The sequence below is a fragment of the Vibrio sp. genome (assembly GCF_047973365.1).
GTDB lineage: Bacteria > Pseudomonadota > Gammaproteobacteria > Enterobacterales > Vibrionaceae > Vibrio.
This window is the reverse complement of record NZ_JBKEBW010000131.1, coordinates 1-57671: the sequence shown is the minus strand read 5'-3', so window position 1 is coordinate 57671 and position 57671 is coordinate 1. Positions and strand designations below refer to the sequence as shown.

The following is a 57671-nucleotide window of genomic DNA, read 5'->3' as shown; positions in this document are numbered from 1 at the left end:
AGTATCAATCACGATGACCGATGGTTCGGTATCAATGGTTATTGACGACGTTGCACTGCCTGAATTTCCTGCACTGTCAATCACAGTGACTTCAACCGTTAATTCACCATCGGGTGCTGTTGATAGCGTCGAAGAAGGAACACCGACAGACCAGTTTCCGGACTCGTCGACAATAGTGGTCACTTGAAGATTATTGATGGTTACAGTAACACGAGTACCTTCAGCGACCCCCGTTGCCGTGCCGCTGATAAACTGTGCCTGTCTAACTTCTGATGCATTAAGAACATTGTCACCGGCAATCGTGTTAATGGTAACTACTGGCGCGGTGGTATCGACTGTGATATCCCGATCCACGGAGGTCTCATTACCGGATTGATCAGCAACCGTTGCACTAACAGTAACAGTGCCATCGGTTAACGAATCAAGGTCAGCCGCAGGAACAGCAAGTGTCCATTTACCCGTATTGTCAACGTTGGCAGTATACTCGTTGCCATTCAATACCACAGTCACGGTTTGCCCAGCATCCGCATTACAACTACCACTGATGATCAGATCTGCGCCCTGCTCTTGGGCATTTAAAACATCATCGCTTGAAATGGTATTGATCACTAATGTCGGTGCTAAGGTATCTACTTCAAATTCATGCGTAGCAGAAGTGCTGTTACCATTAACGTTGCTGACACTCACCTGGACGGAATGATCGCCATCCTTGAGCATTGCTACTTGTTCAGCCGGAATATTCACACTCCAGCGTCCATCACCATCCACCTCAGCTGTATAACGTTGTCCAGCTAAAATAATGGTGACCACTTGGCCCGCTTCTACGTTGCTCGTCATTCCCGACAACGGCAGTTCCTGACCTTTCTCCAAAGCATTGATGACATTATCATCAGTGATGGGATCAATGCTTATCGCTAACGCATCCAAGTCAACAGTGACAGGATAAATAATACTCACAGCAGTATCCGCACCGCTTAGCCCATCGACAGTAATATCTACACAGCCCTCAGGCCATTCACTTACATCTGCAGCGGATATACCGGTTTGCCAACGACCATTGGCAAGTATTGTCGCTGCGTAATCTTTTCCATTTACATGAATAGTGATACTGCTGCCTGCTTCCAGGTGGGTGCTGGTACCGCTAATGACCAGATCATGACCAGTTTCAATACTGTTAAGGACATCATCACCGGCAATCGTATCAACACGTAGTCCAGGTAATTTGGCATCCACGACCATGTCATGATCAACACTGCCAGTATTACCCCGCTCATTGGTGACCGAAGCATTGATGGTTATTTCACCATCACCTAATGCAGTAAAAACATCTGACGATAAATCTAAACTCCAAGTTAGATCGTCTTGTACCGTTGCGGTATAACGTACACCACCAAGTAAAATAACAACGGTATCACCTGTTTTAGCATTACTCACACTACCTGTGATTGTTTGCCCTGTTACAATCTCAGCAGCGTTAACAATATCGTTACTTGCAATGGTATCAATCACGACCGTCGGTAAACTTGTGTCAACTGTTAGGCTTGCTTGCTCTTCAGTGATATTGCCGGCCTCATTGGTAGCACTAACGGAGACCAGATAACTGCTATTACCAAGTAGCGCTAAATCTGCAGGAGAGACGTCCACGCTCCAGGAGCCATCACTTGCAATTGTCGCTTCATAATCTCTATGATTAAGCGTCACTGTGACGATAGTGCCTGCTGCAAATCCACCGCTACTGCCGCTGATTGACAAGGTTTCACCTTTTTCAATTGCATTTAGAATATTGTCCTCAGCAATAGTATTTATCTCTAACAATGACGCATCAGTATCAATGAGCACCTCTTGCACGTCTTTGCCGACGTTGCCTGCAACATCCACAACAGTAACTTCGATATTAAATTTGCCATTGACCGTGGTGATTGAAGCAATAGAAGAGAGAGCAACGCTCCACTGGCCTGAAGCATCGACAAGAGCGGTATATTGAGCATCACCAATTTTGACCAGCACTTTTGTTCCTGCAGGAACACCCGTTGCCGTACCACTAACAATTTGCACCTGATTAAGTTCTAATGCGTTAAGTATGTTATCGCCAGTCACAGGGTCAATCGTCACTTCAGGTTTAAGTGTATCGACGGTCAGATCATAAGAACCAACAATTTCGTTACCGGCTTTATCTTGTCCTGTTACCGTGACGGTATATTCACCATCTGACATAAGCTGAGAATCGTTAGTTGGAACTAATGTGCTCCATGAACCATCGCTACTAACTGTCGCAATATAGGTATTGCCATTACATACAACGGTCAATTCTGTGCCTACTTGCAGACCTTCCGTTTGCCCTGAAAGCGTGATCCCTTCCAATAATTCTGAATAATTAATCGTGCTATCGGCGCTGATAATATCAACACTGATACTTGCCACTTCTGGTGCAATGGTAAAAGAGATTTCTCCAGCATGAGCCACGTCATTACCATTAATCTGCAAAATAGACCATGTATGAGTGTCATACTCTTGTGCTGATAAGGTCACACTCCAGGTGCCATCGCTGCCCACGATCACACTTGCGATAGTGTTGCCATTGGCATCCTTAACCTGAATCGTTGCACCTGGGTGACCAGTACCAGAAAACTGAGGTGTTGTATCATGAGTAACCGCACCATGGGTGATCCCCCAAGTTTGCTCAGCACTATCATCCAGTACGACAAAAGTGGGGTTAGAAACGGTTTCTATCTGTGGTGCAGCTACTTCGACCGATTCTGATTTGCCATCGTTTAGCATGTATCCACCAATACCTGCAAATAACCCGGCGGTGATACCAAAGGCATAGTCTAAGAAACTGCTATCATCAAAAAATGGCGCAATGCTTTCGATATTTGACTGGTGAGCAACAAGTTCGACAGGCGTTAAGTCATGACTGGATATATTAACGCTATCAAATTCAACATGAGTTAACTCGCCTTGTGATTCAAATACCAACTCAGAACTGCTATCCGAATCGGCAAAATAATTACGAAGTTTAACTATGGTTCCATCTTGAAAATAAATGATAAGTTCATTACCTTGTCTGACATATTTAGCAACATCAGCGGTCGTCCCTCTCATCTGGATAACACTCGGCTCGGAGATAAATATCGCCATATTGGTCAATTTATCGCTCGTATGAATAACTGAGTCATTTGTTTTTCTTGATACAACGTTAATAATTTTTTTCACAATATATCCTGAATTTATAATTTTTTAATACCACAGGCTAATCAAGTTAGCCGTGCTTAATAACGTTTAATAATTCACCACGAATGGAAAGATAATTAATCGCGGCCATCAAGCCATCAAAATGGGCGTTAACTTCAGCCTGAATAGCTTGAACCAAATCTTGCTCTGCTGTTAAAAGATCATTCAAACTTCTCTTTCCCAACAGATACTCATCTTGATAAATATCCTTTGCTTTTTTTGCAGTACTGTTCTGTATAGCACTTTCATTTTTAAGTCGTTTTGCGCTCTCAAATTCTCTTAACGCAATTTTTGAAGATTGAATAATATCCAGCTTAGCTTGTTGTAAATTCTGCTTAGCGATGGAAACTCTGGCACTCGCTTGTTTAGCCTGAGCGGTCAATACACCACCTTGATATATGGGATAATTTAAATTTACATATATCTGTTTATCCCAATCTGAAGAGCTAGTGTCATCTTTTTTATTAATATCCAATGTCATATCAATGGTCGGCAATTTGGCACTTTGGGCGGCCTTTAAATCATTTTGTGCCACATTAAGATTTGCTTCAGCAATTAACATTTCAGGCAAAGTGGAGAGTTGAATTGATTGTAAAGATGAAATATCGAATTTTTCATGCTGAAATGCTTGGTATCTATTAGCTGCTACTCCAGATAAGACAGAAATTTTTGTAATCCAAACATCATGATTTGCTTGATAGCCAATAAGAATAGTTTCCATGGAGGATATTCTTGATTTTATCTGCAATACATCTGACTGCGTAGTGACCCCGGCATTAACACGCAACGATGCCATAGAATGAAGTTTCTCTAAGTTTCTTATGTTTTCACCCATGGCTAAAATGAGTTGTTCAAAACGTTTTATTTCCAGATAATAAAGAGCCGTTTGTAAAACAATATTTTTAGATATAATTCGTTTCTGATATTGATTAACGACTAAGTTATGAGAAGCAGCATCAATTTGATACCCCGTCTTGCCAAAATCATACAATAGCTGATTAACTTGCAAGCCATAATCAGTATTGTTGTTACTGCCAAGCAAAGATCTTCCTGTATTGACTGACACTTTTGGCAGCCATCCGCCTTTTGCTTCATCAAGCATCGCCTCAGCCATTTCTGTCTGTAACGAACCCTCAATCACCGATGGGCTTTCAGCAAGAGAAAAATGAACCAATTCTTCAAGTGATATTTCATCAACCATAGGAAAGTACCCATCAGAACTCCACGCTGCCGTCAAATCCGACGCTTGATTAGCCAATGCAGGAGTTGCTGAAAAATATAAAATGCCTATTAAAGAGCAAAAAATTAGTTGGCTCTCTTTTTTGATTCTCTTGATCAGACTTAAATACAAGAATAAAATTTTCATTAACTTCTTTAAAACACTACAATTAATCAATTTATGACAAAATAAAAAACACTCAAACTATATTAATATAATGTCAACGTGTATCCTTGTAGGGCTTTTCTCAAACCATCAACAGAATATATTTCATTTAAAAAACATCTCACATGACTAATCTCTCACTAACAGGGCAATTATATATATCAATCAACTGATGAACAATTAGCACGCAAATACAACAATCCCCTCCCATGCCAACACGCCAACTTGTGATAAAAAATAAAACGATGAATTTTGCCTCTGTACCCAGTAAAATTCCGCGCTGATATCTAGGTTCTGTTGACCTAACAAGAGGTTTTGGCATTATGAAGCACTCCGATCACTGTTTTACCCCTTTTCAGACGGACATCTCTGAATTCACATTACCGGAGCGTTTTACTTATCCGTTTTGCTATCAACCACATCCATTAAGTGAGATCGCAGCTCAAGAACTCCAACAGCATATTGAGACTCAAACTGACTGGTTGCATCCTTTCGGCTTAACGGAGCTTGAGCCTGATTCTCATGGCAAAATGTTTGGCGTGTTAGTGGTGCAGAATTTCCGAGGTGAATTAGGCTATCTGTCTGCGTTTTCTGGCCTGCTCGCTGAAAAACTGCAACAGCCTCGTTTCGTTCCACCGATATTTGATCGTTTTGCGGACGAAACCTTTTTCCGCGTCGAAGCAAATGAGATTGCCGAGATCAATCGTCAAGTTCGCGAACTAAACGCTTCCCTGCGACCAACAGAACTAACTCATGCCATCCAAACCTGCCAAAAACAAGCTGAGCAGCAAATAGAAGCTCATCGTCAGTTGATGATTGCAGGACGTAAGAATCGCAAATTCCTGCGTCAAACACCTCCCGCCAACTTATCTGCAAATGAAGTAGCTGCGTTGTTTGAACAACTTGCTCAACAGAGCGTGACCGAGAAAAATCAACGAAAGTATCTCAAACAAAAGTGGCACAACGAGTTAGCGCTGCTTCAAGCAGAACTTGAACAACATCAAAATCAGTTGGATAAACTCAAAGAAAAGCGTAAGCAACTTTCCGCGGCTTTACAGAAAAAGCTGTTCTCGCAATACCAGTTTTTAAATCCGCAGGGTGAGGAGAAATCGCTGGTCGATGTCTTTGAAAACACAGCAAATCCTATTCCACCAGCCGGTTCTGGCGAATGTGCGGCCCCTAAATTGTTGCAATACGCTTTTGCACACCAACTAAAGCCGATTGCATTGGCGGAATTTTGGTGGGGACGTTCACCAAAATCTGAAATCCGTCAGCACAAAAAGTATTACCCAGCATGTAATAATAAATGCCAACCAATATTGGGTCACATGCTTGAGGGTATAGAACTGGATGACAATCCGTTGCTTGAAAATCCCGCTGACGGTAAAGAAATAGAGGTCCTCTATCAAGATGAAGCGATTGTCGTCGTCAACAAACCCGCTGAGTTTTTGTCTGTACCCGGTGTGAACATCAAAGATTCGGTTCTGACACGCTTAGAGGCAATGTTTATCGACGTGGAAGGCCCTTTTGTTCTGCATCGGTTGGATATGTCAACATCCGGAATACTGGTGTTTGCACTCACTCGCCGCGCGAACAAGAGTTTGCAAAAACAGTTTATTACTCGTGGCGTTGAGAAGCGCTACGTAGCACTATTGAGCGGCGAACTGATGGCTGATTCAGGTGAAATCACGCTTCCTCTGCGTGGTGATTTAGATGACCGACCTCGCCAAATGGTTTGCCACCAACACGGTAAACACGCAGAAACTTTCTGGCAGAAAATCAGCACTGAAAATGGACAAAGCCGAGTCTACCTCTATCCAAAAACAGGGCGAACCCATCAACTTCGTGTCCATTGTGCCCACACAGATGGATTAAACATGGCGATTGTTGGAGATGACTTATACGGAAGCAAAAATACCCGTCTTCATCTGCATGCTGAGAGTCTAAGCTTTGATCATCCCTACACAAAACAGCGTATGCACTTCCAAGTCGATGCTGATTTTTAATCCATTCAATACAATAGCTGCTACCGATATAAAGCAAATGAATATACCCAAACTACTTGAAGTTGCAGGTAGGCGGCAAGTGAGTGAATCCCCATGAACATAGATAACTATGCGATTGGGGTGAACGAACGCAGCCCCATATCAAAACATAAAGCGCTGCAGCTTCAAATAGGAAGGGTATAGTTAAGCCACTTCCGGCATAACATTGGTGGTATTCTCGTTTGGATCGTCTTCTTTCTGCACCGGTGGTACCTGACCTTCCTGAACCGCCTCTTGATAACAACCGCTGAGCTTAATCGCTAAATAGAGATCAGCACGAAGCACGACACCACCATCACCAACAGACACTCCGGTTAAATCACACCACTTACGCATACTACGTTTTCGTCCTGCGATGACTAAACGAATGCCTCGTTTTTTCAGAATCGTCTGAACATCGCCCAACATCGCCATCACACTGAGATCCAAATGGGTAAAACTGGAGACCGCATCGACCACCACACACACAACGTCACTGCCACCCGCTTCTGAAAGCTCTAATAAACGGCGCTTAAAGTACGGCGCGTTAAAGTATGTAAGTGGAGAGTTAAAACGATAAATGATCAAACCCGGAATCGCTGTCGCTTTGCCTGAAGGATCAATCGAACGTACCGTACCTTTTTTATCTAAGCCTAAGACTTGGTCCCTTGGGCGCATAACCACACGCAAAAATTGGAATAGACCCAATAGTACCGCTAATGTGATGCCCGGAATAACACCGATAACGAGCACCGACACCAAAGTGATTGAAGCAAGATAAAATGCATCTTTGTTACGTGTTTTTAGCTGCCAAACCCCTTTTAGATCAAGCAGAGAAGTTGAAGCAATAATCAACACCACACCCAATGCCGCGATAGGTATGTACTGCAAAGGTTGATAGGCAAATATCGCTATTGCGCCGATACACAGCGCTGCAATCACTGAAACCAGTTGTGATTTTCCGCCGTTTGCATCATTGACCGCCGTACGAGAATCTGCGCCACTAATAGCAAAACCTTGTGAAAATGCAGAGGCGAGATTAGCTAAGCCTAATGCCTGAAATTCTTTGTCTGCATCGATATCATAGCCGTTTTTCGCGGCAAAACTACGGGCAGTCAACATCATACTCACAAAGCTTACTACCGCTAAGTTAAGCGCAGGAACCACAAGTTCACGGGAAACACCAATATCAAATGTCGGGGTCTGAAAGGCTGGCAACCCACCTTGAATAACGCCCACCACTTGAACACCGACAGTATCTAGCTTCATCAGCCAAACCATCACACCAGTAATGAAAATCGCAAACATGGCTGCTGGCCATTGAGGTCGAAAGCGCTTGGAAGCCAAATACACAACCACAGTTGTGGTACTGATCATCAAAGTTTGCCAATGAAGACTCATCAACAGTGAAGGCGTTTCGTACAATCGTTCCAATAGGTAACGCTGCTCGAATTTTAAACCGAATATCTTCGCAAACTGACCGACAATAATGGTCAATGCCACACCATTTAACAACCCTAGCAAGATCGGTCTTGATAGGAAATCAGCCAGAACACCTAGCTTGAAACGGCTGGCTAAAATACACCAAATGCCAGTCATCGCCGTCATGGTCATGACTAGCTGCCAATGCTTAGTCGCGTCACCTGCGGCTAAAGGCGTAACCACCGCAGCAATAACCGCACAAGTTGCGGCATCAGGACCAATGATCAACTGACGAGAAGTGCCAAATAGAGCATACACCAACATAGGAAGCACACAGGAATATAACCCGACAATCGCTGAGACTCCCGTTAACTGCGCATAAGCAATAGCAACGGGCAGCGCTACTGCAACAACCGACAGAGCTGCGCGCAAGTCATCTTTAAACCAAGTTCGGTCATAGTGTTTAAACTGATTGAGACCAGGCATCCATTGAGCAATTGACGCGATTTTCACCTACGGTGTTCCTTACTTCACATGAGAAAGTGATGTAATAAGCATAACCTAACTTGTTCAAACACTTCATATAAACATTGAAATAAAACTGCAATAAATCATCTCTAATACGTTACTGAGATAAAGATAGGCAGACTCTTGCAAGCTGGTAAAAAAAATCTCACTTAAAAATAAGAATATGGGAAAATAACGCGCTTTCACACACCAGCTCAAAGTTATAATAATGAGATCCAAGGCTGCTATTTAGATGCTCGAATGAGCGTGCAAAAGCGCTTGAGGTTTTTATTGTCTAACTTGGAAAATTGCGTTAATAATGAGTTCAGTAGGATATATCCACCAAGGAGATGTCAGGTTATGTGGAAAAAGCTATTAAGTTTACTTTTAGGTGGCGCAATGGCGTTGCCAGCAGGTTCAGCTTTGGCATCACAGCGAGCAGACGCAGCTTGGGAACTGATTGAAAGTGGCGCACTGGTTGTTGATGTGAGAACCCCGGAAGAATTCGCTCAAGGACACCTTGATAACGCGATTAATGTTCCATTAGATACGGTAGAAACGGGCTTTGCGCACATCGCTAAAGACAGCTCAATTGTCGTTTACTGCCGCAGTGGCAATCGTTCAAGCATGGCAATGCAATCGCTCGTTCAGCAAGGCTTCATCAATATCCACAACGGTGGTGGCTTATCAGAAATGCAGCAAGCACAACTGAACCAAGCACCGCTGAACTGATTGTATTTCTAGCAAGTCGAATCACAGCATTGCTCCATAAGCCTATCAATACCTTATGGAGCAATGGCAGTGCATGAATCTGTGACCATGAATATATTTTATATAACTGAGAGTGTTGTTAAAAATATCAGCAAATTCAATAAATTGATTGATAGGTAATACAGTTTCCCATCTCTGTATTGAGTAACATATTTGCCGTTATCAAAATATAATATCGTTCTAGAAAAATTTCTGATCAGTGAATGGGTGTCGATAAGCAAACCCTCCGAGCCATGGATGTCTCGGCGGAGCCCCATAGAAGGACATTCTTATAAAAAATAAGGGCGTGTTTGCGTTCGATAGCCATTTACTGTTCCACCGATGTCCAATCTGATCATATTTTTATTTAGAACGGTATAACAACGCTGATTTCTCTAACTATTAAGACATTTCAATTTGAGAGGTGTGAGCAAGCACTAACTTAGGTGTCCCCATTTCCGCCTCAATATTAAGACAACCATTTGTTATCGACTTACTTTTCCTACTCTAACTTACTTCTCAGAAGTACTGTTTAATTGAAAAATTGACACATATGGAAAATGAGATATATGATATTTCGTATGTTTTACAGTGCTGAATAGTTCCTATGTTCGATCCAATCCTTCTTTACAAAGCACTTTCTGAAGAAACTCGGCTCAAGTCTCTGCTTTTAATGCAGAAGCAAGGAGAGTTGTGTGTCTGTGATCTCATGGAAGCACTTAATCTCAGTCAACCCAAAGTCTCTCGGCATCTTGCCGAATTACGAAAGCACGGGGTTGTTCTGGATGAACGACGTGGTAAGTGGGTTTACTACCGAATCAATCCCACGCTTGCTCCTTGGGTTAAGCAAGTACTGGAGATCACCCTCAAGCATAATTTGACATTTATCGAGCCAGAGTTGCAGTTCATCAAAGGCAAGTCATGTTCGAATGCAGTGAACAAATAATGTTTATATTCCGTTGGGTTATCAATTTCAAACTAAAGAGGTTTGTATGAGTAATGTCTCAAGCTGTGTCGATACCAGCGCATCTGAAAAAATGAGTTTTCTTGATCGATACTTAACCGTGTGGATTTTTCTTGCAATGGCAGTTGGTGTCGGGATTGGCGTGTTATTTCCTCAAGTCGCTCAGTGGAACGAAAGCCTATCTGTTGGTTCAACCAATATCCCACTAGCCATTGGCTTAATCTTAATGATGTACCCGCCATTGGCGAAAGTGAACTATAGTCTTTTAGGTGAGGTAACCCGAGATAAACGCGCGATAACGCTTTCTTTAGTGATGAACTGGCTCGTGGGACCAATTTTGATGTTCATTTTGGCCATCATTTTCTTACGCGATCAACCTGGCTATATGGTGGGACTTATTCTGATCGGCCTTGCTCGATGCATCGCAATGGTGTTGGTGTGGAATGACATCAGCGACGGAAACAAAGAGTACGGAGCAACCTTAGTTGCCTTAAATAGCGCGTTTCAGATTGTCACGTACAGTTTTATGGCATGGCTGTTTATTACTGTTTTGCCCCCTTACTTTGGTCTTGAAAGTTTCGTTGTTGACATCACTATCTGGGATATTGCGCAAAGCGTCTTAATTTATTTAGGTATCCCTTTCTTAGCGGGTTTCTTAAGCCGTAAACTATTAGTCTCAACAAAAGGTGAACAGTGGTACAACGAAGTCTTTATCCCTCGTATTTCACCAATTACCCTGATTGCACTTTTGGCAACCATCGTTTTGATGTTTAGTCTGAAGGGTGAAATGATCATTGAGTTACCGATGGATGTATTCCGTATTGCAGTGCCACTTATCATCTATTTTATGGTGATGTTTTTTGCGAGCTTCTACATCGGTAAACGTATGGGTATTCCTTACGACCAAAATGCTTCTATCGCCTTTACTTCATCAGGTAACAACTTTGAACTGGCTATCGCCGTATCCATCGCTGTATTTGGGTTAAACTCAGATCAAGCATTTGCTGGTGTGATTGGACCTTTGGTAGAAGTGCCAGTCTTAATCGCGTTGGTTAACGTCGCCTTGAGAATGAAGCGTAAATATTATGCCTAATAAGCGCAGTATTTCGAAACAAACGTCAGCAGTGCCATGTCTCATCGAGACATGGCATCTTTCCGAGTCCGAACTTTACTATTGGCTACTGAAGCAAACGGGTGATCCTGATCTGAGCTTTGACTTACTACAAGATACCTTCTTAAAGGCATTACAGCAGAAGCAAGCGTTTTGCGATATTCAAAACCAAAGGGCTTGGCTATATCGGGTAGCACGGAATATGCTCATTGATAAGCAACGTAAGGCGAATCAAGAACAAGTTCAGGTTGTGAGTGATAATGAGCCGATATTGGAAGAGTATGAACTCCCCGCCGTCGATAGCCTTGCGCAATGCCTGCCTAAAGCGCTATCAAAACTGACTGAGCCTGAAAGCGAAATTATCAAACAGTGTGACCTACAAGGTCTTACTCAACAACAATTTGCCGAGCAAAATGGACTGACTTTAGTGGCAACCAAATCTCGCATTCAACGAGCTCGACACAAACTAAAAGGTGTTCTGCAAACGCAATGCCATATACGTTTTGACGAACAGCAGCGAGTTTGTTGCTTTTATCAAGAATAACACGAGATTAAATCGAATCGGGAACCAGACCATTCCAGTAAAGTAAATATTTTTAAAATTCTTTGCATCCTTTCACCTCAAACTTCGTCTTAGTCATAAAGAGTTAAATCACGAGGTTGAAGGAGCCGATATGTTTGCAGTCTTTACCCATCTTGCTGATTGGATGACCTACCAGCTATTTGCTATGCAGCAAGGTACTAAGCTGGCAGATGCTATCCACTTTTTTATAGAAGACACGAGTAAAATCATGGTGTTGCTGGTCGTCATGATTTACGTCATTGCTTTGTTTCGCGCTTCTTTAAATGTTGAAAAAGTGCGCTACTATCTTGCAGGCAAGCGCCGTCTTTTTGGCTATGTGATGGGGAGTGTTTTCGGGGCGATCACCCCATTCTGCTCATGTTCAAGCATTCCCGTTTTTCTTGGCTTTACCTCCGCAGGTATCCCGCTTGGGATCACCATGGCATTTCTGATTACCTCGCCATTGATCAATGAAATCGCAGTATTGCTTCTGTTTAGTCTACTGGGATGGAAATTCACCATCATGTATGTGCTGATAGGGATGCTTATTGGGATACTAAGTGGCTGGTTGCTCGATTTAATAGGGGCAGAACGTTGGTTACAGCCATTTGCCGCAAAAGCCATGCAAAAAGCTCAAGCCCAACAACATAATCAAAATAATCTGAACGTTAGTAACGAAGAGTCTGCAATCACGCTTTCATATCGACATCAGTTCGCCAAACAAGAAATGGTTGAAATCATCGGTCGAGTTTGGAAGTGGGTGTTTATTGGTGTGGGCATAGGCGCGGGCTTGCATGGTTTTGTACCCGATGGCTGGATAGAAGCCCACTTAGGAGCGGGTCAGTGGTGGTCTGTTCCAGCTTCCGTATTCATTGGTATCCCTTTGTATTCTAATGCGACTGGTGTGATCCCCATCATGGAGAGTTTACTGAGAAATGGTCTTCCCATTGGTACGACATTAGCGTTTTGTATGAGCACTGTCGCTGCAAGTGTCCCTGAATTCGTCATGCTAAAACAAGTGATGCAATGGCGCTTACTGGGACTTCTTTTTGGTCTGCTGCTAACAGCGTTTACTGTTATGGGGTGGATATTTAACTTACCGTTCTGGCAACTTTAGGAGATAAACATGAAAGTATTTAAAGTATTAGGTTCAGGTTGTGCTAACTGCGTTAATACCGCTAAATTGATTGAGAAAATCGCAGCGGATCAAGGCATTGATGTTTCGGTTGAAAAGGTGACCGACCTTGAAACGATTATGAATTATGGTGTGATGTCTACGCCAGGAGTCGTCATGGATGAGGTCGTGGTTCACGCAGGAGGTATTCCAAAGTCTGAAGCAATTTTAGATTGGTTAAAAAAATAGATAGCTATTTTCTTTTAAGCTAGGTAACCAACATCCTAGCTTAAAAGTAGCGTTATGAATTTTTTATGACATCGTATTTTACTTCTAGATAAACTTTCTTTTGCGCCTTAATATATATGCAAATACATATATTGGTATATTCGTATGCTACCTCATCAATTTTTTAAATTACTTTCAGATGAAACGCGTGTTCGTTGCTTGTTAATGATTGCCCGTGAAGAAAAGGTCTGTGTCGGGGAGTTGACAGAAGCCCTTAACGAAAGCCAGCCCAAGATTTCTCGCCACCTTGCATTACTCCGTTCAAGTGGTGTGGTGGTTGATACCCGTCAAGGGCAGTGGATTTTCTACCGTTTATCGGATCAGCTTCCTGGTTGGATGAGAAAACAGATCCAAGGGTTAGTTGACTCTAACTGCCTGAAAGCAAAATACCAGCAAGATATTCAACGCTTATCCGAGATGAAATCTCGCCCAGAATGTTGTGTTTAAAGGAAAAATTAAGATGTCTATCAAAGTAGGAATTAATGGATTTGGTCGTATTGGACGTTTGGCGCTGAGAGCGTCGTTTGATTGGCCTGAAATCGAGTTCGTTCAGATTAATGATGTGGCAGGTGATGCGGCAACCTTAGCGCATCTGCTTGAGTTTGACTCAGTGCAAGGTCGCTGGCAGCACGAAGTGACGAGTGAAGATAACGCAATTGTCATCAATGGAAAAACCATTGCAACCTCACAAGAAAAAGCCATTGATGCGGTAGATTGGTCTGGTTGTGATGTGGTGATCGAGGCAACGGGTAAACACCGTAAATCTGAGTTCCTGAATCAGTATCTGGCACAAGGTGTTAAACGCGTGGTGGTTTCCGCTCCAGTAAAAGAAGATGGAATTGCTAACATTGTTGTTGGTGTTAACGACCACATTTTTGATCCAGAAAAACACCAAATTGTGACCGCAGCCTCTTGTACTACCAACTGCATTGCACCTGTGGTTAAAGTGATTCATGAGAAGCTCGGTATTGAGCAGTCGTCATTTACAACTATCCACGACCTCACTAACACCCAAACTATTCTCGATGCTCCGCATAAAGACCTTCGCCGTGCGCGTGCTTGTGGTATGAGTTTGATCCCAACAACTACAGGCTCTGCGAAAGCGATTATCGAAATTTTCCCTGAGCTTAAAGGCAAAATTGATGGTCACGCCGTGCGCGTGCCGTTAGCTAATGCCTCATTAACCGACATTATTTTTGATGTTAAGCGTGACACCACGGCTGAAGAGGTGAACGATTTACTTAAAGAAGCTTCGCAGAATGAGCTGAAAGGCATACTTGGTTTCGAAGAGCGCCCTCTTGTTTCTATTGATTACAAAGGCGACCAGCGTTCAACGATTGTGGATGCGCAATCAACCATGGTTGTTGGCAAACGTATGGTGAAAATCTATGCGTGGTATGACAACGAAATGGGTTACGCAACTCGTACCGCAGAACTTGTTCGTAAAGTCGGCCTAGCATAAGGAAGCGAACAAATGACACATCCTACGTGGGAACTGCCTGTTGAAGACAATAACGCAGCGTTAATACTGACTCCTTGTCCTGGCACTAAAGAAGCGTCGCTGAGCGCCAGCATTGAACAACTCAAGTCTCAAGGTGTAACCGTCGTGGTTACGGCACTGAGCACTCATGAGATGCAAGAAAAAGGCGTTGGTGACTTGCCAGACCTTGTTGAGCAAGCAGGCTTGCAATGGTTCCATGCACCAATAGAAGATGACTGCGCACCAAATGAAGCGTTCCTGGCTCGCTGGAAGCACTTATCACCATCTTTGCATAAAGCCCTCGCCAATGGCGAAAAGATAGCGATGCATTGTATGGGGGGATCGGGACGTACTGGTTTGCTTGCTGCCCATCTCTTGCTCGAGAAAGGCTGGGAGTTGCAAGAAATCATCACTCATGTCCAGTCATTAAGACCTGGCGCGTTTACCAAAGATGTACAAGTTGAGTACATCCACCAATTTGCTAATCAATAAAAGCCTTCAAGGGCTGCCTTAGGCGGCTCTTTTTAAAGAGAGTAAATATGTTGTCTAAGTTCAACCAAAATGTCCGTCAGTACATGTTGGTCACATTTAACTATTGGAACTTCACCATTACCGATGGCGCACTACGCATGTTGGTGGTGCTCTATTTTTATGACTTGGGGTATTCAACCTTAGAGATCGCCTCCCTGTTTCTTTTTTATGAATTCTTTGGCGTTGTCACGAACCTCATCGGTGGCTGGCTAGGCGCTCGTCTTGGTTTGAACCGAACGATGAATATTGGCTTGGGAATGCAAATTATCGCTCTGTCAATGCTGGCTGTTCCCGCAAGTTGGCTCTCAATTCCATGGGTCATGGCGGCACAAGCCTTGTCAGGTATTGCCAAAGACCTAAACAAAATGAGTGCGAAAAGCTCCATCAAGGCCTTGGTGCCAGAGAATGCGCAAGGAGCATTGTATAAGTGGATTGCCATACTTACAGGCTCTAAAAACGCGCTAAAAGGTGCAGGATTTTTCTTAGGTGGTGCGTTGTTATCGATGATTGGCTTCCAATATGCGGTAGCTGCGATGGCTGGTGTTCTTTTACTGGTCTTTATCGGCAGCGTGATTAGCCTTAAATCCGATCTGGGCAAAGCGAAAAATAAACCTAAGTTCTCTGAGATTTTCTCCAAATCTAGCAGCGTTAACATTCTATCTGCTGCTCGTATGTTTTTGTTCGGTGCGCGTGACGTTTGGTTTGTGATTGCACTGCCTATTTATCTGGGATCTGTGTTTGGATGGGATCATAGCGCCGTCGGTGGATTCCTGGCTATTTGGGTTATCGGTTACGGTATCATTCAAGGGATTGCACCAAAGATAACAGGCAGTAAATCGGGGCATACTCCAGATGGTAAAGCCGCGATAGTGTGGGCGTTGGTATTGTCTGTAGTGACTGGCGTAATTGCTTACAGTGTGCAGCAGCAATGGCACCCAGAATTGGTGATTGTCGTTGGACTGATGATTTTTGGTGCTGTGTTTGCGGTTAACTCGTCTTTGCACTCGTACTTAATCGTCAGCTATGCCAAGGACGATGGCGTTTCTCTGGATGTCGGTTTCTACTACATGGCAAACGCAATGGGACGCTTGATAGGGACGGTTCTATCTGGATGGGTGTTCCAAATGTGGGGGTTCTCAGCCTGTCTGTGGGTATCCTTTGCCTTCTTAGCATTAACGACCATTATTTCCTTTTGGTTGCCGACAGGCGAAAATCAAAAACTGGCTCAGCAATAAATAAAACTAAGCAGATTTATTTACCAATGCCAGCAATCATAGCTGGCATTAATTTTTAACCTTAAGTCATGGAATAAGCGAGAGCTGTATAATACCGTTCTAGAAAAATTTCTGATCAGTGAATGGGTGTCGATAAGCAAACCCTCCGAGCCATGAATGGCTCGGCGGAGCCCCATGGAAGGGTTTATGCGTGTTTGCGTTCGACGCTCATTCGCTGTGCCACCGATGGTCAATCTGATCATATTTTTAGCTAGAATGGTATAAAATCTCAAATGAAGTAGTATCAGTTCGTTACGCATACACACCCTTATCTACATTGATTTTAGATCCAGCACATGCTGTTTTATTTCTTCAGAATCGAGATGTTGAAAATCGATGTTTGCAAGAGCTTCAATTCTTCGTTTTAGAGGTTTGAGACATAATTCACGACCTCCTTGTCGTTCTCAGTACTTATAGTGCTTTTTGAGATTCCAGCGCTTGTTTCAAAGCTTCGGTAACCAATTCGTGATCTTCCAACGAGGCCAGCCCAGATGCCGTTACCGCTCCCACTAAACCAGAACCCTTGATGCGGATTGGGAATGAGCCGCCGTGAGCACAGTATTCATTCGGGTCAATATGTGGCTGAGTTTCAAATTCTCGCTTTTTTCCCTCATTGTAGAGCGACAAATAGTAAGTGCTTTTGCCATAACACAGCACCGAATTGCGCTTACGTCGAATCCAGTCCAGTTGGTCGGCACTTGAGCCCAACATGCAAAATTGAAATAACGTTTGCCCAAAGCCAAACACTTCTATCGATATAGCAGCGCCTTTTTGTTCTGCGAGTGCCTTAATGCAACAGCCTAATTGCCAGGCGACATCTTGATTGAAGTATTTCAGTTGCAACTCGCGTTCTTGTTCTACAAGACTCTCTAAGGTGTAACTCATAAATCCACCTTTAACGTTTGACCTGTTGCGCTACTTTCCATCGCCATTTGAATCAACATGATGTTTTTTAGCGATTCCGAAGCATGAACTGGGTTTTCAGTACCAAGACGAATGGCTGATGCAACGCCTTTGAAATACATCTCGTAACAACCGTGCTCAGTGGTAATAATATGAGACTCACTTTCTAAATAGAGTTTACCGTAAGCCGAAGGGTCTTCTTGCGCCCACCCTGCTGAATTAGGTTCAACACCTTCTTTCAAGCACGCTTCTTGTGGATCTAACCCATACTTTTCATATTTACCCAAAGTACCTAACACCTTATAACGCAAGTTCGGCTCAGGGCTATACAAGTTGCCATGCAAATGAACCAAATGTTGTGGGTAATGGAGGATAAGATTGAAGTAATCATTGGTAGTCGAACCTGGGCGCATAATGCGGCATTGAGCGTTAATTGCTTCAGGCATACCGAACAGCATAAGCGCTTGGTCTAGCAAGTGCGGAGCTAAATCAAACAGAATACCGCCACCATCGGTTGCCATTTCTCTCCAACGTTGACGGACTTCAGGGCGATAGCGATCAAAGTGAGATTCAAACAATTTCACCTCGCCCAGTTGTGCTTCATCAAGCAGTTTTTTCAGCGAGAGAAAGTCACCATCCCAACGACGGTTATGAAATACGCTCAGCACAAGCCCTTTTTCTTCAGCGAGAGCGATCAGCTCTTTGCCGTCTTCAACGCGAGTAACAAACGGTTTCTCAACGATAACATGTTTACCATTTTGTAAAGCGCGCTTAGCAAGTGAATAATGTACATCGTTTGGCGCGGTAATGATAACCAGCTCTGCATCACTGTTATCTAACAGCGCATTCGCATCGCCAAACCACTGCGCCTGTGGCCAATCCGCTTCGACACTTGCCTGCTGACTAGAGCTAATGGCTGACAACTCTAGCTCAGGCAGCGCTTTGATAAATGGAAGATGAAAGGTTTTTGCAGAAAAGCCGTAACCAATAACAGCCGTTTTTACCGGAGTGAAACTCATATCAAAGCAGTCCTTTTTGAGTCGAAATGAAACCGGTATCGTGACACAAAAACAAAACCCTCTCTAGTGAAAAAACCAGAAAGGGCTTATTTAGAATGACAACGGCAAAATTAAGCAGCGACGATATAGCTTCGCTTAGTCTGCTTTTGTTTTTTTAATGACTTAATCAAAGCATCAATGTCCACTTCGATATCGAATCGACGTTTTAAGTTGGCAAGAAACAATGGGTCTTCACACATGGCTTTTTCTGGCTCATCACTGATTTTCGCCACTGGTCGACCGTTACACTCAGTCAGTTTGATCACGATGGAAAGCGGTTTATACACCTTACCCTGACTGTTTTTCCAATCGTCAAGATCGTTGGTTAAAAACGTACCGATACCAAATGAGATTTGAACGCGACCGGCGAAGTATTCACACAAGTCTAGCGCCTCATCGAAGTTGAGCCCGTCGGAGAAAATGAAAATTTTCGTTTTAGGATCAATACCAAGGCTTTGGTAGTGAGCAATCATTCGGTCACCCCATTTATATGGGCATCCGGAATCGTGTCTCACACCACTATACGCTTTGGCAAGATGCATATTGAAATCACTGATGAAAGCATCAATGGTCAAGGTATCCGTCGGTGCAATCGCTAGCTGACCTTCAAATGCGCTTAGCCATTGCTCCAATGCCACGCTCTGAGAGTCACGCACGTTGACCAACGCCTGATGCCCCATAAACCATTCGTGAGCAATAGTGCCAATAGATTTTAAGTCAAACTCACGGGCAAAGTGACAGTTACTGGTACCCAGCAGCCATTGAGGGATCTCTTGTTTCAGATGTTCCATCACATCTCTTTGTACCTGACCAGAAAAGCGACGACGAGTCCCCATTTCTGTCAGTGAAAAATTAGTGATGCCACGTTTCGCAATCTGCGCTTTTAACTGTGCCACTTTTTTGGCGAAAACCTGCATTGGCAAATCGGCCGGTACATCTGACCAGCGGCGACGATTACGCACCTCAGAAACAATCGCCATCACAATGGTTTCATACAAAATGGTGTCACGCCACGAACCTTGAATGCCAATTCTTAACTGGTTTTTGCCCTCTTGCTTAATCACGCCTAACTCAACCTGACGCTCAGGCTGAAAATGGAAGTAGCGCAAGGACTGGATAAAGGAATCTTTCAGATGTGGAAAATGAGCGCTTAAATAAGCGATATCTGCGTCAGAAAATCTTAATGAAGACAAATGTGCTATCTCATCACCGATCTCCTCCAGTAAATCGCTGACATCTTCATCGCTACGAACAATCAGTTCATAACGTACTTGTGCGTCAGGATAATTGGAATGAATTGCCTGCATCATATTGATTTTATAGGTATCTAAATCCAATAAGCTGCGGATAATTTGAGGGGAGAATAGGCGATTACTCATCTTGCCTTCCTTCTGTTTACTGCAAAAGAACTGTATGTTTTACGCAACAACTTTCGGTTTTACCCAACAAACTGTTATGTTAGTAACATTTTGTTCGTAACCATGGCAAAACAATAAGCCAACCACATCAGTTTGTCAAATATTGTTACAAACCACACAAGATCTACTGTTTTCTCGCTTAATCGTTCACCTTTTCTTGAATCAATTTAATTACAACGACTTATTGTTATGCTTCTGATACAGACTCAACTGTCTAAATGAGTTTGTCACTATATGTTATTTACATTGACCCTCAAATTTCACTTCCCTAGAATGGAACCGTCTCATGTCAGGATACGTATTATGATTGTTACCATTGATATGGTTTGCCTTCGTCTCTCTCCATCGGGGATTCAAACCCTCCTTGTTAAACGCAGCAACCCAAACCGCCCCGATTGTGGTAAATGGGCTTTGCCAGGCGGATTTGTTTACGACGAAGATCTCTCCAACCAAGGTGGCGAACCTGCCGATGAAGATTTCAATTCCGCCCATCGCAGAATTTGCCGTCAAAAAATACATACTTACCCTAATTACATCAGTGACCCACTCGTTGATGGTAATCCTAAACGGGACCCTGAAGGCTGGAGTATTAGTATTTCTCACTATGCGTTACTCAACCCTTCCAATGTTCAACAAATCGAAAATGCAGGTACAGATAAGAACCGCGCAAATTGGTTTGACTTACTCCCCTTGCTCGACGAAGAAATGGAGTTGGCTTTTGACCACGTCGCTCAGATACAGCACGCATGGAAAAAGCTAAGAGCGGCGGTAGAATATACTTCGGTGGTGTTGTTTTCTTTGGAAAAAGAGTTCTTAGTCGCGGACATTATCGATGCCTACAGTCAGTTCGGTGTTGAAGTAAACCGTATGACGATTAAACGCCGTTTAATTGATACCGGCATTATTATCAGTGCCAATAAAATCGCTGCATCTAGCAAAGGTAAAGGCGGCAAACCTGCCAACGTGTACAAGTTGGCGACCAATGAAGTGAGTTATTTCCAGACCTGTCTACGCGGCTAACCAGAACGCTCTAAGTTCGCTGACGTTTTTCTATTGCGCCAGTGATATTGTTCAGTATGATGTAAACGATAACAATAAGCGCTATACCCTTGCGGCATGACTATCTCTAAGTCGCTCGCGTATAAAAGCTAATTCAAACAAATATCGCCACCTCCTCTACGATTCATCCACTTATTATTTGGCGTACGGACACTATGAAATCCTCGATTGCTGCTACTGGCGGCTGGCTATTAATGCTTAGCGTGTTGCTCTCTCTCATTGCCCAGATCACAGGTTATTTCAGCGGCTATTGGGCGGGGGTTCCTATCTGGCTCGTCGTGATGCTTTTTGTTCCCTATGTCAAACCAGCACAAAGAAAGCAGATAATTTTGCTGATGTTCGTTGGCTCAATGGGACTGCTATACGGAGTATACAGCGGTCTAGATGAACGCTATCTATTAAAAACATTAGACGCTAATCAAAATGTAGTGGCGATGATTGTCGGTGTTGGCTTTTTACGTATCTTTGCTGTCAATAGCGTGAAAACCGGTGAAACACTGCCGAAAGGGAAAAGCGCTCTCATTCGCACCTTATTTGGCGCTCATCTGTTTGGATCTGTACTCAACATATCTTCAGTAATGATCGTTGGCGATAAACTGGCAACACAGGGCAAACTAACAACCACACAAGGATTAGTACTATTGCGTGGCTTTTCTGCGTGTGCCTTCTGGTCACCGTTCTTTGCATCCATGGGCTTAGCCTTGGTCAGTGCTCCCGGTGCAGAGCTGGGCACTTTAGTCAGCTTTGGTATCCCTATTTGTCTTGTGGCATTAGCTCTCAGTTGTTGGCAAATCATCCATCGTGACGATGCCGATTCGCTGTTCGGATACCCAGTCACTCTCTATTCGTTGTGGATGCCAGCATTGCTCGCTGTGATGGTTATTACTGCACACAAGTTCTATCCGCACATAAGCGTGCTGTCACTCGTTACCCTAACTTCACTCTGTTTCATTGCTTTATGGCTCTTATTTACTAAGGGCTATCACGCTATTGTCGTGGCGCGTAGCCATATAGAATCCGGCATTGCCAACTCCAGCGGTGAGGTGGTGTTGTTTGCGGCTGCCGCAATGCTTGCGTCCGGTGTTGCAGCTTCTTTAGATGCAATGAACATTCAACTGGCACCAGAACATTTTGGTCCACAGGAAGCGGGGGTCACAATTGCTGTTCTAATTGTGTTAGCAATGACAGGTATGCACCCAGTCACCAGTGTCGTCCTCGCCGGCAGCGTATTGGCACCGTCAATGGCGGATCCCAATATGCTGGGTTTAACTTTACTCATGGGCTGGTCATTGGGTATTACTGTGTCACCATTTTCTGGTGTTCAGCTCAGTATTCAATCTCGCTACGACATCGGCGCAAAAGACTTGCTGAAAGCCAACTGGCGCTACATAGCAACAATGTATCTGATTTGCTGCTCTGTTCTTTGGTTATATTCAAGTCAGCTCTAGCCACTCAGATCTAGCGTCTTATTAAGCCCAGCGCAGTACCCGAACTTCATTACCTTCTTCCGGCTGTCTTGGAATATTCAACGACAACAGTAGTGAAACACACGCCATGCCTGCTCCGATATAAAAAACAGCAGATGGAGAGACTAACCATAGCAAGCCAAAACTGACTGGAATAATGACCGCTGCGATGTGGTTGATGGTAAATGCCACACCCGCTGTGGATGCCATATCGGCTGGGTCTGCAATTTTCTGGAAATAGGTTTTCACTGCCAGTGCTAATGCAAAGAATAAGTGGTCAACAACATAGAGCCCCGCTGCCCAGTGAGCATCTGTCACCAATGCATAGCCCACGAAAACACCAATCAAGCCAACATACTCAACGATTAACGCTTTGCGTTCACCAACCACACCAATAAAACGACCAATTCGTTTAGCAAACAGGAAGTTAAATACATAGTTAATCAAAAAAAGTAGTGTAATATCTGCGGCAGTATAGCCAAATTTTTCAACCATCAAGAAGCCCGCAAACACAGTAAATATTTGACGACGGGCGCCACTCATAAAAGTCAAAGCGTAGTAAAGCCAGTAACGCTTACGTAGTACCAGTTTCTTATTTTGCGGGGTAGCGGATTTAAACTCAGGGAAAACCACAGCAGCAATAATGACTAAAGCCAGTGCCAGACCACCGGTAATGCCATACACCCATTTATAGCTCAAATGCAGTTGTTCCAACATGATCCACAATGCACTGTAGGTAAGCAGTGATGCAAGAGCACCGATAGAGATCATCTTGCCAAGCATCTCTGGCGCTTCATCTTTACTCAGCCATTGCAGTGACAGTGATTGTTTCAGCGTTTCAAAATAGTGAAAGCCTGAAGACATCAATAACGTTGTCAGTAGCAAGCCTGTAAGTGAAGGAAACAGTCCTGTAATCGCGGTACCTAGAGTCAGCATCATCAGTGCAATCAACATAAAACGCTGTTCACGAATAAATAGCAATACAAACACGGCAGTGAAAGCGAGAAAGCCTGGGATTTCGCGTACACTTTGCAGCAAGCCGATATCAGCGCCGTTGAAATTTGCTTTTTCAATCACGAAGTTATTCAGCAGTGCCATCCAACTGGCAAAAGCAATCGGCACAATGGCCGAAATAATCATGAGGAAGTTTTGTGGACTGCGCCAGTTTTTAGTGTTCATTAAAAGTATTATCATCCTTTTTATCATTTTCTTAGTGTAACCAATCCTGCTTTAACTGTAACTAAACTGTTGAAATTTAAAATAGGAGCAACGACTGATGCAGATTCGTTTTGCTACAGCAAACTTATTCAACTACCTTGCTCCGCCAAACGCCTTTTATGAATTCAATAACATTTACCAAGTGACTGAATGGAATAAAAAGCAACAGTGGCTAGATAGAAAACTGTCGCGATTAGATGCTGATGTTATCGGCTTCCAGGAAATATTCAGTGTAAATGAACTCGAAGTTCAGTTACGAAAACTGGGCTACCAATATTTCGCCGTTGTCGACCATCCCAAAGTTTCTGACGAGTATATATATACCCATCCCGTGGTCGGTATTGCTTCGCGTTATGAGCTGACAGATGTAGCAGCAATTCAAGTGACTGAACTCAACGCAGAACAGCCGTTTAGTTTCTATCGAAAACCTTTGAGGGCGACGATAAACCACCCAATGCTCGGCAAGTTAGATATCTATGTCGTTCACTTTAAATCACAAAGACCAACGCTAGAGAACAAAGAAGAAAACTCCAGCGTTTTCGAAGCATGGCAACAAGAAACCTACGGCAACTGGCTTTCTACGGTACAACGTGGGTTTGAAGCCACTTTGTTACATCGCGCAATCATGAACAGAAAACGAAGCACCCATCACCCGGTCGTTTTAATGGGCGATTTTAATCAGTTTCTGGATAACCAAGAATTTGCATGTCTACGCTCTACCCATCGTTTTCGCCAACCAGAGTCTTACTTGCCACTTTTACCTTATCAGCTTATTGATAGTTGGGAACTGTATTGTCACAGTGGCCAAGCCCAACGCAAGCCAACTCATTATACGGGAGCATCAGGACAAGTTCTTGATTACATCTTGCTTTCAAGCGACTTCGGATTAGAAACCGATCACAACATAGCCCAAGTGAGCGATTTTCATGTTGAGGATCAACACTTAGTGAACCCCGACTTCGAACTCGACAAGTTTGCCAGCGATCATGCCTTTGTATGTGTCACTCTAGAGCTACGCTGTTAAGTGTTGCCACTCAGGATGTCTGTCTAAATAGTGTTTTACGTAGCTGCAAACTGGCACAATTTTGAATCCTTGCAGCTCAATCATAGGTAACACACTCTCCATCATGATTTTGCCATAACCTTTACCCTGAAGAATTTCCGGTACTTTAGTTGACGTTATATGCATCGCTTTATCGAAAAATTGATATCGGACAAGCGCATAATGATCACCTTCTAGATGTACTCGGAAGCATTCGTTCTCTTTGTCATAAATGACTGCATGTTTCATGTTTATGTCCAAAATAATAGTTAAGTCTTACGGTATAAGCCTGACGAAACAAACTTTCCATACATAATATACCCAAACTACTTGGAGTTGCAGGTAGGCGGCAAGTGAGTGAATCCCCATGACCACAGATTATCATGCGTGATTGGGGTGAACGAACGTAGACCCCATACCAAAACATAAAGCGCTACAGCTTCAAGTAGGAAGGGTATACTACGCCAGATAATAATATGATCATGTAACAGCGAATTTCGCTATACTGCTGAGCAGTATTCTTATTTTAAGGTTTGAAATGAACTACTTTAGTACATTTATCAAAGGAATAGCGATGGGTGCGGCGGATGTTGTTCCCGGTGTTTCTGGTGGTACCATCGCTTTCATTACCGGCATTTACGACACCTTGTTAGAAAGCATTCGACGCGTAAACCCAAGTATTATTGGTATATGGCGACGTGAAGGATTTGCTGCCGTATTCCGTTATATCAACGGCTTTTTCCTCATTTCATTGTTTGCAGGGATATTAATCAGTATTGCTACACTAGCAAAATTGATATCTTGGGCATTGGTGACGCATCCAATCCCAACGTGGTCCTTCTTCTTCGGTTTAATACTCGTATCAGTCTTCCATATGCTCAAACAAGTGGAGTACAAGACTTTATCCCGATGGGTATGCTTAGTTTTTGGCATCGCGTTCGCTTACAGCATCACGATTTTAAAGCCCCTGAACATGGAACCAAGTAGCATCAACATCATCATCGCTGGTGCCATAGCCATTTGCGCCATGATACTTCCCGGTATTTCGGGCAGTTTTATCCTATTACTTATCGGTATGTACGCAACAATACTAGGTGCAGTGAAAAGCGCACAGATCGATATCCTGCTGTTATTCGTTGTTGGATGTGTACTGGGACTATTAACTTTCTCCCATCTTCTTTCGTGGTTGCTTAAGCATTTTCGTCAAGTAACGCTGATGTTCCTGACTGGTCTCATGCTCGGTACGTTACCGAAGATCTGGCCGTGGAAAGAAACCGTCTCTTGGCGCACCAACTCGCATGGTGAACAGGTACCTTTAGTCCAACACAACCTAACGCCTTTTGAATTCGAAGCGATTACCTCCCAATCCTCTCAGTTGGTTGTTGCCGTGATCTTTATGCTGTGTGCCATTGCATTAGTATTAGGACTGGAAAAATACGCTGAAAAACACGATGTATAACTCATATATTCCATTATTCATGCATTCAATTGCTTGAGAACTCAATGACTCTTGCAATTGATAATCCTCGGCGCGGATATACCCAAACTACCGAAGTTGCAGGTAGGCGGCAAGTGAGTGAATCCCCATGAGCATAGATAACTATGAGATTGGGGTGAACGAACGCAGACAACACCGCTGCAGCTTCAAGTAGGAAGGGGATAAGCGCCTTATGTTTACTTGAACCCTTGCACATTTTCCCCTATTTTTCCTAACGTTAATCTGAGTTTGTGCTAGGATGCGCACACCTTTCCTCGTCGAGTGTAAGAAAATGCGTTCAGCTTTAAGACTTTTCGTCACACTTGCCGCACTTCTTGCTGGTTTTTTTGCAAGCGATCTCATCAATTTTTTTTCTGGTAACGAAAAGAATATCGATTTAGCACAATATTGTGTTCTTTCGAGCATCCCTTGCACACAGCAAAATGTTTCGATGTCGTTAGCACAAGATACCTTACATCCGTTAGTCGCTAATCGCCTTACTGTTTCTTGGCCAAACAGTGAATCCAACCAGTTAGTTTTAAGCCTGCAAGGTGTTGAAATGGATATGGGTACGGTGAAATATGTGCTTAAGAAGATCGACTCAGGCAAATATGAAGCAGACATCATATTACCTGTCTGCACCAGTGATTCGATGACATGGGTAGGACAACTTTCCAACGGCAACACAACCGTTCTCCCAGCATTAAGGATGGAACGATGAATAAAAATTGGTCTTTAGTTTTAATCGTGGCTTTTGTACTGGGTTTTGGTACTAAGAGCTATTTAGACGCTCAGAAAACCCTACAACAAGAAGCGACTTCATCTTCTTCTAACGTGATTCTATACGGCGAAAAAAATCAAGCAGTGAATATCTTTGATACAACAGACAGTCGTATTCGTATCATCTATTTTGGCTTTACTCGCTGCCCAGATGTTTGTCCAACATCTCTCGCTATGCTGTCTGGTGCTTTAAATCAAATTGATGACGAAACGAAGACGCTATTACGACCAATATTTGTTTCACTCGATCCAGAACGTGATGATGCGGACTCATCGGCAACCTATGCACATTACTTCCATGCCATGATAGAGGGACTATCAGCACCGTTAGATGTCACGACTGCTCTGGCAAATCGATACGGCGTTATCTTCCGTAAAACAGACTTACCAAATTCCGAGCTCAAGTACACGCTTGACCATAGCTCCTATTTCTATTTTTTGAAGCCCGACGGCACTCTTATAACTAAAGTACCACATACGCAGAATCCTGCGCCGATAGTGGAAGCCATAAACCAAGTCACTCAGCCACCAAAAGGATAAAATAATGAAAGGTAAACTACTGTTATTATTAATCTTATTATCAAGCCCGTTAGCTTATGCCAAAATGGACGTCATGGTTCATAGCCCATATGCCAGAGCGACACCACCAACTGCCGTCACCAGTGCGGTATTTGGCGAAATCGTCAACAGAAGCGACACAGACCGATACATTGTTTCAGCGACGACTAATGCAGCAGGAAAGGTAGAGTTACATGATGTCATCACAGAAGGTGATGTAATGAAAATGCGTCAAGTCACCGAATTTAAAGTACCAGCTAAAGGCAAGTTGGAATTAAAACCGGGCAGTTTCCACATTATGTTGTTCACCCTACCTAAGCCATTATCTGAGGGCGAAGAGGTCGAAGTTCAGGTGACATTCAAAAATGGGGAACAACTGACCTTTAAAGCACCAGTTAAAAAAGTCATGAGCGGCATGAAAATGGACCATCATTAATTCCATATTTCAGCTTCGAGCGTTTAGAAGTGTTAAAGCTAAAACATTAAAAAAGAGGTGGGTATTCCCGCCTCTTCTGCTATTATTTGCATGATTTTTAACTAGAGAACATTAGGAGATTTTAATGATTGTATTCCGTACCCACCGCGCAAGTTCAGAGAAGAAAGCTTAATTTTCAACCTTTTCTTTCCTTCGATTTGCCCGGTGTTTGCTTAACCGGGGTCACACCTTTATTCGGCCCTAGTCATATTTAATTGCGTTATAAGACAGCGTACCTACGCGTGTCTGGGGTAACCAAATGAGTTTAAACGAAACCTTATCACTTTCTTTGCCACAATTAGGATGGCGACCTGTTTACCAGCAACAACTTAGCTGGGATGAATTAGACACGGCAATGCCCGCTCGTATCAGTGAGCATCACCGTACTGGCTATATCTGTTGGACAGAAAATGGCGAGCTTCACCTAGATATCCATGCCAAGCTACCATCCATGACGGTGGGCGATTGGATATTGCTAGAACGGGAAACTAACCAGTTTATTAAGCTACTGGAACGTCAATCTCTCTTTAGCAGAAAAGCGGCTGGCATTAAGTCTTACGAGCAACTCATCGCTTCCAATGTGGATACGGTATTTATTGTCTGCTCACTCAATTATGACTTTAATTTAAGTCGCATTGAACGCTATTTGGCACTCGCCAAAGAAGCACAAGTCGAGCCAGTGGTTGTGTTAACTAAAGCTGATTTATGTGACGATGCTGATGATAAAAAGCAGCAAGTTCAAGCGCTAAACCCAATGCTGAATGTGGAATCGATTAACGCGCTTTCTGGCGATAGCTGTCATCGCTTAAAAGCGTGGTGCAAAATTGGTAAAACTATTGCGGTGATGGGCTCTTCCGGTGTGGGTAAATCTACCTTAGTGAATACATTACTGGGCAGTGAGGCTCAGGAAACGGCTGGCATTCGTGAACACGACAGCAAAGGCCGCCACACAACCACGTCTCGCTCTCTTCTTCCAATGCCTTCAGGCGCTTTGCTGCTTGATACTCCGGGAATGCGTGAAATCCAGATCTCCGACTGCGAACAAGGCATTGAAGAAGTCTTCGCCGACGTAACCAAATTGGCGGACAAATGTCGCTTTAGTGATTGTAAGCATGTCAGCGAACCAGGCTGTGCGGTTTTGCAGGCAATAGAAAACGAAGAGCTTGATGAAAGAAGACTGCGCAACTATCGCAAACTGCTTACTGAGCAAGCTCGAAACCGTGAATCCATTGCAGAAAGGCGTTCCAAAGAGAAAGATTTCCATAAGCACGTGAAAAGCGTGATGAAGGAGAAACAATCTAGGGAACAAGGATATTAATCCAACACATTAGCAAAGGGTGAAATATCACCCTTTATTTTCACCCAAAAAACCAGCTACAAATGCGCAACATTTCATTAAAAATGTGTCGAATTTCAACATCTCTATTAAATATTATTCTAACGATAAATAAAACCTAGACACATTGTCCTGCGAAGTTAATATACCTCTCTACAGCGAGTACTGCTGTATACATTACAATTCAAACTATTTATTCATTGCAGGGATAATTATGCAAAGCAACAACATTTTTGCCCGATTCGCTCGAGGCAATTTGGTGCTTCAGATCCTCGTTGGTATCGTTTTAGGTGCTATCGTGGCGACTGTTTCACCAGATTCTGCTCAAAGTGTCGGCTTACTTGGTAACCTCTTTGTCGGAGCTCTAAAAGCCGTAGCACCAGTGCTTGTTTTCATTTTGGTTGCAGCCTCTATTGCTAACCAAAAGAAAAACCATCACACATACATGCGCCCTATCGTAGTTCTATATCTGCTAGGAACATTTACCGCAGCTCTAACAGCCGTTGTACTGAGCTTCATGTTCCCAACAACTTTGACACTTGTTGCAGGAGCTGAAGGTGCAACACCTCCACAAGGTATAACTGAAGTACTGAACACACTATTATTTAAATTGGTTGATAACCCAGTAAATGCGCTAATGTCAGCAAACTACATTGGCATTCTTGCTTGGGGGGTTGGTTTAGGTCTGGCACTTCATCACGCTTCAGCAACAACAAAAGCGGTGTTTGAAGATCTCAGCCATGGCGTTTCTCAAATCGTACGTTTCATTATTCGCCTAGCACCATTCGGTATCTTTGGTCTTGTCGCATCTACGTTTGCCACCACTGGTTTTGGTGCTCTGGTGGGTTACGCTCAGCTTCTTGCAGTGTTATTAGGTGCGATGATATTCATTGCTCTAATCGTTAACCCTTTGATTGTCTATGTAAAGATTGGCGAAAACCCATATCCTCTAGTTCTACAATGTTTACGTGAAAGTGGCATGACTGCGTTCTTCACCCGTTCAAGCGCGGCCAACATCCCAGTAAACATGGCACTTTGTGAGAAACTAGAACTGGATGAGAATACTTACTCTGTATCAATTCCTCTAGGTGCAACGATCAACATGGCTGGTGCAGCTATCACAATCACAGTACTAACACTTGCGGCTGTAAACACTTTAGGTATTGAAGTTGACCTATTAACCGCAGTGTTATTGAGTGTTGTTGCGGCTATCTCTGCTTGTGGCGCGTCAGGTGTTGCAGGCGGTTCTCTACTGCTTATTCCATTAGCTTGTGGTTTGTTTGGTATTTCGAACGACGTTGCAATGCAAGTAGTCGCAGTGGGCTTCATTATCGGTGTTATTCAAGATTCGGCAGAAACTGCACTAAACAGCTCGACGGACGTTGTGTTCACAGCCGCCGTTTGCAAAGCTGAACATAAGAAATCTCAGAAATAAACGATTAATAATACTACCTAGGTAAAAATATGATCAGATTGAACATCGGTGGAACAGCGAATGAGTGTCGAACACAAACACGCATAGACCCTTCCATGGGGCTCCGCCGAGCCATCCATGGCTCGGCGGGTTTGCTTATCGACACCCATTCACTGATCAGAAAGTTTTCTAGGATGGTATAATTGGCTAATAAAAAATCCGCCTCTTGGGCGGATTTTTTAACTCTACATATTACTTCAAAGATTACTTCTTCACAGAAACTTTAGCGTCTTGGGGTTGCACCTCTTGTACCTTCGTTTCATGAGCTTTCACTTCTTTGACTTTATCGGCTAATTCAACCACAGACTTATTATCAGTATTGTTTTCACCCGGATGCGTAACGCCATTGAAACGTCCACCTTGTTCAATACTCAGGTCGTCACTATAGATAGTGCCACTAACCTTTCCGCGGCTAAGAATTTCAATCTTCTCCGCATGACAAGTTCCTACAAACTCACCATTGATGACAAGGTGTTTAGCGAATATCTCACCACTTGTACGTCCGGACTCGCTAACGATTAAGGTTTTATCAACGTGAATCTCACCCTCAACAGCACCATCCACTTGCATATTGCTTTCTACCCGGAATTTTCCGGTGATTGAGCAGCCCTTTGCAATGAGAGTGGTAGCTGAGTGCTGACTCTTAGCTCGACCTGATTTACCAAAGATTCCCATCGAATACCTTTAACCTCACTAAATATCGTCTCAAAGTTATTTATTCCCCAATGAACAAAAGGCTTAGGGTCTAACGACCGACCGACGAATCGAATTTCATAATGTAAATGTGGCCCTGACGAAAGACCACTGTTGCCAGAGTACCCGATCAAATCACCCTGTTGAACGAAGTCACCACTTTTTACCGCGAACTTCTGTAAGTGTGAAAATGAACTGCTGAACCCATGCATATGTAATAAACGCAGGAAGTTTCCTGACCCTTGATCACTTTTACGAGTGATCTCTACAACACCATCTGCAGGTGCATAAATTGGAGTGCCAATATTTACTGCGAAATCTTGACCTCGATGAAACGTTGCTTTTCCAGTAACCGGATGAACTCTTTTACCATAACTAGACGAGATTCGTCCTTTTTGTACAGGAGAACCGCTTGGAATTTGAGTCAACATCACCATTCGAACCGATGATGTAATTGCAGCCGTATCTAAACGAGACTCCAATTCAGAAGATGTCTCTCCCATTCCAAGCACTTTCTCTAAGTCACCAAGCTTATCTGAAACAAGCTGAATTTTTTCTTCTCGTTCCAGTAAATCGCCCTCTAAGTTTTCTTTCAAACTCTTAAGGGAAGTCACTTCCTCTGCTAGTGTTAAAGATTTATTTTCCAATTCAAGCTGCTTTAATCGAGCAAAGTATGCGTCATTAACCAGTTTATATATAAACGCACCTGTTGCTAGAATACTGGCAAACAACAGATATCCTATACCTTTTAAGCAGTATCGATACAGCTTTCCTACATGTAAGTGCCGCGTTCCATTGATTGACGAAACGGAAACTATGACGCTTTCTTTCATTAACTAATATCCGTTACCCATATCGAAAGTGGCGGAATTCTAGCAAGGAAATGCCACTGACTAAACTATTTGCTGTAAGTACTTATTGCCAATTCACACTTCTCGCTATTTTTTCCGCCCATGAAGCAAACATCCAACGCCAATCTTTGCGCTGTTACTGGTCTGCATCCCAGCCGATTTCTTTACTAAAAACATGCCAATTCGATAGTCATCTTCTGACGTGTTATAAAAACACACTTCCCCCATTATTGCTCACATTTTATCCAGGATAATTTTCTGTATCTAAATTACAAATATCCCAATAACAATTCCATTATTTATTTCAATAAATAAAATAAATCAATAAGTGTGAGATTTATCTCCTTTAATTTCTACCCTAAGATTTAATTTAATAGAATTGTGACTTTGATCTATATTTTTAAAAATGATTTTTAATCTAATTCGTGACATTGATCATAAACTATTTATTGACAATGTAGTTAATCGCGTTTTGTAACAAAATTACATAGTAGAACAATGAGAAAGGTCACAAAGAAATTATTTGAAAGGTATTTAATATGAGAATTAGATCACAAAAACCCCGTTCTCAGAGCCAATTAGAAATTATGTGGTAAATTTATTGAGTGTTATTCAATCTGCGGTTTTGGCGAACCGTTACTACAACAAAATTAATCAGAACATCAAACGGGGTACACTTATGTTATCACCAGAAGCAAAGGTCAAGGTACAGAATTTTGGCCGATTCCTTTCCAATATGGTAATGCCGAATATCGGCGCGTTTATCGCTTGGGGGTTTATTACCGCACTATTTATTCCAACGGGTTGGATTCCAAATGAAACGCTATCCAGCATGGTTGGTCCGATGATCACTTACTTGCTACCGCTACTTATCGGTTACACCGGTGGTAAAATGGTGGCAGGTGATCGTGGCGCTGTAGTTGGTGCAGTCACCACTATGGGTGTCATTGTTGGTACTGACATTCCAATGTTCATGGGTGCAATGATTGCAGGTCCGCTTGGCGCTCTTGCTATCAAAAAATTCGACCAAGCTGTTCACGGTAAAGTGAAGAGCGGTTTCGAAATGCTAGTCAACAACTTCTCTGCTGGTATTATCGGTATGATCTGCGCAATCATTGCGTATTTGATTATCGGCCCTGCGGTAAAAGTTCTTTCTACTGCTCTGGCTGCTGGTGTAAACACTTTAGTTGAATCAGGTCTGCTACCTTTAACTTCACTTTTTGTTGAACCTGCGAAAATCCTATTCCTTAACAATGCGATTAACCATGGTATCTTCTCACCACTTGGTATTCAGCAATCTGAGGAGCTAGGTAAATCTATCTTCTTCTTAATCGAAGCTAACCCAGGTCCTGGTCTAGGTCTACTTATCGCTTACATGGTCTTTGGTAAAGGCAGTGCTAAGCAATCAGCAGCGGGTGCTTCAATTATCCACTTCCTAGGTGGTATCCACGAGATCTACTTCCCATACGTACTAATGAACCCACGTCTAATCATCGCAGTAATCGCAGGTGGTATGACTGGTGTATTCACTAACGTGATGTTTGAATCAGGTCTTGTATCTCCAGCATCTCCAGGCTCTATCTTCGCTGTACTATTGATGACACCAAAATCAGCATTCGTTGGCGTTATCCTGTCAGTAATCTGTTCAGCAGCGGTTTCATTCTTCGTTGCTTCACTACTGATGAAAACTCAAAAACAAACATCCGAAGATGACGATTCGCTAGAGCAAGCAACTAGCCAAATGCAAGACATGAAAGCGTCTTCTAAAGGTCAAACTGTTGCTACAAATATCGACATGAGCAGCGTTCGTAAAATCATCGTAGCTTGTGATGCAGGTATGGGTTCAAGCGCTATGGGTGCGAGCCTGCTACGTAAGAAAGTTGATGCTGCTAATCTAGATATTGAAGTAACAAACCTAGCAATTAACAACCTGCCAAATGATGTAGATATCGTTGTTACTCACCGCGATCTTACTGACCGTGCACGTAAACATGCTGCTAACGCTAAGCACATTTCGCTATCAAACTTCCTTGATAACGCTCTGTACGACAACTTGGTGGCAGAACTTACCGCGGCTAAAGAGGGCGCACTAAAAAAGCCTGAAACACCAGCAAACACTGTCTCTAGTGAAGATAAACCACTAAAGCTTTCCAATGAAAACATCTTCTTAAGCTTGACTCCAAAAAGCAAAGAAGAAGTGATCAAGTTTGCTGGTGAACAACTTGTAAAACTAGGCTATGTAGCACCTGAGTATGTCGAAGGCATGCTAGCGAGAGAGCAATTGGTGTCTACCTATCTGGGTGAGTCCATCGCGGTTCCTCATGGAACGATCGAAACCAAGCAATACGTTAAGAAAACTGGCATCGTTTTCTGCCAATTCCCTGAAGGTGTTCAGTGGGGTGAAGACGAAGATGATGTGGCGAAACTCGTTATCGGTATTGCTGCGCAAGGCGATGAACATATTCAAGTTATCACGGCTATCACCAATTCGCTCGATGACGAAGAAGCTATCGAGTGCTTGAAGACCACAACTAACTCTGGTGATGTTCTTCGTATATTAAATGGCTAAAACATTTTAGGTCATGCTCCTACACGATGAACTTAAGGCCGGTCTCCCCCGACTGGCCTTGTTTTAAATTTGAATTTTTGGAAGGTATGTTATGAAAGCGTTGCATTTTGGTGCCGGCAATATTGGCCGCGGATTTATTGGTAAGTTACTCGCTGACGCAAACATTCACGTTACATTCACCGACGTCAATCAGGTTGTTGTAAACGAACTGATTACACGCAAAGAATACCCAGTTAAAGTTGTAGGCGCTGATTGCGTTACTGAAATTGTAACCGGTGTCACCGCGATCAATTCAACTGATCCTACAGTTGTTGATTGTATCGCAGAGTCTGATCTCATCACTACTGCGGTCGGTCCTACAGTTTTAAAAATCATTGCAAAAACATTAGCTCAAGGGCTTGAAAAAAGAGTCAAGAGCGGTAAGACTTCGCCTCTAAATATTATCGCCTGTGAAAACATGGTGCGTGGTACCACTCAACTAAAAGAAGCCGTTTTCGAACTTCTTGCCGATGATGTGAAGCCACAAGTAGAACAGTTGGTTGGTTTTGTTGACTCAGCGGTTGACCGCATCGTTCCTCCAGCAGAAGGAGGGGAAACGGATCCGCTAGCGGTAACAGTAGAAACCTTCAGCGAGTGGATTGTCGACAAGACTCAATTTAAAGGTGAGATCCCAAATATTCCAGGTATGGAATGTACCGATAACCTGATGGCTTTTGTCGAGCGCAAACTATTTACCTTAAATACTGGGCACTGTGTGACAGCGTATTTGGGTAACATTGCAGGTCATAAAACTATCCGCGAAGCCATCGAAGACCCAGCTATTCGTAGCGAAGTGAAACAAGCGATGGAAGAAAGCGGTGAAGTACTGATTAATCGCTACGGGTTTGAAAGAGAAAAACACGCAGCCTACATCGAAAAGATCCTAGGACGTTTTGCAAATCCGTTCCTCGTAGATGAAGTGGATCGCGTTGGTCGTCAACCAATCAGAAAATTGGGGCCAAATGATCGACTTATTAAACCTTTGCTCGGTACTATTGAGTACAAGGTAGCAAATGGCACTCTACTAAAAGGCGTTGCGGCCGCATTGAAATACACCAATGACAGTGACCCGCAAGCAGTAGAACTGCAAGCTTCTCTTCAAGAAGTTGGCGTGAAAAAGACACTCGCGCATTACACTGGCTTGAATGAGGACAGCAAAGAAATACAACAAATTGAAGCTTTATACCGTCAGTTCTAAAAAAGACAAGTTCTATAAAAGACAGGTTCTAAAGAGGACAAGTTCTGAAGAGGAAATGAACGGTAAATAAAGCAACCACTTTAGAGGGTTGACTTTCGACCCTCTAGCCCCAAATTCGATTAGAACATTATATGGTAAACACAATTAACGAAACTGAAATATTAGAACGGCTAAATGATGCTTCATCCGTTCGTGGTTATTTCATTGCTGCCGTAGAGATATTCAGTGACGCCATAACCGACCTGATGGAAAGAATTTTTCGTAAAGATAATTTCGCAGTTCAATCTGTGGTGGGACCTCTGCTGCACGATACCGGTCCATTAGGAAACCGCTCTGTCAGACTCAAACTGCTTTACGGGTTAGGCGTTGTTGCTGATGATGTATACCATGATATTGAGTGCTTTATCAAAATTCGTAACCAGTTAAACAAAGACGGTTCTGAGTACACCTTTACTGATCCCAATATCGTGGCTCAAATCAAAGAGCTTAACCTTGTTAAGAAATCTGGCATGGTGCCTTTTGATTCCATCGATCCCGACTTAGATATCGACCTGGACTTCTATCACTTGCAGCTTCAACGTCAGCAGCAAATGATCAAATCTGGTTTATCGCTAGCAATCATTGATATATGTAATGACCTCAACAAAGAGAGCCCTTTTTAAATCATCTCATAAAGTTAGTGCTCTCATATTCCCATTTTTAATTCATGACACTACCGTTTTTTCATCAGCATGTTAGCCTGTTAACTATTGTTAGCGTATTAACTATTATTTGCTAAAAGAGAACCTGCAATGAAAATCGGTATTATTGGTCTGGGCGGCATCGCACAAAAAGCCTATCTCCCCGTGATTACGTCACTTCCTGATGTGGAACTGGTATTCTGTACTCGTAATGAACAATCCCTGGCGGCACTTGCAAAACAATACCGAGTCTCACAAACCTGTCGTGATTACAAAGAGCTGCTTTCTTTCGGCATCGATGCCGTAATGGTTCACGCAGCGACAACCATTCATCCCGAAATAGCCAGTTTCTTTCTCAGCCACGGTATCCCAACTTTCGTTGATAAACCTCTCGCAGATAGCGCACAAGCGTGTGAAACACTCTATGACTTGGCACAAAAACACAACCAACCGTTGTACGTAGGTTTTAATCGCCGCCATATCCCGCTCTTTAACCAACATTTGCCAGGTTTACAGCAAGGTTGCTTGGCAAACCTACGCGCACTTCGTTGGGAGAAGCATCGTTACAACCTAACCGGTGATATCCGAACGTTCATCTTCGACGATTTCATTCACCCATTGGACAGCGTTAACCTGTTTGCTAAAGCCGACCTCAATGATGTCTACGTCACTCATCAAATGTCAGGCAATCAACTCGCTCGTGTTGACGTGCAATGGCAAAGCGGTGAAGTTATGCTGCATGCTTCTATGAACCGTCAATATGGCATCACGGGTGAGCGGGTACAGGCTCACCTCGTCAATGAGGCCTATGAGTTTGATTCTTTTGTCTCAGGCTATCACTGGGCCAACAATCAGCAAAGCACACTGACGCTAAAAGACTGGACACCTATGCTAGACAGCAAAGGCTTTGCTCATATGATCAAAGATTGGCTAAACGTGGTAGAGCAAGGAATCCTTTCAACTTCAGTGATTGAACGTAATCTTGCCAGCCACCAGCTAGCCGAAGCGATCTGCACTAAAATTCAGGAAACCATCTATACTCAAACTACTTGAAGTTGCAGGTAGGCGACAAGTGAGCGAATCCCCATGAGCATAGATAAACTATGTGATTGGGGTGAGCGAGCGCAGTCAACACCGCTGCAGCTTCAAGTAGGAAGAGTATAACAAAGAAAAAAACTGAGCCTCCTACCGTTGGTCCAGTTTTGTTTTTCAAGCTAATGAGCAAGTTAATCGATTTGGTTAATAAACCACTGCTTGAACTCGGTTAGCAGTTCTGAATAGTGAGGCATTTCCAGTGCGAGTGATGTGATACACGGTTCAATGTTTGCTCTGCTGTATGAGAGGTTGGATAACTTCTGCGCTAATAGTTCCATTGGATAAGGATCTAACATATCACTGAAGATTTTCGCTTCAAGAATGGTTCCTTTTTCCACATCAAGATACACATCTACCCCACCCCAGGTAAAACGTTCATCCATGCGATGAGTAAATGGCGGCGTTTGTCCAAAGTTCCAGTCCCAGCTTTGTTGTAGCGCGAACTTATCACTGAATGTTGGTAGGTCGTGGAAATTCTCTGGTGAAATCCATTCAGCGCTAACTGACTCACCATAATGTTCTGAATACGCTTCGATAATCGCTTCACACACTTGGTCATGATTAATATCTGGCTTCACCGTATCTAAGTTGATCACGCGAGATTTTACCGACGTGATCCCTTTAGCTTGCAGTTTCTTCTCATCTGGATTGAGATAATCCGCTAAGCGATTTAAATCTGCACTCAAAAGCAAAGTACCATGATGAAAACCCCGGTCTAAGGTTTCGCGGTAAGCCGAGCCTGAGAACTTCTTAATTCCAGCTTCGTCTTCAATCACCAAATCGTTACGACCATTTGCCATGCCGTTGATTCCCAGCTTCGCCAGAGCTGCTAACACGATATTGGTTGAGATTTCTTTGTCATATTCGGGTTTAGCCGCCATGAAGGTAAAGTTGGTATTGCCCAAATCATGGAACACCGCTCCGCCGCCAGTTTGACGACGAGCGAGCTTCACGCCATCTTGTTCCATACGCTCTGTCTTGCACTCACGCCATGGGTTCTGTGCGCGACCAATCACCACAGTATCGGCATTACGCCATAGAAACAGCACCCTTTGGTCAGCAGGCATAGAACGAAAAATCGTATCTTCGACGGCTAGATTAAACCAAGGATTAGTGGAATCTGAAATTAGAATACGGGTCTTACTCATCGAATGCTGTTCCTTACAACGGATAATTAACCGATTAAACCTTGTTTCGCCAAGTACTCATCATAAGTACCGTGGAAGTCATTGACGCCATCTTTACTAATTTCAATGATACGGGTAGCGATAGAGGATACGAATTGACGGTCATGAGAAACAAACATCAATGTACCTTTATAGTTTTCTAGCGCCAAGTTCAAAGACTCTATCGATTCCATATCCATGTGGTTAGTCGGTTCATCCATTAGCAGGATGTTTGGTTTTTGCATAATCAACTTACCAAACAACATACGACCTTGCTCACCACCAGAAATCACTTTGACTGATTTCTTGATGTCATTTTGAGAGAACAGCATACGACCGAGAATGCCGCGAACAGTCTGTTCATCGTCGCCGTCTTTTTTCCATTGCCCCATCCAGTCAAGCAGGTTCATGTCTTGTTCGAAGTCATGAGCATGATCCTGAGCATAGTAACCAATGTTGCTGTTTTTAGACCACTTAATCACGCCTTCCATTTGCGTCATTGCACCTGCAAGCGTGTTAAGGAAGGTTGATTTACCGATACCGTTCTCACCGATGATTGCAATACGCTCACCCACTTCAACCATTAGGTTAACACCGTTGATCAGGATGTTGTCACCGTAGCCCTGTTTTAGGTCAGTCACTTCTAGCGCGTTACGGAACAACTCTTTTTCCTGTTCAAAACGGATGAACGGGTTTTGACGGCTTGAAGGTTTCACTTCTTCAAGTTGGATTTTGTCGAGTTGTTTCTGACGAGACGTTGCTTGTTTTGCTTTTGATGCGTTTGCAGAGAAGCGGCTTACGAAGGTTTGCAGCTCAGCCATTTGAGCTTTCTTCTTCGCATTATCTGCATGCAGACGATCACGCGCTTGTTCCGCTGCGATCATGTATTCATCGTAATTACCGTGGAATAAGCGCAGTTCTCCGTAGTCCAGATCAGCCATATGAGTACATACGGTATTTAGGAAGTGACGGTCGTGCGAAATGATGATCATGGTGCAGTTACGCGCTAACAGAATTTGCTCCAACCAAGCAATTGTATGCATATCCAGGTTGTTGGTTGGTTCGTCTAGTAGCATGATTTCTGGTTCAGCAAACAGAACTTGAGCCAATAGCACACGGAGCTTTAGACCCGGAGCAATTTCGCTCATCAGACCAAAGTGTTGTTCTTCAGGAATACCCAGACCTAACAGCAACTCACCCGCTCGAGCCTCAGCCGAATAACCGTCCATCTCAGCGAATTCCGTTTCGAGGTCGCCAACACGCATACCGTCTTCATCAGACATTTCAGGCAGTGCGTAGATACGGTCACGCTCTTCTTTCACTGCCCACAGTTCTTTGTGGCCCATAATCACGGTATCAACCACAGTGTATTTTTCGAACGCGAACTGATCCTGACCCAGTTTCGCCATACGCTCGTTAGGATCGACAGAAACGTTGCCTGCGGATGGTTCAAGTTCACCACCTAAGATCTTCATGAAAGTAGATTTACCACAACCATTCGCCCCAATAAGGCCGTAACGGTTGCCATTACCGAATTTGATCGAGATATTTTCAAATAATGGCTTATCGCCAAATTGCATGGTGATGTTTGCAGTTGTTAGCACGTGAAATTCCTAAGTAATAAACAAGAAAAAAGTTGGCTCAGCACCAACTTTTCAAACTATGGCAATAGTAGCAGCTTTTGTGACAGACATCACCCCCAATCAGGGGCATTTGTTTTTCCTGACTTAAACGAATGATTAGCAACAGAATGAGGATAAATGTCCTCTATCTGTACAGATTAAACACCTCTGGAAGCGTGTTTAAGATCCTCAACCAGAAAGTCCAAAAAGGCTTTGTGTAACTTCGGTTGATAGTGTCTTGAAGCATAAAGAGCCCAGATGCCAAATTGATTGACGTGATACTCATCCAGCACGGTTGTGAGCAAGCCAGACTCAATATAATCGCGAACATCTGGCACAGGAAGGCAGCATAAACCGCGACTACTCAAGGTCGCTTTTAGTAAAATGGTGGTGTCATTGACGGTGTAATTACTTTTAACTTTCACACTGAGTGCATTTCTAGCGTTGCCTTTATCGGTAAAACTCCACACTTGCCCAAGCTTCTTGTGCACCAGACAATTGTGATGAGTCAGATCTTGCGGCTCACGAATTGGCTCATGCGTGTTGATGTATTCTGGTGTGGTACAAATCACCGATGGAAAATCCGCCAGTTTGCGACCAACCAGTTGCTCAGGAAGTCGGTTCCCGCCTTCGATAGCGATATCAATCCCCTCTTTAATCGCATCAACCGGTTTATCAAAAATATGTAGCTCAATAGAAACATTAGGATGCAGCTCTAAAAAACGTTCCACACTTTGCGCCAAGTAGAGTTGCCCAAAAGAGATACTGCTCGCTAGCGCAATTTTGCCTTCCAGCGTACTTTGTTGGTGTTGCGCCATGTGATAAAGCATTTCAGTCTGCTTTAAGATCTCACGGCAGAAAGGCACTAATTCTTCGCCATTGGAGGTCAGAACCAGATTACGAGTTGAGCGATACAAAAGCTTAACGCCCAAGTCTTGTTCCAATGCATTGATGTGGCGTGTCGCCATAGAACGAGAGATATCCAGCTTGGATGCGGCAGCAGTCAAACTTTTCTCATCGACCACAGCAACAAACACTTCCATTGATTTCAGTCTGTCCATTCGCTCTCCATATGTTCGATATGTGCAACAATCTATTGACTGATACCATGTTTATTCAACTACATCAATCATTCATACTCGCAGCCAGTTGCTTAAAAACAAACAAGACAATTAATATCAACATGTACCGATAGGAGTATGAATGATGATAGTCGGTCCTGTGTTGAACAGTTGTGCGATTATATTAGGCGGAATCATTGGCGCATCTTTAGCGAAATACATTCCGAAAAGGCTCGAAAAAGGTTTACCCGCTACCTTTGCGCTCTCGTCTATAGCGATTGGTATCACCATGATAATTAAGGTGCACGATGTCACTGTCGTCGTCATGACATTTATTCTTGGCACAGCGTTGGGTGAACTCATTTTTCTTGAAACAGGTATTGGCAAAGCCGCGACCTATATTCAAAGCAAATTTGAACGCTTTCTGCCGCTGCCCAGAGGATTAACCAAACTCGATTTCACCATGCAGTTTACCGCCCTGATTGTACTATTTGGTGCCAGTGGTTTGGGCGTGATTGGTGCCATGACCGAAGGTTTGAACGGTGATTATCAGCTACTGGTAGTGAAATCCCTGATGGATTTCGTCACAGCGATGATATTTGCCATTACATTAGGTCCCAGTATTGTGTTGATTGCCGTTGTGCAATTTGCCGTTCAAGTCGCGCTATTTTTAGTGGCGAAATCGATCATGCCTTATATGGATGCGCAGGTTTATGCCAATTTCTCAGCAATTGGCGGTATCATCATGCTGGCAGTTGGTCTTCGTATTGCCAAGATCATGAATTTTGCGGTGGTAAACTTCTTACCGGCGCTGTTCTTGGTGGTTCCATTTACCTATTTGTGGCGCCACTTTATGTAGCTAAGCGCCCTAGGCTAGCCAATTATTTTATCTAAGTTGGTTTATATCAAAGACGGTGCGAAAAGGCTCTTTTATGCTGATGTAAATTCCACCGTTCGATTTTCGCTATGAGCCAGCCAGACATCCTTAAAACTATCGCGAGTTTTACCGCTATCGAGCAGGCTCTCGACCATTTTGAAATCGAGTTTGATAGCCGTTTTATCGACGAATACCGAATGCAGGTAACCAAGATATTCAACGGCTATGTGATCATGCAAAAACCCGATGATTGGTTTGCGGCACGGCGCGCTTTGAAAAACGCCTACTGCAAAGTCCAGCGGGGAAGATTAGACCCACATACCCGCGCAGCCTGCCGAGGCTGTACTTCGTGTCAACGGCGCTAGCGTCGAAACCAAGAGATCCATGAGTTATTGTTAACTCTCATTTACATTGTAAATCACAATTTCATCCCCTTTACCAACAACGATGTTGAGCATTTCTTTCGAAGCTGATTGAATGGACGAGAATTCGCGTGAGGAAACATTATGCTCGACAAACTCTCCACATCTGCGTTAGCCAAACTACGTAACATTGATGCAAAACAGCTATTTTCCGATCTTTCTAAAGCGGGTTATCTCAGCCGCCATGAAGGTCAATGGCGACTCACCGATCTCGGAGCAAAATTTGGTGGTGAGTATGTGGAACATCCGAAATTCGGCAAATTTGTCGTCTGGCCTGAAAACTTGCTTATCGATCTTATGGCGACCGGCGGTAATACCTTAACGGCAACCCAAGTTGGGGATTATTTCAAACTTAATCCTAAGAAAATCAATCAGCTTTTTAGCGAACTGGGTTGGATTAATAAACAAGAGGATGGTTGGATTGCTACTCCCTCTGGTATCCGTGTCGGTGCAAAACAACGTGAAGACAAGCAATCACAACAGAAATTCGTCGTCTGGCATGATTCTATTCGCCATAACCCACATATGTGTCAATCTGTGGTTGAGTTTTTAGGCCAAGATGCTCAGAAACAAGCAACGGATAAATCTTATTCCAATTTCCGTCAGAAGTTCGAAGCCAAACATCGAACCCTAGATGGGCATTATGTACGCTCTACTGGCGAACTACTGATTGATAACTGGCTTTATCTCGCTGGAGTCATGCATGCCTATCAACGACCTCTCCCTATTGAAGAAGTGATTATAAGTGACTTTTATCTTCCGAATGGCAAAGTCTACATTCAGTATTGGGCAACCGATAACGGCGAGATCTCCCAGCGAGAGCAAAATAAAACCCGCCAACTTTATGCTGAGCATGAGTTCAATTTAATTGAGATTTCGCCACAAGAGATCCATCAGTTAGATGATATTTTGCCGGAGAGACTACGGCAGTTTGGTATCAAAGCTTATTAATAACCTGCTGATTAGGAGCGGTTTATTACGAGATCAGCTCTGATACCAAACCTATTATACCCAAACTACTTGAAGTTGCAGGTAGGCGGCAAGTGAGTGAATCCCCATGAGCATAGATAAACTATGTGATTGGGGTGAACGAACGTAGCCAACACCGCTGCAGCTTCAAGTAGGAAGGGTATAGAATTAATGGCGACCATATCTCGCGCCATACGCCACTTCTTTTACCAGAATAGTATTACATAAAACTGCGCCAAATCGCAGTAGTGCCACTGATCAAACACAGCGCCAAAGCACCCATGCGAATTTTCTCTTTAGGCAGAGCATGCGTCGTTTTACGCGCCAGTGCGTAACCTAACCAAGCGGCAGGAAGCAGAGGAAGGCTCAACATCAAATGATGACTATTCAGATACCCTGCCGGAACTTGAATCACCAATGAAATAACCGAGCTGAATAAAAAGAAAGCAGACAGGTTTCCACGTAACTGGTTCGCTTCTTGGTGCTGCAGAAGAAGCGCCATAGGAGGACCGCCGATAGAACTGCTGGTACCAAAAAAGCCAGAGAAGAAACCAGCCACCACCATACGCCCCGGTGTTGGTTCAATACGATACGGTAGTAAACTTACAATAACGGCAAACCACACCAACAAACCAAGCCATAACGCCAGAACATCGCTCGACACCATCACCAACATCACGCCACCAGCGATAGAGCCAGGAACACGCCCTATCAGCGCCATTTTTAATCCACCGATAGAAATGTCTGCGCGTAACTTGAGTGCATTCAACAACGAAATAAACAGTGCACAAATAACAATGGGTGCCGGCACATAATCAGGAGAGATCGAGAACAGCAGCGGTGCTGCAACGATGGCTAATCCAAAACCTATTGCCGTTTGAACATACGAACCAACAAATATCAGAAACATTGCGATAAAAGTGGTGCTAGTTAAATATTCCATTGAACTGCCTTAAAGACCAAAATTGAAAGATTCTTCCCTTAGTAAGATCGGTAGATCTCATAGATGAAGCATTCTTACACAATACATCGATTTTGTAGAGTCACTGTTTGATTTGACAAATAAATGCGATTCACCTAGCCCACGTAAGCTTCCTCCTACATAAAACCCACATTTATGTAAAATCCAGGTAAAACCCCGTCAGGGGAGCGTCAAAACCATAGTGTACTGATGTCTTTTCATACTCACTTTGGCTTAAATCCGCGCTCCATTTTATAGGGGCACCTCATCAATGAAGAAAACACCATTACTGACATCGCTGTTTGCTATTGCATCTGCAAGCTTGATTTCGGCTACATCTTCGGCAGCCGGATTTCAAGTGAATGAGCATTCAGCAACGGGTCTAGGTCGTGCTTTTGCGGGTGATGCGGTTATTGGTGATAACGCTTCGGTGCTCAGTCGCAATGCCGCGGCGATGACTCTGTTTAAACGTGATGCAATGTCTATGGGGTTGACTTATGTTCGTCCAGATTCAACGGTTAAAGATGCGCAGTTCTACTCTGCAAAATTGGGTGGTGATGTACATTTTCGTGTTTTGCCAAAACCGACTATTGAGAGCATATCACCCTATGTGTCCCCAACCGTCACCAATGTCGATGATGTTGAAGGTATCGGCAAACAAGCTGTGGTACCTAATATTTATTACATTCATCGCCTAAGTGACGATTGGTATATTGGTCTAGCCGCCTATTCCAACTTTGGAACTGATATCGAATTCGAACCCGACTATGCCGCTGCGGTGTTTGGTGGCACCACCAAAGTGACAAGTATGAACGCGGGCATCAGCTTAGCGTACAAAATGAATGATCATCTCAGCTTTGGTGGTGGTCTCGATGTGATCTACGGTATCGGTACTCTTTATCGTGATATGGGATTAGAGCTATGTTTGAGCGCAACTGGTCGAGGATCGGGTACTTCAGAGCGATGCAGTGGAGTACAAGGCAACGCACTAAGTGTTGAAGCTTCAGGCGTGGGTATAGGCGCGAACATTGGCATGATGTACCAAGTGAATGAAGATCACCGCTTTGGTTTGAGCTATAAATACAGCCCAGAAATCGAAGCACAAGGCGACATTCACTATGTGGGTCAAACACTTGATACGCTCTATCTAGCATTGCCTGATATCGCTGAGTTCTCCGGTTATCACCGTGTGCTTCCAGAAGTTGCCCTGCACTACTCGGTACAATGGATCAGTTGGTCTAAATTTGATGCACTCAAAGCCGATGACGTGGCACTGAAAGAGTTCCGGTGGCAAAACTCTTATCATTATTCGTTGGGTGCAACTTGGTACGCGACTGATAACTGGACACTACGCACCGGCTATATGTTTGACAAAACGCCGGTTGATCAACTGGCGTCAGTCTCCATTCCAGACTCAAACCGTCAATGGTTTTCGGCTGGTACAACCTACCATTGGTCAGCAAATACCAGTATTGATTTCGGTATAACCTATCTGCTTGGCGAAGATGTAGAAATTAGCGAATATTTGGAGGAGCACGTTTCTCTACCGCGCATAGAGGCAACGACTCGTTCAGATGCGATGTTATTTGCCATGCAGTTTAGTCACAGCTTCTGATAGACAAGCGATTATTAAAACAGCTTTTCAATTGAGAAAATTGCTCTACAATAGCGGCTCTTCCGAACTGATCCAAAATAAAATAAGCAGGCACTTCTTTCATGTCGAATACGATTACGAGATCCATCCTACTGTTGGTTCTCGCAAACTTAGTGGCAGCGTTTTCAGACGTATCACTAAAAATACTTAACGGCGAAGTGCCAACTTTCCAATACGTATTTATTCGCCAATTAATTGGTACCGTGATTCTGTTACCTTTCTGGTGGAAATTGCCAAAAGAACAACGTCGACAAGGTCGTTGTAAGGTCGCCTTTACCCGAGCTCAACTGATTCTGCTTGGCAGTGCTTGCGCCATGATCACGATAACCTACATACCACTCGCGACCGCGAACGCAATTTTTTATGTTGGTCCAATATTAATGTTACCGCTGTCGGTGGTGCTGCTCGGAGAAAGGCCAGCATTAAAGCAGATCGTAGCAACGATTATTGGCTTTATTGGGGTTTTAGTTGTACTACGACCTGAACAATTTCACTGGGCTGGAATTGCAGGTCTCGGCTGCGCTTTATCTATGGGTATGGGCAACATATTGATCCGCCGCCTGCCACAAAATCAGCCATTGGTTAGCACCTTATTCTGGACCAATGTGATGACCCTACCGCTAGCGTTAATACTGGCAATTCCCGGATGGTCAACCATTTCATGGACACACTTGGGTTGGATTGTGATTATTAATCTGTTGGTTCTGGCTTGGCATGCATTGGTGGTGATGGCTTACAAGAAGGTTGAAGCTAACCGTATTGCTCTTGCTGAATATACCGGTTTGGTATTCGCCACCTGGTTTGGCGTCATGTGGTTTGACGAAATACCAGATATGCTCACCGCGATTGGTATCCTGCTGATTGTGGTACCTATGATGCCTGTTAAATGGTCGAAACTGTTTAGAATAAAGCAAAAGGCAGAGCCAGTAGCCGCCGAAAACAGCTAAAAGTAATAACCGCGATAAAGCAAGACGAAACAAAGAGCGAGCTAACAAGCTCGCTTTTTTGTATTCCATCAACAAGATTACTGATCTTGGTTCTCTTGCTCTTCTTTCTGACGTTTGTGCTTTGGCACATAGTTCAGAATAGAAATAGGCACGGGTTTACGAGGTTGGAAACCTTCCACTTCACGACGCTCAATCAAGTGACCTAAACGGCTCTCAATCATGCAAAGGTTCTTGAAGTTATCTTTCGATACGAAGGAAATCGCTTCACCACTTGCGTTTGCACGACCAGTACGACCAATGCGGTGCACATACTCATCCGCTGGGAATGGCAAATCATAGTTCACCACGCGAGAAAGCTCTTCAATATCGATACCGCGCGCAGCCACACCCGTCGCTACTAGGTACTTAATCCTGCCGCTCTTGAAATCTTCCAGTAAGCGCGTACGAACTTCCTGACTACGACCACTGTGGAACGCTTCAGCGGCAATTTCACGCTTTTCTAGCTGTGATACCAGCTTAGCCGCACCGTGTTTTGTCTCGATAAAGATCAAAGCCTGATCCCACTGATTTTCTTTAATCAGATGGCTGAGCAGCGCTGATTTCATATCTTTATCAACGGTGATCAACCACTGTTCAATATTGGATTTCGAAGCTTGATTCGCCGCAATTGAAATTTCATACGGGTTGTTAACCGCCGTTTTAGCAAGATCACGAACCTTATGAGACAGAGTCGCAGAGAATAGTAAACACTGAGCGTCAGTTGGCACACGGTCAATGATCTTGTTAATCGATTCGATAAAGCCCATGTCTAACATACGGTCAGCTTCATCCAGCACCAACATTTCGATCTCTTCGAAATACACTGCACGCTGACCATACATATCAAGCAAACGCCCCGGTGTCGCCACCAGCACATCCACACCATCAATCAACGCTTGTTTTTGCGATTTTTCGTCTACGCCGCCGTACATCGCAAGCGAAGTGAGCTCAGTAAATTGACCGTACTCTTTAACTTTGCCTGCTACCTGAATTACCAACTCACGAGTTGGAACCAAAATCAGTGCACGAACACGTTTTTTCTTCTGGGTTTTTCCGCGTTGTAACTTTTCTAATATTGGCAGCACAAAACTGGCGGTTTTACCCGTACCTGTTTGTGCAGCGGCGATCAAATCCTGCCCTTGCAAAATCACTGGAATGGCTTTGGTTTGAATAGATGTAGGTTTCTGATAACCAAGATCCGCCACTGCTTTCGACAGTGCTTCACTTAATCCTAGTTTTGCAAATGACATGAATTGACTCTGAAAATATTAATTTACGAAAAGATAGAACAGCTTTTGAACCTCTGCTCTAAATCAAGCCGCGAATTCTAACACGAAGTTAAATAATAAGAGAGATAAAAGACCAATCACGACAAAGCTCAGTAGTACTGCTGCGAATTTAAGTTCATAATTCGCTCATTCGTTAATTTTAAACTATTGAATTCAAAAAAAGTAGAAAAGCAGTAATGACAACGACTTCCACAGCCATTATTGGACTGTATAATCCTAAAAATCCAACCAATGTGGGCGCCGTATTGCGCGCAGCAGGTTGCTACAACGCTACGCAAGTACGTTACAACGGAACACGCTATAACCGAGCGGCAAAATTCCAAACCGATACCAAGCATGCTCATGAGCGAATTGGCTTAGTGGAGATGGACGATCTCACCGCAGCACTTGCCGATGACGTCGAGATCGTATGTGTGGAACTCGCCCTTGGCGCAGTGCCACTTCCTCACTTCATTCACCCACAAAAAGCGATATACCTGTTTGGTCCAGAAGACGGTTCGCTGCCGCAAGAGGTCGTCGATAAAGCTCACTATGTGGTGTATGTGCCAACAACGGGTTGCATGAACCTAGCTGCGACAGTAAACGTTGTATTGTATGACCGAATGGCGAAAAGCATGGGTAACCTCGATCACCACCAGCAAGTATTAGAAAATCGCGACAACAAGAATAGACTGATAGTTAAATAACCTAGCCGCTATTTTCATTCGAGTATACTCTTCTTTATTAACGGTCATCTTCCCCACATAAGTTTGGCAATATTTTCAACTTGCGCTTCGAAGATGGCTTTGATTTTTCTCTGCCAACTTAAATATACCCAAACTACTTGAAGTTGCAGGTAGGCGGCAAGTGAGTGAATCCCCATGACCACAGATTACCATGCGTGATTGGGGTGAACGAACGTAGCCCCATACCAAAACACAAAGCACTGCAGCTTCAAGTAGGAAGGGTATATCTCTCAGCAAAAAATCAGAAAATTGCTTATTTAATCGCAGTGGGATACACGCTAGACTCATCCCACTAGATGCTCATTTTTTCTCTATAAAATCCAATAATTGAATTAACGCAGGTATGGCACCTTAGGAACCGTGAATGGCAAATCCGTTACGTACTTTCACCGCTTTATATAGCACAACACTGCTCACCGTACTAGCGAGTGGCTTACTCACTACTTACTTAGGTTTGAGACTCTCTGTAATGCAAGTTCCAGAACTATGGATTGGTGGCATGATGTCAGCGTATTACGCAGGGCTAGTTGCGGGTTCTAAGATTGGTCATCGATTGGTTGCTCAAGTTGGTCACATTCGTGCCTTCGTCGCCAGTGCAGGCATAGTTACCGCATCCGCGTTGGGACACGCATTGGTGGACGACTTGTCTATCTGGATTGTGCTGCGCTTAATTGTCGGTATCGGTATGATGTGTCAGTACATGGTACTAGAAAGCTGGCTGAACGAACAAGCCGACAACAGTCAACGCGGTGCCGTGTTTGCCAGTTATATGATTGCTTCCTACTTAGGTTTGATTCTTGGTCAAAGTGCGATCAGCTTCTATCCTGATTTGGGCTTGGAGCCACTTTTACTTATCGCGATCTGTTTTGCGCTGTGTATTGTACCGATTGCACTGACAAAACGGATTCACCCGGAACCACTGGTGCCAGCTCCGCTGCACATTATGTACTACTGGAAGGAAGCACCTCAAGCCATGACCACTGTCGCCATCGGCAGTATGATCGTCGGCTCTTTTTATGGTCTGGCACCCGCCTATGCCAGTAACTTAGGTATGCCTCCAGAAGAAGTCGCCAGCTACATGTCCACGACCATTTTGGCGGGCTTGTTAGCGCAATGGCCAATGGGTAAGCTCTCCGATGTAATTTCCCGTAGCACTCTGATCCGCATCAACTGTGTGTTGCTCGGTGGTTTAACTATCGCGATCGCATTGTTACCGCATCAAACATACTTATCTCTAATGATGACTTTTCTATTTGGTATTCTCGGCTTCACGCTTTATCCGCTTGCGACAGCACTGGCGAACTCGCGCGTGGAACAAAATGAGCGAGTGGGTTTGTCTGCAACAATATTGCTGACCTTCGGTCTGGGTGCCAGTATCGGTCCTCTGATTGCATCTACCGTCATGCAATGGTTTGGCAACAACATGCTTTACGGTTTTATGGCGGCCTGCACCTTAATCATGTTCGTCCTGCTGCAATACATCAATTCGCAGCAAAAAGCCGAAGTACCTGTTTCCGAAGACTACATTATGGCCACTGGTGACTTGGTATCCTCTCCGCTTGCCGTTGCACTTGATCCACGTGTCGATATAGAAACGGTACAGGAAGAGATGATCCCTTCGTTTGAACCTGAAGAAGAGTCACAAGAAGACGATGATAGCGATTACCAAAACGATGAAATTGATGGTGACCACGATGACATTGTGATCATCAATTCAGATATTGAAGATGAACGTAAGTCATCACTTTAGTTCGAAATGCTAAGCGATGAAGATCCCCCAAGCTTTGCGGCTTGGGGGATTTTTGTAACTTATCCTGGATGACCATCAGCTCGTGGGCTCAAAAGCATGGTACCAAATTTCAACACGAATAAGCTGAATGCGATGATCCAAAGTGCTGCGGCGGCATCCACCATCAACAACATATACTGTGGCCAGAAAGCAACACCAAAACCTCGCACAAAAGCAGCAAGCACGATGGCTGCAAACGCTAGCCACATGTTTGGTCCTTGATAAATCATTCGCCCTGTATGCCCCATAGTCACACGTGAAATCATTGATAAGATAAGACCGCCAATCGCTCCGATAGCAATCACGTGTAACATGTTGTGGGATACAAACAGGCCGTTAGAAATCCAATTTAACTCCGCTAACGCTTTGATAAGCAGCCCTAAAGGAATGCAGGCATAAGTCAGATGCAACGACCACACTAACGGCTCTTTTAACGTTGTCCATGGCTTCCAGCGTAGCCAACGAGCCAACTGCATCACCGCGGCAAATAGCATGATAGCAGGGCTAACTTGTTCACTGGTTAACGGGAAAAAACTTAAAGCAAACAACATAACCAACGGCGTATTGGCCGCGGCATCCAACCAAAGCAGAGTGTTCGCTTTCTCGAAGTTAAATCGACGCGCAGTGAAAAACGGAATCACTCGGCCACCCATAATTGAAATAAGCAGTACAAACCACCACAGCATCGCTTGCCAAACCGCAATTGAAGGGAAAGGAGGCATACCCTTGATGGTTGCGTAACTGGCGTAGTTCGCCACAATAGCCAAGACAAAAAATGGCAAAAAGATCAGATTGCGATAGCCTTTTGCTTTCACCACTCGAAACGAAATCTCATACGCAACTAAAGCAAGAAACAGCGCTTCAATGGAAGAGGTCATCCAAAGCGGAACCTCAGTCCAAAGCAATATTCTCGGCAGAATCCATAGCGAAACAAGCATACCTAACCATTTATCTTTGGTGCCATTCACACCTGTCCAGTTCTGAACTGCGGTTAATAAGAAACCAGCCACAATCGCCATGGCAAAACCAAAAAACATTTCATGAACGTGCCACCATAGCGCCGGAACGCGAAGCTGAGCAGGCTGCCCATGCTGAAAGGCATACACCCAGATGCCAATAGCAATGACTGAATAAACACTGCCAAATAAAAAGAAAGGTCTGAAACCTAAGCGTAATACGGGAATGATTCTATCTTCCACACTCTTATCAATAATGTTGAGCATAAACAAACAGTTCCTAACAGTACATCTGGATAATGAAGTAAAACTAATCTCGCGAATCTTGCACGATTCAAGCCAACTTTAATATATTGATTTTAAAAGACTTTAAATATCACCACTTGACACCTTTGTTGTATTAAATACATCATAGCTTTATTTTCCCGCTGACTGGATGGCGAAATGCACGCCCAACAAAGCAAACCTTCTATCGAACAGGTACTGTTAAACATCGCCGTTGAATTGAATATGGGCGAACCTTCAACTCAGCATTATCAGAAGCTGATCGATGCTTTGCATCAGTTGCTTCCTTGTGATGCCAGCGCTCTGTTTACTTTCGATAACGAGCAGCATTTGGTGCCGATTGCTATCAGTGGATTGTCTTCAGAAGTGTTCGGTCGCCGCTTTCTGCCCGATGTTCATCCACGTTTAGCAATGATATTAGCCAATCGTAAACCCGTACGTTTTCCTGAAAACTCAAGTCTACCAGACCCATTTGATGGCTTGCTAAGCGAAGATATCCACCACAGCATTGATGTTCACTCGTGCATGGGATGCAGCCTCTATGTGGGTGATACTTTGGTTGGCGCGTTAACTCTGGATGCGGCTAAACCCGGAGCATTCAATAGCGTTGACGACAAAACTATCGAAACTTTTGCTGCTCTGGCGGCAGGAATTATCCGTAATATCAGTCTGTTTGAAGCGCTCAATAAAGCGAACCGACAACAGCATTCCGTAAACCAGTTGTTGATTGACGAAGCACGCAACAAAGGTGGAAAGTTAGTCGGTGTTAGCCCTCAAATGAAACGACTTATCGCCAATATCGAGATGGTTGCACACTCTAACTACGCGGTTTTAATCAGTGGGGAAACCGGTACGGGTAAGGAAGTGGTGGCACATCAGGTACACGCACAAAGCCTGCGTAGTGATAAACCTATGGTTTACGTTAACTGCGCCGCATTACCCGAATCCATTGCTGAAAGTGAATTGTTTGGACATGTAAAAGGCGCGTTTACTGGCGCCAATAACTCACGCGCGGGTAAATTCGAACTCGCAGACGGCGGCACGATCTTCCTAGATGAAATTGGCGAATTGCCTTTGCTGCTGCAAGCTAAGCTGCTGCGCGTGATTCAACAAGGTGAAGTTCAGCGAGTGGGTGCCGACAAAAACCATATTGTCGATGTTCGTATCATTGCTGCAACCAACCGAGATCTAGCAGAAGAAGTGACACAAGGACGTTTTCGCTCCGATCTGTTTCACCGCTTAAACGTCTTCCCAATCCATATTCCCCCCCTTCGATCCCGCGAAGGTGATGTACCCGTTTTGATCGGACACATATTGGATAACATACGCCGCCAATTCAACCTTAAAACGCTACACATACATCCGAAGGCACTACAATTGCTGGAAAGACAGCCTTGGCTTGGCAACGTACGTGAACTGGAACATACCCTGATGCGCGCAGGTCTACACGCGATGCGCACTCAGTCAGAGCTGATTGAACCACAGCATTTTAGCAATGACTTTGATTTAGTGGGTCACCACGGGCATGGCAGAGCAAAGAAAAACGCCTCAGCTGATTTACCAACCTCGTCCACTCCGATGCGTGAAGCCGTAGAGAGCTTTCAAAAGCAGCTTATTGAACATGCACTGCAACTCAACAATGGTGTTTGGTCACAAGCGGCTGCTTTTTTACAAATGGACAGAGGTAACCTATTCAAAATGGGTAAAAAATTGGGTGTAGAAGCCAGCGAATCGCCGAAATAGATGGTTGATGTTGTTTTATTGACAACGCATGATGTATTTATAACATCACAACTTGTATTAAAATATAAAATAATACAATTAAATCAATAAGATAAATATTGGCACATTCTCTGCTATACCAGTGACAAATTTTGATGCCCCTAATACACTACTTTTTCATTAAGGGGCAATTTTGATAATAATCACTGGAGCCCAAATATGTTCTGTATTCAATGTGAACAAACCATCCAAACCCCTATCGCAAAAGGTTGTGCGTATTCCCAAGGTATGTGTGGAAAAACGAGTGATGTCTCTGATCTGCAAGATATTTTAGTTTATACGCTACAAGGCGTTTCATTCTGGGCTCAGCTTGGTCGCGACTATCAAATTATCGACACTGAAATCGACCAGTGGGCACCGAAAGCCTTTTTTGCAACACTAACTAACGTGAACTTTGATGAAAAGCGCATCGTTGAGTTCGCAAACCAAGCTTACCAATACAAACAAAGCTTAGAACAGCGAGTTAGAGCAGCCGCGACTTTAGCCAACAAAACGATTCCAGATCTATCGCCAGCGGCTCAGTTTGAACTGCCAACCGATCGTGAAGCTTTGTTAAAATTTGCACCTTTGGCAGCGGTTAACCGTGGTCATGAAACCGTCGATCCAGATGTAATGGGTTTACGTTTACTATGCCTATACGGCTTAAAAGGTGCGGCAGCCTATTTAGAACATGCCCGTGTTTTGGGGCAGAGTGATGTAGAAGTACACACCGAGTATCATCAAATCATGGCTTGGCTAGGTACAGAACCGCAAGATCTCAATGCCCTGCTGAACTGCTCAATGCAAATTGGCCTCATGAACTACAAGATCATGGCGATGTTAGATAAAGGCGAAACGGATACCTTTGGTCATCCAGCGCCTACTCAAGTCAATGTGAAAACGAAAAAGGGCAAATGCATTTTAGTCTCTGGTCATGATCTGCATGACTTAGAAAAAATCCTGCAACAAACTGAAGGCAAAGGCATTAACGTCTACACCAACGGTGAAATGTTGCCCGCTCATGGCTACCCAGAGTTGAACAAATACCCTCACCTTGCAGGTAACTACGGTAGCGCTTGGCAAAACCAACAAAAAGAGTTTGCAAACTTCCCGGGTGCAATAGTGATGACATCAAACTGCTTACTGAACCCAGAAGTCGGTCAATACGCTGATCGCCTGTTCACTCGCAGTATTGTCGGTTGGCCGGGCGTGGCTCATTTAGAAGGAGATGATTTCTCTGCGGTAATTGAATGTGCATTAGCTCACGATGGCTTCCAACATGACGAGATTGAACAGATGATCACGGTTGGCTTTGGCCGCAACGCTTTAATGGAAGCCGCTCCAGCTGTGATTGATCAAATTAAGCAAGGTAATATCAGCCACTTCTTCTTGGTGGGCGGTTGTGATGGCGACAAAGCAGAGCGCAACTACTACAACCAATTTACCAAACAGACGCCAGAAGACAGCCTGATCCTCACCCTTGCTTGTGGCAAATTCCGCTTTAACAAAGAGCAGCATGGCGAAATAAACGGTATTCCTCGCCTTCTCGATGTCGGTCAGTGTAACGACTCCTACTCGGCGATTCAGTTGGCTTTGGCACTGGCTGAGGAATTCAACTGTGGGGTGAATGACCTGCCATTAACGCTAGTATTATCCTGGTTCGAACAAAAGGCGATTGTTGTTTTGCTGACCCTCCTCGCCCTAGGCGTGAAAGGTATCTACACCGGACCAACTCAACCAGCATTCCTGACTGACAACTTAATGGCAATTATTCAGGACAAGTTCGACTTAAGAGCTATCTCAACCGTTGAACAAGATCTTAAACAGATCCTATCTGAAAAAGCCGCCGCCTAATTCTATTGACTAACTGGTGGGGGTCGCCCCACCAGCATATCTTAATGAGAAAACTATGGAACAATTTCAATGGCCTGCTCAAGGAGCTACTCGTTTAGTTTGCAAAGACCAATGGCAGGAAACTCCCGATTGCATCAGTTTTACGTTAACCAGTGAAGAACAAAATCAGGTTTTTAATTTCATTCCGGGTCAGTTTGTGACTTTAGGTATCGAAATTGAAGGCAAAATGGAATATCGGGCCTATTCACTCAGTTCCATTCCCGGGGAAACGGAACTGCAACTGACCGTAAAAAAAGTCGCTGATGGTAAAGTATCTAACTATCTCAACAATCATTTGCAAACAGGGCAATCACTGGAAGTGCTGCCACCAGCGGGTCAATTCCATATTGAACAGCCCCATGCAAATAAAATCGTATTGCTCAGCGCAGGTTGTGGCATCACCCCTGTCATGTCTATGGCAAGAACATTGCTGAGTGATAAAGAAGATCAGCACCACATTCATTTCATCCACGCGGCAACTTGTGCAGAGCAGTTAATTTATCATGCTGAACTATTGCAAATGGAGCAGCAGCACCCTCGTTTCAAGCTCGACATTATGCTGGAGGATGCAACCAACACTGATTACCTGGAAGGACGTCTAACCCAAGCGGCGCTTGTCAATTACTGTCCGGATATCGCTTGTCGAACGGCGTTTTTGTGTGGTCCTGTGGGCTTCATGCAAGCGATGAAAGAAAACCTAGCAGCGTTGGGAATGGATATGACGTTGTTCTATCAAGAAAGCTTTACGCCTGCTGAATCAGCGCAACCAACGGTTGAAAATACATCGAACAAAGCAAAGGCTTTATCTCAAGCAACGGTATTTGTTCCAACATTCGGTGCGACAACTCAGGTAGTGACAGGAAGTTTACTGATTGATGCACTAGAAAGCGCCAAAGTACCGGTTATTGCCGCCTGTCGCAGTGGTATTTGTGGCTCTTGCAAATGCAAAGTGACCAGTGGTGATTTCATCAGAACCAGTAGCGAAACATTAACCGAGCAAGAAATTGCCGAAGGGTTTGTTCTCGCCTGCTCATGTCAAATTCATTCCGATGTGGAAGTGGCACTGATACCATCCTAGGTAAAAATATGATCAGATTGAACATCGGTGGAACAGCGAATGGGCATCGAACACAAACACGCATAAACCCTTCCATGGGGCTCCGCTGAGCCATCCTTGGCTCAGAGGGTTTGCTTATCAATGCCCATTCACTGATCAGAAAGTTT

Annotated in this window: 50 protein-coding genes (1 of these 50 running past the window's edge); 34 read left to right on the top strand and 16 right to left on the bottom strand. The window is 43.8% G+C overall.

Features of this window, described 5'->3' with window-relative positions:
• A protein-coding gene (locus ACK5MF_RS16420) for an Ig-like domain-containing protein (protein ID WP_416923647.1) crosses the window boundary here: on the bottom strand, positions 1-3213 show its start. 9996 nt of this gene lie to the left of the window's left edge; the window shows 3213 of its 13209 coding nt (coding positions 1-3213); the start codon lies at positions 3211-3213; its stop codon lies beyond the left edge, outside the window.
• 46 nt (positions 3214-3259) lie between these two features.
• Positions 3260-4597 carry a TolC family protein gene (locus ACK5MF_RS16415; protein ID WP_416923646.1) on the bottom strand — a complete coding sequence of 446 codons (1338 nt, stop codon included), beginning with the start codon at positions 4595-4597 and terminating at the stop codon, positions 3260-3262.
• A 341-nt stretch (positions 4598-4938) separates the two neighbouring features.
• On the opposite strand from ACK5MF_RS16415, the gene ACK5MF_RS16410 reads away from it, so the two are divergent.
• Complete coding sequence (locus tag ACK5MF_RS16410; protein WP_416923645.1) at positions 4939-6621, top strand: pseudouridine synthase; 1683 nt, start codon at positions 4939-4941, stop codon at positions 6619-6621.
• Between the two features lie 183 nt (positions 6622-6804).
• Here the strand turns inward: ACK5MF_RS16410 and ACK5MF_RS16405 are convergent, their stop codons facing one another.
• The gene (locus tag ACK5MF_RS16405; RefSeq protein WP_416923656.1) at positions 6805-8547 is read right to left on the bottom strand and encodes a SulP family inorganic anion transporter; all 1743 of its coding nucleotides are present in this window, start codon (positions 8545-8547) and stop codon (positions 6805-6807) included.
• Between the two features lie 381 nt (positions 8548-8928).
• Between ACK5MF_RS16405 and ACK5MF_RS16400 the strand changes: the two genes are divergently transcribed.
• The 10 genes from ACK5MF_RS16400 to arsJ all read left to right on the top strand — a co-directional run bounded on the left by ACK5MF_RS16400 (position 8929) and on the right by arsJ (position 16603).
• A complete protein-coding gene (locus ACK5MF_RS16400) occupies positions 8929-9300 on the top strand; it encodes a rhodanese-like domain-containing protein (protein WP_416923644.1) in 372 nt (123 codons plus the stop codon).
• 625 nt (positions 9301-9925) lie between these two features.
• Positions 9926-10264, top strand: a complete 339-nt coding sequence (locus tag ACK5MF_RS16395) for a metalloregulator ArsR/SmtB family transcription factor (protein WP_416923643.1) — start codon at positions 9926-9928, stop codon at positions 10262-10264.
• 46 nt (positions 10265-10310) lie between these two features.
• The gene (gene arsB, locus ACK5MF_RS16390; RefSeq protein WP_416923642.1) at positions 10311-11375 is read left to right on the top strand and encodes an ACR3 family arsenite efflux transporter; all 1065 of its coding nucleotides are present in this window, start codon (positions 10311-10313) and stop codon (positions 11373-11375) included.
• A complete protein-coding gene (locus ACK5MF_RS16385) occupies positions 11368-11937 on the top strand; it encodes a sigma-70 family RNA polymerase sigma factor (RefSeq protein ID WP_416923641.1) in 570 nt (189 codons plus the stop codon). The genes arsB and ACK5MF_RS16385 overlap by 8 nt, the downstream gene beginning before the upstream one ends.
• 130 nt (positions 11938-12067) lie before the next feature.
• A complete protein-coding gene (locus ACK5MF_RS16380; RefSeq protein WP_416923640.1) occupies positions 12068-13072 on the top strand; it encodes a permease in 1005 nt (334 codons plus the stop codon).
• A gap of 9 nt (positions 13073-13081) precedes the next feature.
• On the top strand, positions 13082-13318 hold the full coding sequence (locus ACK5MF_RS16375; protein ID WP_416923639.1) for a thioredoxin family protein: 237 nt from the start codon (positions 13082-13084) through the stop codon (positions 13316-13318).
• A 144-nt stretch (positions 13319-13462) separates the two neighbouring features.
• Positions 13463-13804 carry a metalloregulator ArsR/SmtB family transcription factor gene (locus ACK5MF_RS16370; RefSeq protein WP_416923638.1) on the top strand — a complete coding sequence of 114 codons (342 nt, stop codon included), beginning with the start codon at positions 13463-13465 and terminating at the stop codon, positions 13802-13804.
• 13 nt (positions 13805-13817) lie between these two features.
• Positions 13818-14819, top strand: coding sequence for an ArsJ-associated glyceraldehyde-3-phosphate dehydrogenase (locus ACK5MF_RS16365; protein WP_416923637.1), 1002 nt, complete (start codon positions 13818-13820; stop codon positions 14817-14819).
• A 12-nt stretch (positions 14820-14831) separates the two neighbouring features.
• A complete protein-coding gene (locus ACK5MF_RS16360; protein WP_416923636.1) occupies positions 14832-15329 on the top strand; it encodes a cyclin-dependent kinase inhibitor 3 family protein in 498 nt (165 codons plus the stop codon).
• Positions 15330-15376: 47 nt separating this feature from the next.
• Positions 15377-16603, top strand: a complete 1227-nt coding sequence (arsJ, locus tag ACK5MF_RS16355; protein WP_416923635.1) for an organoarsenical effux MFS transporter ArsJ — start codon at positions 15377-15379, stop codon at positions 16601-16603.
• Between the two features lie 450 nt (positions 16604-17053).
• Here arsJ and ACK5MF_RS16350 read toward each other — a convergent pair whose 3' ends face one another.
• From ACK5MF_RS16350 to pncB, 3 genes are all read right to left on the bottom strand, one after another.
• Positions 17054-17527 carry a heme-degrading domain-containing protein gene (locus ACK5MF_RS16350; RefSeq protein ID WP_416923634.1) on the bottom strand — a complete coding sequence of 158 codons (474 nt, stop codon included), beginning with the start codon at positions 17525-17527 and terminating at the stop codon, positions 17054-17056.
• Positions 17524-18564 (bottom strand): oxidoreductase, encoded by a 1041-nt coding sequence (locus ACK5MF_RS16345; RefSeq protein WP_416923633.1) that lies wholly within the window; start codon positions 18562-18564, stop codon positions 17524-17526. The genes ACK5MF_RS16350 and ACK5MF_RS16345 overlap by 4 nt, the downstream gene beginning before the upstream one ends.
• Positions 18565-18674: 110 nt before the next feature.
• Positions 18675-19982, bottom strand: coding sequence for a nicotinate phosphoribosyltransferase (pncB, locus tag ACK5MF_RS16340; RefSeq protein WP_416923632.1), 1308 nt, complete (start codon positions 19980-19982; stop codon positions 18675-18677).
• Between the two features lie 342 nt (positions 19983-20324).
• On the opposite strand from pncB, the gene ACK5MF_RS16335 reads away from it, so the two are divergent.
• Together ACK5MF_RS16335 and ACK5MF_RS16330 are read left to right on the top strand one after the other, a co-directional pair.
• Positions 20325-21041 (top strand): NUDIX hydrolase, encoded by a 717-nt coding sequence (locus ACK5MF_RS16335; RefSeq protein WP_416923631.1) that lies wholly within the window; start codon positions 20325-20327, stop codon positions 21039-21041.
• 194 nt (positions 21042-21235) lie between these two features.
• Positions 21236-22528, top strand: coding sequence for a hypothetical protein (locus tag ACK5MF_RS16330; protein ID WP_416923630.1), 1293 nt, complete (start codon positions 21236-21238; stop codon positions 22526-22528).
• Positions 22529-22549: 21 nt separating this feature from the next.
• Here the strand turns inward: ACK5MF_RS16330 and ACK5MF_RS16325 are convergent, their stop codons facing one another.
• Positions 22550-23725 carry an MFS transporter gene (locus ACK5MF_RS16325; RefSeq protein ID WP_416923629.1) on the bottom strand — a complete coding sequence of 392 codons (1176 nt, stop codon included), beginning with the start codon at positions 23723-23725 and terminating at the stop codon, positions 22550-22552.
• A 97-nt stretch (positions 23726-23822) separates the two neighbouring features.
• On the opposite strand from ACK5MF_RS16325, the gene ACK5MF_RS16320 reads away from it, so the two are divergent.
• Positions 23823-24788 carry an endonuclease/exonuclease/phosphatase family protein gene (locus tag ACK5MF_RS16320; protein WP_416923628.1) on the top strand — a complete coding sequence of 322 codons (966 nt, stop codon included), beginning with the start codon at positions 23823-23825 and terminating at the stop codon, positions 24786-24788.
• On the opposite strand, the gene ACK5MF_RS16315 is transcribed toward ACK5MF_RS16320, so the two are convergent.
• Entirely contained in the window at positions 24777-25055 is a 279-nt protein-coding gene (locus tag ACK5MF_RS16315) for a GNAT family N-acetyltransferase (RefSeq protein WP_416923627.1), read from the bottom strand. The genes ACK5MF_RS16320 and ACK5MF_RS16315 overlap by 12 nt on opposite strands.
• Before the next feature lie 289 nt (positions 25056-25344).
• Here ACK5MF_RS16315 and ACK5MF_RS16310 point away from each other — a divergent pair, with 289 nt between their 5' ends.
• The 6 genes from ACK5MF_RS16310 (at position 25345) to sstT (ending at position 30867) form a co-directional block, all read left to right on the top strand.
• On the top strand, positions 25345-26265 hold the full coding sequence (locus ACK5MF_RS16310) for a DUF368 domain-containing protein (protein ID WP_416923626.1): 921 nt from the start codon (positions 25345-25347) through the stop codon (positions 26263-26265).
• A gap of 310 nt (positions 26266-26575) precedes the next feature.
• Positions 26576-27004 (top strand): hypothetical protein, encoded by a 429-nt coding sequence (locus ACK5MF_RS16305; RefSeq protein ID WP_416923625.1) that lies wholly within the window; start codon positions 26576-26578, stop codon positions 27002-27004.
• Positions 27001-27603: an SCO family protein gene (locus tag ACK5MF_RS16300; RefSeq protein WP_416923624.1), complete on the top strand. Its 603-nt coding sequence runs from the start codon at positions 27001-27003 to the stop codon at positions 27601-27603. Before ACK5MF_RS16305 ends, ACK5MF_RS16300 begins: the two co-directional genes overlap by 4 nt.
• Positions 27604-27607: 4 nt before the next feature.
• Complete coding sequence (locus ACK5MF_RS16295; RefSeq protein WP_416923623.1) at positions 27608-28057, top strand: copper chaperone PCu(A)C; 450 nt, start codon at positions 27608-27610, stop codon at positions 28055-28057.
• Positions 28058-28355: 298 nt separating this feature from the next.
• Positions 28356-29414 carry a ribosome small subunit-dependent GTPase A gene (gene rsgA, locus ACK5MF_RS16290; RefSeq protein WP_416923622.1) on the top strand — a complete coding sequence of 353 codons (1059 nt, stop codon included), beginning with the start codon at positions 28356-28358 and terminating at the stop codon, positions 29412-29414.
• A gap of 232 nt (positions 29415-29646) precedes the next feature.
• The gene (gene sstT, locus ACK5MF_RS16285; RefSeq protein ID WP_416923621.1) at positions 29647-30867 is read left to right on the top strand and encodes a serine/threonine transporter SstT; all 1221 of its coding nucleotides are present in this window, start codon (positions 29647-29649) and stop codon (positions 30865-30867) included.
• A gap of 243 nt (positions 30868-31110) precedes the next feature.
• Here sstT and ACK5MF_RS16280 read toward each other — a convergent pair whose 3' ends face one another.
• Positions 31111-31476: a bactofilin family protein gene (locus ACK5MF_RS16280; RefSeq protein WP_416923620.1), complete on the bottom strand. Its 366-nt coding sequence runs from the start codon at positions 31474-31476 to the stop codon at positions 31111-31113.
• Between the two features lie 8 nt (positions 31477-31484).
• Positions 31485-32432: a M23 family metallopeptidase gene (locus ACK5MF_RS16275; RefSeq protein ID WP_416923619.1), complete on the bottom strand. Its 948-nt coding sequence runs from the start codon at positions 32430-32432 to the stop codon at positions 31485-31487.
• A 697-nt stretch (positions 32433-33129) separates the two neighbouring features.
• Here ACK5MF_RS16275 and ACK5MF_RS16270 point away from each other — a divergent pair.
• From ACK5MF_RS16270 to ACK5MF_RS16255, 4 genes are all read left to right on the top strand, one after another.
• Positions 33130-35019, top strand: coding sequence for a PTS mannitol transporter subunit IICBA (locus tag ACK5MF_RS16270; protein ID WP_416923655.1), 1890 nt, complete (start codon positions 33130-33132; stop codon positions 35017-35019).
• A gap of 91 nt (positions 35020-35110) precedes the next feature.
• Entirely contained in the window at positions 35111-36256 is a 1146-nt protein-coding gene (locus tag ACK5MF_RS16265) for a mannitol-1-phosphate 5-dehydrogenase (protein WP_416923618.1), read from the top strand.
• Between the two features lie 131 nt (positions 36257-36387).
• Positions 36388-36918 (top strand): MltR family transcriptional regulator, encoded by a 531-nt coding sequence (locus ACK5MF_RS16260; RefSeq protein ID WP_416923617.1) that lies wholly within the window; start codon positions 36388-36390, stop codon positions 36916-36918.
• Positions 36919-37047: 129 nt separating this feature from the next.
• Entirely contained in the window at positions 37048-37989 is a 942-nt protein-coding gene (locus ACK5MF_RS16255; protein ID WP_416923616.1) for a Gfo/Idh/MocA family protein, read from the top strand.
• Between the two features lie 173 nt (positions 37990-38162).
• Here the strand turns inward: ACK5MF_RS16255 and ACK5MF_RS16250 are convergent, their stop codons facing one another.
• The 3 genes from ACK5MF_RS16250 to ACK5MF_RS16240 all read right to left on the bottom strand — a co-directional run bounded on the left by ACK5MF_RS16250 (position 38163) and on the right by ACK5MF_RS16240 (position 41880).
• Positions 38163-39179, bottom strand: coding sequence for a lipoate--protein ligase (locus tag ACK5MF_RS16250; protein WP_416923615.1), 1017 nt, complete (start codon positions 39177-39179; stop codon positions 38163-38165).
• A 26-nt stretch (positions 39180-39205) separates the two neighbouring features.
• The gene (locus ACK5MF_RS16245) at positions 39206-40801 is read right to left on the bottom strand and encodes an ABC-F family ATPase (RefSeq protein WP_416923614.1); all 1596 of its coding nucleotides are present in this window, start codon (positions 40799-40801) and stop codon (positions 39206-39208) included.
• A gap of 176 nt (positions 40802-40977) precedes the next feature.
• Positions 40978-41880 (bottom strand): LysR family transcriptional regulator, encoded by a 903-nt coding sequence (locus tag ACK5MF_RS16240; protein ID WP_416923613.1) that lies wholly within the window; start codon positions 41878-41880, stop codon positions 40978-40980.
• A gap of 142 nt (positions 41881-42022) precedes the next feature.
• On the opposite strand from ACK5MF_RS16240, the gene ACK5MF_RS16235 reads away from it, so the two are divergent.
• The 3 genes from ACK5MF_RS16235 (at position 42023) to ACK5MF_RS16225 (ending at position 44130) form a co-directional block, all read left to right on the top strand.
• Entirely contained in the window at positions 42023-42739 is a 717-nt protein-coding gene (locus tag ACK5MF_RS16235) for a DUF554 domain-containing protein (protein ID WP_416923612.1), read from the top strand.
• Between the two features lie 107 nt (positions 42740-42846).
• Positions 42847-43122 carry a nitrogen fixation protein NifW gene (locus ACK5MF_RS16230; RefSeq protein WP_416923611.1) on the top strand — a complete coding sequence of 92 codons (276 nt, stop codon included), beginning with the start codon at positions 42847-42849 and terminating at the stop codon, positions 43120-43122.
• 141 nt (positions 43123-43263) lie between these two features.
• A complete protein-coding gene (locus ACK5MF_RS16225; protein WP_416923610.1) occupies positions 43264-44130 on the top strand; it encodes a glycerol kinase in 867 nt (288 codons plus the stop codon).
• A gap of 238 nt (positions 44131-44368) precedes the next feature.
• Here the strand turns inward: ACK5MF_RS16225 and ACK5MF_RS16220 are convergent, their stop codons facing one another.
• Positions 44369-45091 carry a sulfite exporter TauE/SafE family protein gene (locus ACK5MF_RS16220; RefSeq protein ID WP_416923609.1) on the bottom strand — a complete coding sequence of 241 codons (723 nt, stop codon included), beginning with the start codon at positions 45089-45091 and terminating at the stop codon, positions 44369-44371.
• 289 nt (positions 45092-45380) lie between these two features.
• On the opposite strand from ACK5MF_RS16220, the gene ACK5MF_RS16215 reads away from it, so the two are divergent.
• Both ACK5MF_RS16215 and ACK5MF_RS16210 read left to right on the top strand, forming a co-directional pair.
• Positions 45381-46724, top strand: coding sequence for an OmpP1/FadL family transporter (locus tag ACK5MF_RS16215; protein ID WP_416923608.1), 1344 nt, complete (start codon positions 45381-45383; stop codon positions 46722-46724).
• 101 nt (positions 46725-46825) lie between these two features.
• Entirely contained in the window at positions 46826-47710 is an 885-nt protein-coding gene (locus ACK5MF_RS16210; protein WP_416923607.1) for a DMT family transporter, read from the top strand.
• A gap of 77 nt (positions 47711-47787) precedes the next feature.
• On the opposite strand, the gene ACK5MF_RS16205 is transcribed toward ACK5MF_RS16210, so the two are convergent.
• Positions 47788-48999, bottom strand: a complete 1212-nt coding sequence (locus ACK5MF_RS16205) for a DEAD/DEAH box helicase (RefSeq protein WP_416923606.1) — start codon at positions 48997-48999, stop codon at positions 47788-47790.
• Positions 49000-49214: 215 nt separating this feature from the next.
• Here ACK5MF_RS16205 and ACK5MF_RS16200 point away from each other — a divergent pair, with 215 nt between their 5' ends.
• Together ACK5MF_RS16200 and ACK5MF_RS16195 are read left to right on the top strand one after the other, a co-directional pair.
• Positions 49215-49724 (top strand): RNA methyltransferase, encoded by a 510-nt coding sequence (locus ACK5MF_RS16200; protein ID WP_416923605.1) that lies wholly within the window; start codon positions 49215-49217, stop codon positions 49722-49724.
• Between the two features lie 403 nt (positions 49725-50127).
• A complete protein-coding gene (locus tag ACK5MF_RS16195; protein ID WP_416923604.1) occupies positions 50128-51513 on the top strand; it encodes an MFS transporter in 1386 nt (461 codons plus the stop codon).
• A 59-nt stretch (positions 51514-51572) separates the two neighbouring features.
• Here the strand turns inward: ACK5MF_RS16195 and ACK5MF_RS16190 are convergent, their stop codons facing one another.
• Complete coding sequence (locus tag ACK5MF_RS16190) at positions 51573-52775, bottom strand: NnrS family protein (RefSeq protein WP_416923603.1); 1203 nt, start codon at positions 52773-52775, stop codon at positions 51573-51575.
• 177 nt (positions 52776-52952) lie between these two features.
• Between ACK5MF_RS16190 and norR the strand changes: the two genes are divergently transcribed.
• From norR to ACK5MF_RS16175, 3 genes are all read left to right on the top strand, one after another.
• A complete protein-coding gene (norR, locus tag ACK5MF_RS16185) occupies positions 52953-54536 on the top strand; it encodes a nitric oxide reductase transcriptional regulator NorR (protein WP_416923602.1) in 1584 nt (527 codons plus the stop codon).
• Positions 54537-54734: 198 nt separating this feature from the next.
• Positions 54735-56408 carry a hydroxylamine reductase gene (hcp, locus tag ACK5MF_RS16180; RefSeq protein WP_416923601.1) on the top strand — a complete coding sequence of 558 codons (1674 nt, stop codon included), beginning with the start codon at positions 54735-54737 and terminating at the stop codon, positions 56406-56408.
• Between the two features lie 55 nt (positions 56409-56463).
• Positions 56464-57525 (top strand): FAD-binding oxidoreductase, encoded by a 1062-nt coding sequence (locus ACK5MF_RS16175; RefSeq protein WP_416923600.1) that lies wholly within the window; start codon positions 56464-56466, stop codon positions 57523-57525.
• The last annotated feature ends 146 nt before the right edge of the window (positions 57526-57671 follow it).

Coding starts and splice junctions, on each gene's coding strand:
- ACK5MF_RS16190 (WP_416923603.1), bottom strand. CDS start 52,775: ATGCTCAACATTATTGATAAGAGTGTGGAAGATAGAATCATTCCCGTA.
- ACK5MF_RS16175 (WP_416923600.1), top strand. CDS start 56,464: ATGGAACAATTTCAATGGCCTGCTCAAGGAGCTACTCGTTTAGTTTGC.
- norR (WP_416923602.1), top strand. CDS start 52,953: ATGCACGCCCAACAAAGCAAACCTTCTATCGAACAGGTACTGTTAAAC.
- ACK5MF_RS16330 (WP_416923630.1), top strand. CDS start 21,236: ATGAAATCCTCGATTGCTGCTACTGGCGGCTGGCTATTAATGCTTAGC.
- ACK5MF_RS16380 (WP_416923640.1), top strand. CDS start 12,068: ATGTTTGCAGTCTTTACCCATCTTGCTGATTGGATGACCTACCAGCTA.
- ACK5MF_RS16365 (WP_416923637.1), top strand. CDS start 13,818: ATGTCTATCAAAGTAGGAATTAATGGATTTGGTCGTATTGGACGTTTG.
- ACK5MF_RS16215 (WP_416923608.1), top strand. CDS start 45,381: ATGAAGAAAACACCATTACTGACATCGCTGTTTGCTATTGCATCTGCA.
- ACK5MF_RS16210 (WP_416923607.1), top strand. CDS start 46,826: ATGTCGAATACGATTACGAGATCCATCCTACTGTTGGTTCTCGCAAAC.
- ACK5MF_RS16230 (WP_416923611.1), top strand. CDS start 42,847: ATGAGCCAGCCAGACATCCTTAAAACTATCGCGAGTTTTACCGCTATC.
- ACK5MF_RS16260 (WP_416923617.1), top strand. CDS start 36,388: ATGGTAAACACAATTAACGAAACTGAAATATTAGAACGGCTAAATGAT.
- pncB (WP_416923632.1), bottom strand. CDS start 19,982: ATGAGTAATCGCCTATTCTCCCCTCAAATTATCCGCAGCTTATTGGAT.
- ACK5MF_RS16395 (WP_416923643.1), top strand. CDS start 9,926: ATGTTCGATCCAATCCTTCTTTACAAAGCACTTTCTGAAGAAACTCGG.
- ACK5MF_RS16225 (WP_416923610.1), top strand. CDS start 43,264: ATGCTCGACAAACTCTCCACATCTGCGTTAGCCAAACTACGTAACATT.
- ACK5MF_RS16270 (WP_416923655.1), top strand. CDS start 33,130: ATGTTATCACCAGAAGCAAAGGTCAAGGTACAGAATTTTGGCCGATTC.
- ACK5MF_RS16195 (WP_416923604.1), top strand. CDS start 50,128: ATGGCAAATCCGTTACGTACTTTCACCGCTTTATATAGCACAACACTG.
- ACK5MF_RS16240 (WP_416923613.1), bottom strand. CDS start 41,880: ATGGACAGACTGAAATCAATGGAAGTGTTTGTTGCTGTGGTCGATGAG.
- ACK5MF_RS16280 (WP_416923620.1), bottom strand. CDS start 31,476: ATGCAAGTGGATGGTGCTGTTGAGGGTGAGATTCACGTTGATAAAACC.
- ACK5MF_RS16205 (WP_416923606.1), bottom strand. CDS start 48,999: ATGTCATTTGCAAAACTAGGATTAAGTGAAGCACTGTCGAAAGCAGTG.
- ACK5MF_RS16325 (WP_416923629.1), bottom strand. CDS start 23,725: ATGAACACTAAAAACTGGCGCAGTCCACAAAACTTCCTCATGATTATT.
- ACK5MF_RS16200 (WP_416923605.1), top strand. CDS start 49,215: ATGACAACGACTTCCACAGCCATTATTGGACTGTATAATCCTAAAAAT.
- ACK5MF_RS16250 (WP_416923615.1), bottom strand. CDS start 39,179: ATGAGTAAGACCCGTATTCTAATTTCAGATTCCACTAATCCTTGGTTT.
- ACK5MF_RS16320 (WP_416923628.1), top strand. CDS start 23,823: ATGCAGATTCGTTTTGCTACAGCAAACTTATTCAACTACCTTGCTCCG.
- ACK5MF_RS16220 (WP_416923609.1), bottom strand. CDS start 45,091: ATGGAATATTTAACTAGCACCACTTTTATCGCAATGTTTCTGATATTT.
- ACK5MF_RS16350 (WP_416923634.1), bottom strand. CDS start 17,527: ATGAGTTACACCTTAGAGAGTCTTGTAGAACAAGAACGCGAGTTGCAA.
- ACK5MF_RS16410 (WP_416923645.1), top strand. CDS start 4,939: ATGAAGCACTCCGATCACTGTTTTACCCCTTTTCAGACGGACATCTCT.
- ACK5MF_RS16415 (WP_416923646.1), bottom strand. CDS start 4,597: ATGAAAATTTTATTCTTGTATTTAAGTCTGATCAAGAGAATCAAAAAA.
- ACK5MF_RS16360 (WP_416923636.1), top strand. CDS start 14,832: ATGACACATCCTACGTGGGAACTGCCTGTTGAAGACAATAACGCAGCG.
- ACK5MF_RS16370 (WP_416923638.1), top strand. CDS start 13,463: ATGCTACCTCATCAATTTTTTAAATTACTTTCAGATGAAACGCGTGTT.
- ACK5MF_RS16315 (WP_416923627.1), bottom strand. CDS start 25,055: ATGAAACATGCAGTCATTTATGACAAAGAGAACGAATGCTTCCGAGTA.
- sstT (WP_416923621.1), top strand. CDS start 29,647: ATGCAAAGCAACAACATTTTTGCCCGATTCGCTCGAGGCAATTTGGTG.
- ACK5MF_RS16375 (WP_416923639.1), top strand. CDS start 13,082: ATGAAAGTATTTAAAGTATTAGGTTCAGGTTGTGCTAACTGCGTTAAT.
- ACK5MF_RS16385 (WP_416923641.1), top strand. CDS start 11,368: ATGCCTAATAAGCGCAGTATTTCGAAACAAACGTCAGCAGTGCCATGT.
- ACK5MF_RS16295 (WP_416923623.1), top strand. CDS start 27,608: ATGAAAGGTAAACTACTGTTATTATTAATCTTATTATCAAGCCCGTTA.
- ACK5MF_RS16335 (WP_416923631.1), top strand. CDS start 20,325: ATGATTGTTACCATTGATATGGTTTGCCTTCGTCTCTCTCCATCGGGG.
- ACK5MF_RS16400 (WP_416923644.1), top strand. CDS start 8,929: ATGTGGAAAAAGCTATTAAGTTTACTTTTAGGTGGCGCAATGGCGTTG.
- ACK5MF_RS16300 (WP_416923624.1), top strand. CDS start 27,001: ATGAATAAAAATTGGTCTTTAGTTTTAATCGTGGCTTTTGTACTGGGT.
- ACK5MF_RS16235 (WP_416923612.1), top strand. CDS start 42,023: ATGATGATAGTCGGTCCTGTGTTGAACAGTTGTGCGATTATATTAGGC.
- ACK5MF_RS16310 (WP_416923626.1), top strand. CDS start 25,345: ATGAACTACTTTAGTACATTTATCAAAGGAATAGCGATGGGTGCGGCG.
- ACK5MF_RS16255 (WP_416923616.1), top strand. CDS start 37,048: ATGAAAATCGGTATTATTGGTCTGGGCGGCATCGCACAAAAAGCCTAT.
- ACK5MF_RS16305 (WP_416923625.1), top strand. CDS start 26,576: ATGCGTTCAGCTTTAAGACTTTTCGTCACACTTGCCGCACTTCTTGCT.
- arsJ (WP_416923635.1), top strand. CDS start 15,377: ATGTTGTCTAAGTTCAACCAAAATGTCCGTCAGTACATGTTGGTCACA.
- arsB (WP_416923642.1), top strand. CDS start 10,311: ATGAGTAATGTCTCAAGCTGTGTCGATACCAGCGCATCTGAAAAAATG.
- ACK5MF_RS16345 (WP_416923633.1), bottom strand. CDS start 18,564: ATGAGTTTCACTCCGGTAAAAACGGCTGTTATTGGTTACGGCTTTTCT.
- ACK5MF_RS16405 (WP_416923656.1), bottom strand. CDS start 8,547: ATGCCTGGTCTCAATCAGTTTAAACACTATGACCGAACTTGGTTTAAA.
- ACK5MF_RS16275 (WP_416923619.1), bottom strand. CDS start 32,432: ATGAAAGAAAGCGTCATAGTTTCCGTTTCGTCAATCAATGGAACGCGG.
- hcp (WP_416923601.1), top strand. CDS start 54,735: ATGTTCTGTATTCAATGTGAACAAACCATCCAAACCCCTATCGCAAAA.
- rsgA (WP_416923622.1), top strand. CDS start 28,356: ATGAGTTTAAACGAAACCTTATCACTTTCTTTGCCACAATTAGGATGG.
- ACK5MF_RS16265 (WP_416923618.1), top strand. CDS start 35,111: ATGAAAGCGTTGCATTTTGGTGCCGGCAATATTGGCCGCGGATTTATT.